Source organism: Anabaena sp. UHCC 0204, from assembly GCF_009711975.1.
In the GTDB taxonomy this organism is placed as follows: Bacteria; Cyanobacteriota; Cyanobacteriia; order Cyanobacteriales; family Nostocaceae; genus Dolichospermum.
This window is the reverse complement of sequence record NZ_VIKW01000004.1, coordinates 57,672-115,342: the sequence shown is the minus strand read 5'-3', so window position 1 is coordinate 115,342 and position 57,671 is coordinate 57,672. Positions and strand designations below refer to the sequence as shown.

The 57,671-nt window shown below is 39.1% G+C and carries 47 protein-coding genes (2 of these 47 cut by a window edge); 34 read left to right on the top strand and 13 right to left on the bottom strand.

Features of this window, described 5'->3' with window-relative positions; genetic code table 11:
* The 7 genes from fabD to FJR04_RS04825 form a co-directional block, all read left to right on the top strand.
* A protein-coding gene (gene fabD, locus FJR04_RS04855) for an ACP S-malonyltransferase (RefSeq protein ID WP_168492312.1) crosses the window boundary here: on the top strand, window positions 1-193 show its 3' portion. Its footprint begins 689 nt before the window's first position; 193 of the gene's 882 nt are visible here — the last part of the coding sequence; its start codon lies beyond the left edge, outside the window; it ends in the stop codon at window positions 191-193.
* Window positions 194-444: 251 nt separating this feature from the next.
* A complete protein-coding gene (locus tag FJR04_RS04850; RefSeq protein WP_168492311.1) occupies window positions 445-1,323 on the top strand; it encodes an acyl-CoA desaturase in 879 nt (292 codons plus the stop codon).
* Between the two features lie 101 nt (window positions 1,324-1,424).
* Window positions 1,425-2,138, top strand: a complete 714-nt coding sequence (locus tag FJR04_RS04845; RefSeq protein WP_168492309.1) for a PspA/IM30 family protein — start codon at window positions 1,425-1,427, stop codon at window positions 2,136-2,138.
* A 10-nt stretch (window positions 2,139-2,148) separates the two neighbouring features.
* Window positions 2,149-3,033 carry a phosphate ABC transporter substrate-binding protein gene (locus tag FJR04_RS04840; protein ID WP_168492308.1) on the top strand — a complete coding sequence of 295 codons (885 nt, stop codon included), beginning with the start codon at window positions 2,149-2,151 and terminating at the stop codon, window positions 3,031-3,033.
* Window positions 3,034-3,134: 101 nt separating this feature from the next.
* A complete protein-coding gene (locus tag FJR04_RS04835) occupies window positions 3,135-3,773 on the top strand; it encodes a lysophospholipid acyltransferase family protein (protein ID WP_168492471.1) in 639 nt (212 codons plus the stop codon).
* 361 nt (window positions 3,774-4,134) lie between these two features.
* Window positions 4,135-5,199 carry an AI-2E family transporter gene (locus FJR04_RS04830; protein WP_168492306.1) on the top strand — a complete coding sequence of 355 codons (1,065 nt, stop codon included), beginning with the start codon at window positions 4,135-4,137 and terminating at the stop codon, window positions 5,197-5,199.
* A 21-nt stretch (window positions 5,200-5,220) separates the two neighbouring features.
* Window positions 5,221-5,517 (top strand): DUF2288 domain-containing protein, encoded by a 297-nt coding sequence (locus FJR04_RS04825; protein ID WP_168492305.1) that lies wholly within the window; start codon window positions 5,221-5,223, stop codon window positions 5,515-5,517.
* Window positions 5,518-5,563: 46 nt separating this feature from the next.
* Here the strand turns inward: FJR04_RS04825 and FJR04_RS04820 are convergent, their stop codons facing one another.
* The gene (locus FJR04_RS04820; RefSeq protein WP_168492303.1) at window positions 5,564-7,474 is read right to left on the bottom strand and encodes a flotillin family protein; all 1,911 of its coding nucleotides are present in this window, start codon (window positions 7,472-7,474) and stop codon (window positions 5,564-5,566) included.
* A gap of 24 nt (window positions 7,475-7,498) precedes the next feature.
* Window positions 7,499-8,164 (bottom strand): OB-fold-containig protein, encoded by a 666-nt coding sequence (locus tag FJR04_RS04815; RefSeq protein WP_168492302.1) that lies wholly within the window; start codon window positions 8,162-8,164, stop codon window positions 7,499-7,501.
* 361 nt (window positions 8,165-8,525) lie between these two features.
* On the opposite strand from FJR04_RS04815, the gene FJR04_RS04810 reads away from it, so the two are divergent.
* From FJR04_RS04810 to FJR04_RS04785, 6 genes are all read left to right on the top strand, one after another.
* Entirely contained in the window at window positions 8,526-9,566 is a 1,041-nt protein-coding gene (locus tag FJR04_RS04810; protein WP_168492301.1) for a hypothetical protein, read from the top strand.
* A gap of 318 nt (window positions 9,567-9,884) precedes the next feature.
* Entirely contained in the window at window positions 9,885-12,356 is a 2,472-nt protein-coding gene (locus tag FJR04_RS04805) for an endonuclease MutS2 (RefSeq protein ID WP_168492300.1), read from the top strand.
* Window positions 12,357-12,510: 154 nt separating this feature from the next.
* Window positions 12,511-13,107 carry a DUF3038 domain-containing protein gene (locus FJR04_RS04800; RefSeq protein ID WP_168492298.1) on the top strand — a complete coding sequence of 199 codons (597 nt, stop codon included), beginning with the start codon at window positions 12,511-12,513 and terminating at the stop codon, window positions 13,105-13,107.
* A 62-nt stretch (window positions 13,108-13,169) separates the two neighbouring features.
* The gene (locus FJR04_RS04795; RefSeq protein WP_168492297.1) at window positions 13,170-14,720 is read left to right on the top strand and encodes a DUF4335 domain-containing protein; all 1,551 of its coding nucleotides are present in this window, start codon (window positions 13,170-13,172) and stop codon (window positions 14,718-14,720) included.
* Window positions 14,721-15,203: 483 nt separating this feature from the next.
* The gene (locus FJR04_RS04790) at window positions 15,204-16,601 is read left to right on the top strand and encodes a DUF2079 domain-containing protein (RefSeq protein WP_168492296.1); all 1,398 of its coding nucleotides are present in this window, start codon (window positions 15,204-15,206) and stop codon (window positions 16,599-16,601) included.
* Between the two features lie 20 nt (window positions 16,602-16,621).
* A complete protein-coding gene (locus FJR04_RS04785) occupies window positions 16,622-17,992 on the top strand; it encodes a mannosyltransferase (RefSeq protein ID WP_168492294.1) in 1,371 nt (456 codons plus the stop codon).
* Window positions 17,993-18,004: 12 nt separating this feature from the next.
* Here the strand turns inward: FJR04_RS04785 and FJR04_RS04780 are convergent, their stop codons facing one another.
* On the bottom strand, window positions 18,005-18,973 hold the full coding sequence (locus tag FJR04_RS04780; protein WP_168492293.1) for a glycosyltransferase family 2 protein: 969 nt from the start codon (window positions 18,971-18,973) through the stop codon (window positions 18,005-18,007).
* 225 nt (window positions 18,974-19,198) lie between these two features.
* Between FJR04_RS04780 and FJR04_RS04775 the strand changes: the two genes are divergently transcribed.
* Complete coding sequence (locus tag FJR04_RS04775) at window positions 19,199-19,567, top strand: EamA family transporter (protein WP_168492291.1); 369 nt, start codon at window positions 19,199-19,201, stop codon at window positions 19,565-19,567.
* Window positions 19,568-19,990: 423 nt separating this feature from the next.
* Window positions 19,991-20,905 carry a polysaccharide deacetylase family protein gene (locus FJR04_RS04770; protein WP_168492290.1) on the top strand — a complete coding sequence of 305 codons (915 nt, stop codon included), beginning with the start codon at window positions 19,991-19,993 and terminating at the stop codon, window positions 20,903-20,905.
* Window positions 20,906-21,117: 212 nt separating this feature from the next.
* On the opposite strand, the gene FJR04_RS04765 is transcribed toward FJR04_RS04770, so the two are convergent.
* Entirely contained in the window at window positions 21,118-25,824 is a 4,707-nt protein-coding gene (locus FJR04_RS04765; protein ID WP_168492289.1) for a glutamate synthase-related protein, read from the bottom strand.
* A gap of 874 nt (window positions 25,825-26,698) precedes the next feature.
* Between FJR04_RS04765 and FJR04_RS04760 the strand changes: the two genes are divergently transcribed.
* The 9 genes from FJR04_RS04760 (at window position 26,699) to FJR04_RS04720 (ending at window position 35,840) form a co-directional block, all read left to right on the top strand.
* Complete coding sequence (locus tag FJR04_RS04760; protein WP_168492288.1) at window positions 26,699-28,564, top strand: phosphodiester glycosidase family protein; 1,866 nt, start codon at window positions 26,699-26,701, stop codon at window positions 28,562-28,564.
* Between the two features lie 206 nt (window positions 28,565-28,770).
* Window positions 28,771-29,190, top strand: a complete 420-nt coding sequence (locus tag FJR04_RS04755) for a cupin domain-containing protein (RefSeq protein ID WP_168492286.1) — start codon at window positions 28,771-28,773, stop codon at window positions 29,188-29,190.
* Between the two features lie 179 nt (window positions 29,191-29,369).
* The gene (locus tag FJR04_RS04750; protein ID WP_168492285.1) at window positions 29,370-29,720 is read left to right on the top strand and encodes an iron-sulfur cluster assembly accessory protein; all 351 of its coding nucleotides are present in this window, start codon (window positions 29,370-29,372) and stop codon (window positions 29,718-29,720) included.
* Between the two features lie 183 nt (window positions 29,721-29,903).
* A complete protein-coding gene (rpsL, locus tag FJR04_RS04745; RefSeq protein ID WP_168492283.1) occupies window positions 29,904-30,287 on the top strand; it encodes a 30S ribosomal protein S12 in 384 nt (127 codons plus the stop codon).
* Window positions 30,288-30,539: 252 nt separating this feature from the next.
* Entirely contained in the window at window positions 30,540-31,010 is a 471-nt protein-coding gene (gene rpsG, locus FJR04_RS04740) for a 30S ribosomal protein S7 (protein WP_168492282.1), read from the top strand.
* 177 nt (window positions 31,011-31,187) lie between these two features.
* On the top strand, window positions 31,188-33,266 hold the full coding sequence (gene fusA, locus FJR04_RS04735; RefSeq protein ID WP_168492280.1) for an elongation factor G: 2,079 nt from the start codon (window positions 31,188-31,190) through the stop codon (window positions 33,264-33,266).
* Window positions 33,267-33,288: 22 nt separating this feature from the next.
* A complete protein-coding gene (gene tuf, locus FJR04_RS04730) occupies window positions 33,289-34,518 on the top strand; it encodes an elongation factor Tu (protein ID WP_168492278.1) in 1,230 nt (409 codons plus the stop codon).
* A gap of 165 nt (window positions 34,519-34,683) precedes the next feature.
* Window positions 34,684-35,001, top strand: coding sequence for a 30S ribosomal protein S10 (gene rpsJ, locus FJR04_RS04725; protein ID WP_015113498.1), 318 nt, complete (start codon window positions 34,684-34,686; stop codon window positions 34,999-35,001).
* A gap of 188 nt (window positions 35,002-35,189) precedes the next feature.
* Window positions 35,190-35,840: an LON peptidase substrate-binding domain-containing protein gene (locus FJR04_RS04720; protein WP_168492276.1), complete on the top strand. Its 651-nt coding sequence runs from the start codon at window positions 35,190-35,192 to the stop codon at window positions 35,838-35,840.
* Window positions 35,841-35,910: 70 nt separating this feature from the next.
* Here the strand turns inward: FJR04_RS04720 and pheA are convergent, their stop codons facing one another.
* The gene (gene pheA / locus FJR04_RS04715; protein ID WP_168492274.1) at window positions 35,911-36,762 is read right to left on the bottom strand and encodes a prephenate dehydratase; all 852 of its coding nucleotides are present in this window, start codon (window positions 36,760-36,762) and stop codon (window positions 35,911-35,913) included.
* Window positions 36,763-36,876: 114 nt separating this feature from the next.
* Between pheA and FJR04_RS04710 the strand changes: the two genes are divergently transcribed.
* Window positions 36,877-37,464 (top strand): DUF1997 domain-containing protein, encoded by a 588-nt coding sequence (locus tag FJR04_RS04710; RefSeq protein WP_168492272.1) that lies wholly within the window; start codon window positions 36,877-36,879, stop codon window positions 37,462-37,464.
* Window positions 37,465-37,472: 8 nt separating this feature from the next.
* On the opposite strand, the gene FJR04_RS04705 is transcribed toward FJR04_RS04710, so the two are convergent.
* The 3 genes from FJR04_RS04705 to FJR04_RS04695 all read right to left on the bottom strand — a co-directional run bounded on the left by FJR04_RS04705 (window position 37,473) and on the right by FJR04_RS04695 (window position 44,267).
* Complete coding sequence (locus FJR04_RS04705) at window positions 37,473-38,147, bottom strand: ribonuclease HII (protein ID WP_168492270.1); 675 nt, start codon at window positions 38,145-38,147, stop codon at window positions 37,473-37,475.
* Between the two features lie 194 nt (window positions 38,148-38,341).
* Window positions 38,342-40,441 (bottom strand): Rne/Rng family ribonuclease, encoded by a 2,100-nt coding sequence (locus FJR04_RS04700; protein WP_168492269.1) that lies wholly within the window; start codon window positions 40,439-40,441, stop codon window positions 38,342-38,344.
* A 1,222-nt stretch (window positions 40,442-41,663) separates the two neighbouring features.
* Window positions 41,664-44,267 (bottom strand): TIGR03960 family B12-binding radical SAM protein, encoded by a 2,604-nt coding sequence (locus tag FJR04_RS04695; RefSeq protein WP_168492268.1) that lies wholly within the window; start codon window positions 44,265-44,267, stop codon window positions 41,664-41,666.
* A gap of 711 nt (window positions 44,268-44,978) precedes the next feature.
* Here FJR04_RS04695 and FJR04_RS04690 point away from each other — a divergent pair.
* Entirely contained in the window at window positions 44,979-45,176 is a 198-nt protein-coding gene (locus FJR04_RS04690) for a hypothetical protein (protein WP_168492266.1), read from the top strand.
* Between the two features lie 333 nt (window positions 45,177-45,509).
* Here the strand turns inward: FJR04_RS04690 and FJR04_RS04685 are convergent, their stop codons facing one another.
* A complete protein-coding gene (locus tag FJR04_RS04685; RefSeq protein ID WP_174763499.1) occupies window positions 45,510-45,884 on the bottom strand; it encodes a hypothetical protein in 375 nt (124 codons plus the stop codon).
* 254 nt (window positions 45,885-46,138) lie between these two features.
* Between FJR04_RS04685 and clpS the strand changes: the two genes are divergently transcribed.
* Both clpS and FJR04_RS04675 read left to right on the top strand, forming a co-directional pair.
* On the top strand, window positions 46,139-46,420 hold the full coding sequence (gene clpS / locus FJR04_RS04680) for an ATP-dependent Clp protease adapter ClpS (RefSeq protein ID WP_168492264.1): 282 nt from the start codon (window positions 46,139-46,141) through the stop codon (window positions 46,418-46,420).
* Window positions 46,421-46,474: 54 nt separating this feature from the next.
* The gene (locus FJR04_RS04675; RefSeq protein WP_168492262.1) at window positions 46,475-47,326 is read left to right on the top strand and encodes a CPBP family intramembrane glutamic endopeptidase; all 852 of its coding nucleotides are present in this window, start codon (window positions 46,475-46,477) and stop codon (window positions 47,324-47,326) included.
* Between the two features lie 46 nt (window positions 47,327-47,372).
* Here FJR04_RS04675 and FJR04_RS04670 read toward each other — a convergent pair whose 3' ends face one another.
* From FJR04_RS04670 to FJR04_RS04660, 3 genes are all read right to left on the bottom strand, one after another.
* Window positions 47,373-47,855 carry a DUF4079 domain-containing protein gene (locus tag FJR04_RS04670; RefSeq protein WP_168492261.1) on the bottom strand — a complete coding sequence of 161 codons (483 nt, stop codon included), beginning with the start codon at window positions 47,853-47,855 and terminating at the stop codon, window positions 47,373-47,375.
* 115 nt (window positions 47,856-47,970) lie between these two features.
* The gene (locus tag FJR04_RS04665; protein WP_168492259.1) at window positions 47,971-48,855 is read right to left on the bottom strand and encodes an alpha/beta fold hydrolase; all 885 of its coding nucleotides are present in this window, start codon (window positions 48,853-48,855) and stop codon (window positions 47,971-47,973) included.
* A gap of 124 nt (window positions 48,856-48,979) precedes the next feature.
* On the bottom strand, window positions 48,980-49,375 hold the full coding sequence (locus FJR04_RS04660; RefSeq protein WP_168492257.1) for a DUF1830 domain-containing protein: 396 nt from the start codon (window positions 49,373-49,375) through the stop codon (window positions 48,980-48,982).
* A gap of 705 nt (window positions 49,376-50,080) precedes the next feature.
* Between FJR04_RS04660 and FJR04_RS04655 the strand changes: the two genes are divergently transcribed.
* From FJR04_RS04655 to FJR04_RS04630, 6 genes are all read left to right on the top strand, one after another.
* Complete coding sequence (locus tag FJR04_RS04655) at window positions 50,081-51,658, top strand: photosystem II high light acclimation radical SAM protein (protein ID WP_168492256.1); 1,578 nt, start codon at window positions 50,081-50,083, stop codon at window positions 51,656-51,658.
* A 138-nt stretch (window positions 51,659-51,796) separates the two neighbouring features.
* Window positions 51,797-53,197 (top strand): DICT sensory domain-containing protein, encoded by a 1,401-nt coding sequence (locus tag FJR04_RS04650; RefSeq protein ID WP_168492254.1) that lies wholly within the window; start codon window positions 51,797-51,799, stop codon window positions 53,195-53,197.
* On the top strand, window positions 53,194-53,838 hold the full coding sequence (locus FJR04_RS04645) for a pentapeptide repeat-containing protein (protein ID WP_168492253.1): 645 nt from the start codon (window positions 53,194-53,196) through the stop codon (window positions 53,836-53,838). Before FJR04_RS04650 ends, FJR04_RS04645 begins: the two co-directional genes overlap by 4 nt.
* Window positions 53,839-53,950: 112 nt before the next feature.
* Window positions 53,951-54,865, top strand: coding sequence for a homoserine kinase (gene thrB / locus FJR04_RS04640; RefSeq protein ID WP_168492251.1), 915 nt, complete (start codon window positions 53,951-53,953; stop codon window positions 54,863-54,865).
* A gap of 46 nt (window positions 54,866-54,911) precedes the next feature.
* Entirely contained in the window at window positions 54,912-55,463 is a 552-nt protein-coding gene (locus tag FJR04_RS04635) for a prephenate dehydratase domain-containing protein (RefSeq protein WP_371717195.1), read from the top strand.
* 258 nt (window positions 55,464-55,721) lie between these two features.
* Window positions 55,722-57,326, top strand: a complete 1,605-nt coding sequence (locus tag FJR04_RS04630) for an NAD(P)H-quinone oxidoreductase subunit 4 (protein ID WP_168492248.1) — start codon at window positions 55,722-55,724, stop codon at window positions 57,324-57,326.
* Between the two features lie 77 nt (window positions 57,327-57,403).
* Here FJR04_RS04630 and FJR04_RS04625 read toward each other — a convergent pair whose 3' ends face one another.
* Window positions 57,404-57,671, bottom strand: partial view of a 2TM domain-containing protein gene (locus FJR04_RS04625; protein WP_168492247.1) — the 3' portion only. It continues 101 nt past the right edge of the window; 268 of the gene's 369 nt are visible here — the last part of the coding sequence; the start codon falls outside the window, past its right edge; the stop codon is at window positions 57,404-57,406.

Below are 57,671 nucleotides of genomic sequence, written 5' to 3'. Positions count from 1 at the left end.
TTTAAAACAGCGTCTTTCTCAACAAATGACAGGTTCTGTGCGGTGGCGAGAAATTTCTTTGCAATTACCAGAAAATGGTATTGAAAAAGTTGTGGAAATTGGACCTGGTAACGTTTTAACAGGTTTGATTAAACGGACTGCTCCTGGCTTAATGTTAGAAAACATTCGTAATGCTGCTGAGTTACCTGCATAGATAATTTCGCAAATTAATTTAAACTTAAATAAGTCTTTTTGTAGATGACATTGGCAACATAAACTTTCTATGTTGCCTATTTTTTGTCTAAAGATTTATTTAATAAACTCCAGTAATTTGTGAAGGGTTTAAGTGAGATAATGACAAAAAATCCACCTTACATTTCCTGAAAAATGCTCAAAAATTGACGTAATAAACCTACAAAAAAAACTAAAAATATTCATGAATACAGTTCACAAAAACACCGATATATGAAAAAGTATCCCAGGATTTTAGTCCTTAGTTACTGTTTGGGACCACTTCTGATCATAGTAACACACTTAGGAGCTTTCGTTCCCTTGATCACAGGATTATCATGGAAAAGTATTCTTTGGGGAGTTGCTCTTTATGTAATCAGAATGATGAGTATTACAGCCATATACCATCGGCTCATTATTCATAAATCCTATCAAGCTCCGGCGATCATCAAATGGGTTGGCAGCATTATTGCCTGTTCTTCAGGACAAATGGGCCCTAACTGGTGGAAAGGTCATCATATTCAAGGACACCACAATAACTCCGATAAACCAGACGATAGCCACTCTCCTCATACACCGTTTCAAGGTTTTAAAGGCTTTCTTTGGTCGCAATGTGGATGGCTTTTATCTCGAAACTTTTTTCCCCCCTGCCTTCCTGCTGATGTGGAAGCAGACTGGGTTCTTAAAACCATAGACCGGTTACACTTTATTCCTATGATCCTATTAGGGGTAATTTCTTTCTGGATAGGTGGGTTGGAGTTTCTCGGTGCTTTCTTCTTAAGTACGATGATACTCTTCCATTGTGTCGCCTTTGTCAACTCTCTTTCTCATATATTTGGAGACAAGCCCTTCGTCAGCAATGATTATAGCTGCAATAACTGGTTTGTAGCACTACTTACATTTGGTGAAGGGTGGCACAATATGCACCACGCATTTCAGTGGTCAGCCCGTCATGGCTTCTCCGTTAAAGAAGGCAAAGTTGTCTACTTAATAGATCCTACCTACGGATTTATCCGACTACTAGAAAGACTACACTTAAGTTCTAATCTGAAACTACCCTCTGAAGCAGAACTTTTGCAAGCAGCAAACAGAGTCAGTACAGTAAAAAAATGACGGTTAATGAAATGTGAAAAAGTTGACATAGAAGTGGTGTGTGTGTCAATTTTAAGGTACAAATATTACCATAACCATCCTCACTAAAATAACTTTGGGTTATGAAAAAAGCTGTCTACTGGATAATGGGTGAACGGGCAGGGAGAACCATCGTTGGGACTTGGAACTGGTTATGGGGAATGCCTGTAGAGTCGGGTGGTAAGGTAGCTGTCGCAGTTGCTGAAGAATCTCTACAGTCAATGCAAGTAGCAGTACAAAAACTGGCTCAAGCCGTTGCCGCGCAAGAAGGGGCTTATAAAACTGCCAAGGCTAAATATGAGACAAAAATTAGAGAATTCAAAACCTTAGAGCAGCAAGCCATGATTGCTCAACGTAGTGGCAATGAAGAAGCAGCGCGAATGGCCATGAGTAAGGCTATTCAAACGGAGCAAATCTTGCCAAAACTTGAGGAAATGGTTAAACAAGCAGAAATGGCTGTTAAGGCTTCTAAAGATAAACTCAACCGTGAGCGCATGAAGCTAGAAACTTACAAAGCCGATATGCAGAATATGAAAGATATGTCAGAGGTAAATGAAGCCCTGGCTATGATTGCTAAAGTCAATAATGAATTTGATATTGGTTCAGCTAAAAGTGACTTTGAAAAAGCTAAAGGTGCAGTTGAACGTCGCAATCTCAAAACAGAAGCTTTAGCAGAATTGTCGGAAAATCCAACAGAAAAACTACAAGCCGAAATTGAAAATATGACATTAGATGACGAAGTTGCTCGTCGTTTGCAAAGGTTACAAGATTCTCAACCTAAACAACTACCGGAATAAATAGGAATTTATGAGTCAGAAAAGCGGACCGCCGCCTATTGTTTTTATCCTGCTGTTTTTGGGGCTTTTGGGTGGTGGTTACTGGTGGTTTTTCATGCGGAATCCTGCGTCAAACCCCATTTCTTCCGGTGGTGATACAACCACTACTGAGGCTTTCTCCGTCCCGACAACAGTAGCCAGCGGTACTACCGTCAAAATAGATGGTTCTACCAGTATGGTGACAATTAACCAAAGTCTCAAAAATGGTTTTGAGAAACAGTTTCCGGGGACAAAGGTAGAAGCGATTGGGAATGGGACAGATAGGGGAATTCAGGATTTGTTAGCGGGGAAAATTGATATTTCCGCAGCTTCTAGACCATTGACAGCACAGGAGCAAAGTCAGGGATTAAAGGCTGTTACTGTAACACAAGATGCGATCGCTGTCATTGTCAGTAAAGCCAATCCTTTCAACCGAGGATTAACCAGCAGCCAAATTGCAGATATATTTGAAGGGAAAATTAATAATTGGTCAGCAGTGGGTGGTTCGTCTGCAACTATCCGCGTCATTAATCGCCCCGCAATTAGTGGCACACATCAAACTTTTAAAGAATTAGTCCTCAAAGGATCTAATTTTGGGACTACACCCAACATTACGACATTACCGCAAGATGCTACAACTCCCTTAATTCAAGCTTTAAAAAAAGATGGTATTGGCTATGCAACCTTTGATCAAGTTGCTAACCAGCAAACCGTGCGCGTCGTTGCTATTGAGGGCTTGACACCAGAAGCAGCTAGTTATCCTTACAAGCGATCGCTATATTACGTCTATAAAGATCCTGCTAATGTGGGAGTTCAAGCATTTCTAGGTTATGCAACTTCGCCCCAAGGACAGCAAGCTTTAACATCAGGAAACTAATGTAGAAGAAATAGGAAGTTAAGATATGGAAGTTAGAGGTTAAAATGAGTTCTGACTTCTTTTTTCATATCCTGATTCCTGTATTATTTATCTTATTTTCCGTGACTAGAACTCGTGAACCCTTAATTAGTTTGGCACTGTATCACGCCTTTAAGTGGTCTGTGGTTAGCCCCATGCTACACGCATACTTTCGGGGCAAAATTTATGGTGTGGAAAATGTCCCCCAAAGTGGTGCTGTTATCGTAGTTAGTAATCATGCTAGTTATTTTGACCCACCGATAGTTTCTAGTTGTGTCCGCCGTCCAGTTGCATACATGGCCAAGGAAGAATTATTTAAAGTTCCTGTTTTATCGCAAGCAATTAAATTATACGGTGCTTACCCTGTGAGTCGCGGTAGTGCTGATCGCAATGCTATCCGTTCTGCTCTAGAATTTTTAGACAATGGTTGGGCTGTGGGTGTATTTCTAGAAGGTACAAGGACACCAGATGGTCGTATTGCTGACCCCAAAAGAGGTGCAGCACTTCTTGCAGCAAAAGCTAAAGCCCCTTTCTTACCGGTGAGTTTATGGGGAAGTGAGCAGATTTTACAACCAGGTTCTTCTTTACCCCGTTCAGTACCTTTAACTATTAGAATTGGTCAATTAATTGATGCTCCTAATTCTACGAATAAAGAAGAGTTGGAAAAAGTTACCCAAAGGTGTGCTGCGGTGATTAATGAAATGCACGATTTAGGACGATAAGAGTAATTTTAGATAGCGTGGGGACGATTCCATGAATTGTTCCTGTAAAATTTTTCGGGCAATATATAATTATTTTCCACTAGTACCGCAGGGCGGAATTAAAAATTAATAATTAAAAATTAAAAAAGCAGATGACACAAGCTTCTTGAGAGTTCTTAATGGTTGCTTGATTTACACCGCAGTGTACTAGATATAAGGAATATGCTTAAGATATGGAAAAATTCTGTACTTGCATATATTTTAACTTTAGCACTATAGTTATAATAATTGGGAAAATAATAGACACAGATAAGGCTCTTAAAAGCTGATTTTGTTAGTTTTTAATAATCTCAAATTAAAAATTTAAAAATCTTAAATTTATATGAGTGGTTCTGGAGCTAAAAACGTCTGGCATAAACTAAATAATTTAGTTTTAGTTCGCTTTTTACTTTTAGTTGCTTCTGGCTGGGCAATTGTTCAGCTTTTAGATTATTTTCAAGCGGTGATTGTGATTTTCTCATTCGCTGCAATTTTGGCTTTTTTACTTAACTATCCTGTAGATTTTCTCCGGCGGTTTTTACCTCATCCTCTAGCAGTTATCGTGGTTTTTTTACTCAGCATTATGATAATTGGAGTGCTGATTATTACTATAGGTTTAACAGTTTCATCACAAGGACAACAATTAATTGATAGTACATCAAATTTTTTAAATTCTTTAATTCCTTTAATCAAACAAGTAGAAGCATTTCTACAAACACGGAATCTCCGCATAGATTTAAGTGTAGTTGAAAATCAACTGCGGAATCAAGCTGTATCAACATTGGTGACAAGTTTGGCAATTTTGCAAAGCATACTCACTAATTTTATGACGTTTGTATTTATTGCTGTTGTCGCTTTTTTTATGTTGCTAGATGGAGAAAAATTATGGAATTTCATTATTAAAATAGTTCCGCCAAATCGCCGACAAAAATTTACCAATATCATCAGACGCAGTTTTTTAAGTTTTTTTCGTGGTCAGTTAATATTAACTTTATTTTTGACAACTTCAACTTTTATAGTTTTCTTGTTATTTCAAGTACCATTTGCTTTATTATTATCTTTGGTAGTAGGAATTCTAGACATGATACCGGGCATAGGTGCAACATTAGGAGTTAGTATAATTACTTTAATTATTTTAGCTCAAAATGCTTGGTTAGCATTAAAAGTATTGATAGCTTGTGTAATTCTCCAGCAAATTCAAGATAACTTAATTGCTCCACGAGTTATGCAAGGAACAATGAATTTAAACCCAGTAGCAATATTTTTTTCCTTGTTAGTTGGTGCTAGAGTGGCAGGTTTATTAGGTGTTTTTATCTCTATTCCTATTGCTGCAATAATTGTAGCTTTATTAGAAATTGAAGACATAAAATCAGAAACTTCGGGAATAAATCATGTAAAATCAAACTGAGTAAGTAAAAGACTGGGAATTATGGCTGATTTAAGAGCAGAATTACAACAAAATCTCGATGAAGCAGAATGGGAATGGCTAATTCCCCATGTCCAAAAAGATGCAGTTATTCTGGTAGCAGAGAATTTAGATTTACTAGATGTGGGGGAAGCGATCGCTAGTGATAACATCCCCTCTGTGCAACGTTGGATTGATGAACAATTACTAGCCAAACCCACAATAGATCAAGTGGGAGAATGGAATCTCAACCGCAACAAGCGATTTAATGCCCTGATCGTTGAACCTTACGTTTTAGTACAAGAAATCGCTGTTGTTTAAAAAGTTGATCATTCATAATTCCTATTCAATGATGAATTAGGAATTATCAGTTATTTTCTTGATCTGGTTGGTTCAAAATAGGTGTAACAACGTGGTTATTACTCCGGACTAATTGACTAACTTGCCCAATTAGTTCTCCTAATTTACCTTCATCTAACAAGGTGTTAATTAAGGATAATCCACTGGTAGATAGTAGTAATTTGTTAATATCTTGACTGCCACTACTGCCATTTGCACCAGGGAAAGAATAGATGCGAGTATCTCCTAAAACCCCTGGTTGTGGTGCTAAAGAAGAGAGAATTTCTGGTAATTTATCCGCTAATTCTGGCCAGATAGTCGTAATAATTTTGGCAGTCAGATTAGCATTACTAATGGTGTTTTCAGCCGCAATTCTAGCTTGAATACCTTCAGCATCTGCTAAGGCTTTATCACGGTTAGCATCTGCGAGAACACGAATTGCTTCAGCTTCTAATTCTGCGGCTTCTTGAGAGATTTCGGCTTGACGACGACGACGGAAAGCGTCAATTTCCACAACGTTGCGATCGCTAATACTCCGTTCTTGAGCTTCTCGTTCTGCTGCAATTAAAGACAAGCGTTTGGTTCGTTCAGCTTTTTCAACTTCACTGGCTGTTTTCACAGATTCTTCGGCTTTAGCTTGTTCAGCTTGAGCAACTAAACTTTCACGTTTCTTATTAGCAATTGCGATCGCTACATCTTCTTGTGCTAGTCTGGCTATGCGTTCTGATTCAGCTATTTGTACTTGTGCTTTGAGTTTACCAGATTCTACACTTTGTTGACGCAAAATTTCGGCAATTTCTGCTTCTTGCTGTTGCAATGATTTTGCTACTTTTAGCTGTTTATTCCGTTCTTCTAATGCAATATCAGCTTGAATTTGACTTTCTTGTAAAGACAATTTTCTGCGAATTTCTTCCTCTTCAACTGACTTTTCCTGCAAAATTTTCGTCCGTCTGACTGTTGCAGCTTCTGTGTCTTTAGATTCTTGAATTTCTCTTTCTCTTTGGGCTTTCAGAGCCTCCACTTGCAGTCTTTGAGATAATTTAGCACTTTCTTGTTCTTGGGCAATTTGCAGCGATCGCTTTTGAGCATCTAATTCTTTTTGCTCAATTGTTACCTGTGCCGCTAATTCAACTTCTCGTTTTTGTTGTACTGAACGTTGAATTATCTCTGTTCGCAACCGCACACCCTGAGCATCAAAGAAGTTATCAGGATCGTAAGTAACACTTTCTAATATTTCGGAAATTGCAATATTATTTAGTGTTAATCCCACTTTCTTTAAATCTGTCCCTACCAAGTTCAATACTTCTTGAGCAAAACCCAATTTATCAGAATCAATTTCTGCTAAATCCTTAGTTTTAGCTGCTGCTCTAATTGCATCATCTGCCCTTTTTTCTAAAGCATTTTTGATATCTTCAGGAGTAATTCTTGTTCCATTTTGAGACAGTCTAGCAGCAGATGTCAAAACATCATCTTCGGAAGCATTAATACATACATAGAAAGTGACTCTGATATCTGCTCTGAGGTAATCTTTAGTTCTGACAGCTAATTTTCCAGTCCGTTCGACATCAATAGAAATTTCTCTTAAAGGTACTCTTGTTAATTGATGAAATCCCGGAAGCACTATGCAACCACCATAGAGAATCACTGATTTCTTCTTAGTAAATAATCCCCCAGTTCTGACAAAAGCTTCGTTGTTGGGTGTGACAACATAAACTCTTGTATAAGCAAATAAACTTAATATCAAGAGGATGACAAACATCACAATGATTCCCGGAAATACTAAACCACCGTTAACTTGAGCTAAAGTCGGTTGATTTATAATTGGAAATGTGGGATTAATTGCAGTTGTTTGTTGTTGTTTTGGTTGTAATTGAACTGATGGTATTTCAGTTAAATGTACACTTGGTAAAGCCTGGATAAAATTCAACCAAAAAAGCATATTTTTCTTCTCCTGATATCCAAATTAATTTCTGGAATTTGAGTTATTTAACCAATTTTGTTCATCGGGACTATCTTTAGCAAGCACTAAATAAATACCCTGTTTAATTTCCACAATGATCACTTTTTCTCCCCGTTGTGGTGCAATAGTAGCCCAATCAGGAATTACCGCAGTCACTGTCAAAAGATTGTGCTTGGCATCAAGAACATCTATCTGACCAATTTTTCCTAAATTCTCTGTGGGAATATAAACAGAGGTAACAGTACCAATGCAACCAATTAAGCGATCGCTACTTACATCTTCCCCAAATTCAGAGAAAATTTGACTAATTGATTGTGCTATCCATCTGCCGATACATAAGCTGATTATCAGAGAAATAAATAGAACAAAACCACTTAATAAAGGATAGTTTTTGATAGCAAAAATGCTATTTAACGCAACATTTATTATCCAACCAATAATCCCCCACAGACTTAAATCTGTTGCCAATAATAACAACAATGGAGCTTTGCCAATACCTGCCCATCCCAAAAAGTCTTCAAAGGCAAAATCACCGTCTGTTTCTATATCTAAATCTGCTTCAATATCTACATCTTGTCCACCTCCACCCATAAAAATCATCAACAAAAAAAGTAACCCTCCTATCCCCAGGAAAATCCAATAGGGCAAGTTAGCTGGACTAAACAGCATATTTTTATTTACAGATATGTGGCAGGTATTTTTATATTGTTATTTGCATATATCTTATTCTCTCTTTTGGGGCAATGTCAAGATCAAATCTCTTTTATTTGGATAAATTTAGATTAAAAATAAGTATATTTAGGTCTTGTTAAGAATAGTAACAAATTAGATAATTTAAATTTAATAACCAGGTGAATATAAATAACTTAAATTATGGAAAATTGTCTATTTACAAATATTTAGCTATCTATGAAACTAAGCTAGATTCTTAAATTCTGATCTGCACCAGATTAAGGTAAACTGAAAAAAAGATCCCAACTTCTTACTAAAGAGGGGATCTGAGTTTAGCGACAGTAAATTTATTAATTTTATGACTCGACAACCCCATGACCAATTTGCTAAAGAATATTTAGAAGAATTGTTAACCTCTTTAGGTAATGTCAAAACCAGCAAAGATGTAAAAAGCGAAGTTCAAGAAATTGATGTTTGGTTTGTTCCTACAACATCATCTCCAAGAGCTACTTCAGAATTAGGATTATTAGCAAGAATGGCAGTTACAAGCTGTCTATTTGAGCCTTATCGTAATGCTCCCAGTGAAGTAGAAATTAGAAGTTGTTTGTTAAAATTGTATAGTGTGCATGGAGATTTATTACGACAAGCCAAAAGAGAAAAAAGTTCTATCTCTGAAGACGAATTACCCTGTTTATGGATTTTAACACCAACTTGTTCTGAAAAAATCCTCAACGGATTTGGAGCAAAACCCAAAGAGGACTGGGAAAAAGGAGTTTATTTTCTGTCAGGATTATTGAAAGCGGCCATTGTTGCTATCAATCAGTTACCGATGACAGAGGATACACTATGGTTAAGGGTACTGGGAAAAGGCAAAACCCAAACCCAAGCAATAAACGAAGTAGTTCAACTTTCAGAAGAGAATGACAAATGGAAGCAATTACTAGAAATGTTTGCGTCTTGGCGTAAAAATTTAGAATTGAATAGTAATGTTAATGATGAAGAAAAGGAGTTAATCATGAGTTTATCACCAGCGTATCTCAAGCAACGAGAAGAATGGAAACAAGAGGGACTGGAAGCAGGACGACAAGAGGGACTGGAAGCAGGACGACAAGCAGGACTGGAAGCAGGACGACAAGAAGGACGACAAGAAGGACGACAAGAAGGACGACAAGAAGGACGACAAGAAGGACGACAAGAAGGACGACAAGAAGGTAATTTAGACGGACAGCGTTTGATAATAGTGAGTTTGTTAACAGGACGTTTTGGCAATTTAGATGAGGAATTATCTGCTATTGTGACTCCGATTATGGAACTTACTTTAACAGAAAGAACTCAGTTATTACTCAATTTATCTAATCTTTCCCGTGAGGAATTATTAGCTAGATTTAAAGTTGATTAAATATACAGCAGTTTCCAATTATACAACGTACACCATAGCCCCTTCATCTCTTGCGATGAAGGGGGTGGTATTCTTGTATCTCATGAAATAGGGAAGTGCTATATCAGAAAAAAAAGCGATCGCCCTTTTTCCCGTGTTGGCGTAAATAATAGTTAATTAGTGCAAAGTAGCGGCTGCTCCTTGGACATATATAATACAATAGAAAGTGTAGATATTGCGCTTCTACAGAAACTAACACCAGAAAATTTTTTATCTTGGAAAATTTAGTTTTCTAGCGGCTAAAATTGCTACGATAATTTCAGATTAGTTGTTGAAACCTTGATTCAATCTGAAACCTTAGAATTACTAGAGTGGCCCCGTCTGTGCCAGCACCTTTCCACCTTTGCGGCAACTAAGTTAGGGGCAATAGTTGCGCGTAACCTGCCAATTCCTGAGAATCAGGCAGAAAGTGAACAATTATTAGCGCAAACCAAAGAAGTTTACGAACTGGAAAGTCGTTTACATCCAGGATTATCCTTTGAGGGAATTCAAGATATCGGTGATTCCCTAGAACGAGCAGCACTCCAAGGTACTTTGTCTGGGGAAGAATTGTTAGCGATCGCTACCACCCTAGCAGGGACAAGAAATTTACGCCGTGTTATTAATAATCAAGAAAATGTCCCCGTTTTGTCCGATTTAGTTTCTCAATTGCGGACTTACCCAGAATTAGAGCAAGAAATTCACCGTTGTATTGATGAACGCGGGCAAGTAACTGATCGCGCTAGTCAGAAAATGGGAGAAATTCGGGTAGAATTGCGGCGGATTCGTAGCCAAATTACTCAAAAACTGCAAAATATTATTCAAGTTAAATCAGGAGCAATTCAAGAACAATTAATTACTCAAAGAGGCGATCGCTATGTCATCCCTGTAAAAGCCCCCCAAAAGGACGCGATCCCCGGTATTGTACACGACACCTCAACCAGTGGCGCAACCCTTTATATAGAGCCTAACAGCATCGTGCCAATGGGTAATCAACTGCGTCAAGTTGTCAGAAAAGAGCAAACGGAAGCAGAAGCCATTCGTCGTCAATTAACTGAACAAGTTACCGCAGTTACACCGGATTTAGAAAGGTTATTAGCCATTGTCACTACCTTAGATTTGGCAGTGGCAAAATCTCGTTATAGTTTGTGGATAGGTGCTAATCCTCCCCGCTTTGTCAATCGAGCAGAAAACGAAATTATCACCTTGCGAAATCTGCGTCATCCGTTGTTAGTATGGCAACAGCAGCACGAACAAGGAAATCCCGTCGTACCCGTGGATTTGTTTATCAATCCCCAAATTCGCGTAGTTACAATTACTGGACCAAATACAGGCGGAAAAACTGTAACTTTAAAAACCTTGGGATTAGCAGCCGTCATGGCCAAAGTGGGTTTATTTATTCCCGCCCGTATACCCGTAGAAATGCCTTGGTTTTCCCAAGTTTTAGCTGATATTGGTGATGAACAATCTTTACAACAAAGTTTATCTACTTTCTCAGGACATATCCGCCGCATTAGTCGAATTTTAGAAGCATTGGAGAATGAGGAGTCAGGAGGTAGGGGCGCAGGGCCTGCGCCCAACAATCAGGAGGAACAAGAAGAAGAAATAAAACTACCAATCCCCAGTCCCCAATCCCCAGTCCCCAGTCCCCAATCCCTAGTTTTACTAGATGAAGTTGGTGCAGGTACAGATCCGGCAGAGGGTAGTGCATTAGCGATCGCTTTACTCAAATATCTCGCCAATCATGCCCAGCTAACGATGGCTAGTACCCACTTTGGCGAACTCAAAGCTTTAAAATATGAAGATAGCCGATTTGAAAATGCTTCGGTAGAATTTGACGAAACTACTCTTTCACCTACTTATCGTCTGCTGTGGGGAATTCCTGGACGTTCTAACGCCTTGAGTATTGCTTTGCGTTTAGGCTTAAAACCAGAAGTAGTAGCAGAGGCAAAAACTCAAGTTGGAGAAGCCACAGACGAGGTAAACCAAGTTATTGCCGGTTTAGAAGCTCAACGCCGCAATCAGGAAACCAAAGCCGCAGAAGCTCAAAATTTATTACATCAAGCGGAACGATTATATAAAGAAGTTTCTGACAAAGCTGCCGCTTTAGAAGCCAGAGAAAAACATTTACGGGTTTCCCAAGAAATTGCCGTCCAACAAGCAATTACCCAAGCCAAAGGAGAAATTGCCCAAGTTATCCGTCGTTTGCAAAAAGGTACACCTAACGCCCAAGATGCCCAACAAGCTACTACAAACCTGAATAAAATTGCCCAAAAATATGAACCTGCACCCCCACCTAAACCTAAACCTGGGTTTATGCCCAAAGTAGGCGATCGCGTGCGGATTCCCAAATTAGGACAAACAGCCGAAGTTTTAACAATTCCCGATACTGACGGCGATTTTACCGTGCGCTTTGGCATCATGAAAATGACGTTACAACTCCAGGATATAGAATCACTAGATGGACAAAAGCCAGAAACCATAGTTAAACCCAAACCAGCCCCAGCCGTAGTCACACTACCACCAGCCCCAGCCATTCGTACTTCCAAAAATACTGTAGATTTGCGCGGAAAACGGGTAGCTGATGCCGAATATATCTTAGACAAAGCTATTTCTGAAGCCGCAGGTCCCCTATGGATTATTCATGGACACGGTACAGGTAAACTCAAGCAAGGCGTTCATGCCTTCTTACATCAACATCCCAGAGTTACCCACTACGAACCAGCAGAACAAGCCGATGGTGGTAGTGGTGTCACAATTGCTCATATATAAAGGGAACTGGCAAGAGGCAAGAGGTAAGAGGCAAAAATTTTTACCAATTATCAACCCTTCGGCTACGCTCAGGGCAAGTCACCCATTACCAATCTCGTTTCAAAATAGGTAACAGCAACAGATTCTTTCAGCCTGATTACATAAACTAAAAGTTATGCACTTAACCGCTAATTCCTCTATACCAAAATCACCTTGGGAGGATTTAAGCCAACTCCCAGCTCCAAATACAATTCAATGGGAAAATATCAAAACTCAGTTAGACTTAGTATTACTGGCACTGGAAACATTAACAGGCATTGGTTCAGAAGCCATGCTTTCAGCGGCAGTTAATTTGAATTTAGAATCAAAAGTACCAGACAGGGTAGCCTTATGGCGATTGCGTCAATCTAATCCCCTCCGCAAAGGCCAAGGAGGACGGAAAAAGTTAGATGTAGAAGAAGCGCGATCGCTAGTTCTAATTATCTGCTATCTCGCCAAACAACACCAAGAATTAATTCGCCGGGCTGTAGGTTTATTAGAACAAATAACCGCAAATAACCAAAAACCTCATCACACTGCTTTATTGGGGGAATATATAGATGCTTTTTGCAATACTTATCAAGAACGGATGGAAGAGGAAGAAATAACCTCAACAGATGTGCTTACCCACCTAGCCCTAAAACTGCTAATCAATTTACTTTTTTATAGCGCCCCTGGTGGACATCGCCGTTTGTGGTTAGCACTAATAGATATTTCCACAAAACAATTTTAGATTTTAGATTTCTATTCCCAATCCAAAATCCAAAATTCCCCATCTTTTTTGCAATTTTTGCTATGTCTCCATCAAATTCTGTCATTCGTCGCTACACCCCCCCCACTTGTACATTAGAAATCTGGGCGCAAAATTCCCCTCTATCCTACTGGATGGATAAAACCATTGCCAGGGATCTTAATTTTCGCCTGCAATTTGATGATCCACGACTACCAGAAGAACGTAAAATTTTGATTCGGGGTAATCAAGAAGAATTAGAGGTTTTATGTAATATCGTTACCAGTTACGTTCAACAACTTCTCCAACAATCAGCCGAAGATTTTAGTATTAATTTATCAGATTCAGATTCTGCAAACCTAGCATCAGAATCAGAATTAAAAGACGATCCCCCATCTATTCCATCTATCTTTCCTACCCAACCCATATCATCTTTTAATACTCAATCTTCCCCAGCCAAAATTTATTTAGAACCCAGCAATAATTTAACTCATAAACTCTTTCTCGGTTCTCTTGCTAACCAAACATCTGGACCCGTAATTGAATTGAGTTTACTGCAACTATTTGATTTAGCTACAGCTTTAGATGAATACTCATCTGATATGATTGCTCTACCAACTTTCAGCCCTCAAACTTCCCAGAGCAGTTTGCCTCGATGGGCCCCAATAGCCGCAGTTTTAGCCATAGCCGCAGGTTTAACTCCATTTACCTGGCAATATGCCAACAATATTCAGCAAAGTCAAAAAGAAGTAGCTAAAAAGAATTCTGCTGAAGAAACGCAAGTTGCTATCGAACCTTCTTTTCCAGACGCTACACAAATACCTACACTAAATTTAACTCCACCTCCCACCCAACTCACACCACCACTTCCTAATTTTAATACACCTCCAGCCCCCCTAGCCTTTCCTAATGCAACTATTCCGGCATCACCTCAACCTGCATTAACTATCCCCTCAGATACCTCTTCCTTTCCTATTAATTCACAAATCCCCTTACCTGCTATAGTCCCCAATCCTGCACCTAATCCTCCAAGCATTGTCGCTAGAAGCAGGATAAATACTGCGAAACCCAAGAATGTGCCTCGTACAAATAGTAACATCTCACCCAATTTTTCCACACTGCCCCAATCTATTGCCACTATTCCTAATAACAATCTGAGTAATACTCCTAATAATCTTCCTTCTTCTGCTGTTGAATTACAACCAGGAACTCTAGGAATTTCTAACCCAGATCAGGCACTGTTAAAAAACAATCAAGAGAGTTTAATTAGGAGATTAAAAACCGCAACTAATACCTCTTCAGTTACACAAGTTGCTAGGGATCAGACTTTATTTGATACTCCCCAAGTAGCAGAAGCTAGAGAATATCTTAACAAGCGTTGGCAACCACCAACCGGACTTTCTCAAGCTCTGGAATATAGTTTAGTATTGGGTGTTGATGGCACAATCGAAAGAATTTTACCTTTAAATCAAGTTGCTAGAGAATATATTGATAATAGCGGCCTTCCTGAAATTGGTAAACCTTTTGTTTCTACTAATAAATCTGGACAAAGCCTAAGAATACGAGTTGTACTTGGTCATGATCGCAAGGTGCAAACATTCCCAGAAACACCTTAAATTTCCAAATAGACATTTATAACTATTTGTGAGATGGGTTTAGCTTTTGCTTTACCCATCAAATTTTTATAAATATGGAAGTTTTGAGATTTTAGAAAAGATTAGAGCTAAACCTGAAATATATCTTAATTATCATTCAATAAAAAATTAAAATTACCAAAACCTTCATCTATCAGTAATAATTATTGCTTAACCATGTGAAATATTAATTTTCTAATATTTCAGTAAATTTGCGTGATTAATTACATCAAATCATGGTAAGTTCTAATACTTGAGCAATAAATAAAACCTTTGCTTAATTCATCTGGTAAGTAACCTGCTGTCATCACTTGTATTTCTATAGGATTACTATTTAATTTTTGAATATATACGTAGGATGGACATTGCCCACCAAAATTTATATTTTTCAGCAATCATGTAGGCTTCCTATATATATCTAATTGTTAGAGATAAGTATTTAAAGTTTAATTGGAGGGAGGTGAGATGGAAAAAGAATTTATGAAACCTAATCCGTTAGTTCGGATAATTGGTATTAGTGCTTTTATTTTATTTGTTTGTAGTAGTATACGACATTTATTATTTCAATCAACTGCTTGGGATTTAGGAATTTTTGATCAAGCAATTTATTTAATTAGTCAGGGGCAAGTACCGATTTCTTCTTTCCTTAATTTTCATATTCTTGGTGATCATGCTTCTGGGATTTTGTATCCTTTAGCTTTATTATACAAAATTTATCCTAGTGTTTATTGGCTATTTGCAATCCAGTCTGTTGCTTTATCTTTGGGTGCTTTACCGACATATTTTATAGCACTGCAAGCAGGGTTAAAAGAAAGTCAAGCAGTAGCAATGACAGCAGTGTACTTACTATATCCAGTAGTGTACAATTCTAACTTGTTTGATTTTCACCCAGATGCGATCGCTATCCCCGCACTTTTGACAATGATTTTTGCAGCTAGAGAAAAAAAAATTTGGCAGTTTTGTTTTAGTATTCTTATTGTACTGGCTTGCAAAGAAGTATTCTCTCTAACAATTTTAGCTATGGGGATATGGTTAATGTTATGCGAAAATCGCCGTTTTTATGGTGCGATCGCTATTATTTCTGGTATTACTTGGTTTGTAATTACTACTAAAGGAATTATCCCCTATTTTGGTACAGAAGTAGCTTCTGTAGAACGCCATCTTGGGCGCTATAATTATTTAGGAAGTTCTTTTACTGAAGTAGTTGAAAATTTATTTTCAAACCCATTTATTTTATTAGATCATATCTTTTCTTTTGATAATTTATTCTATTTGGCTTTACTTTTATTACCGATAATTTGGGGATTATCACATCAAACTATAACTTGTTTAGTAGGAGCAATTCCTTGTTTAGCTATGAATATACTTGCTAATGATCAATCACAAAAAGACTTAATACACCAATACTCCTTACCGATTTTACCATTCTTGATATTAGGTGTTATTGCTAGTCTATCTCTTGGTAAAGGATTTTTACAAAACAAACGAGAAATCATTATTTGGTCATTACTAACATTTTTGTGCTTGGCAAAATTTACTCATTTTACCGGTAAATATTTAGAGTATATAGATAATTTACCAGCTACAAGAGAAGCTATTGCTTTAGTAAAAAGTCAAGGAGGGGTTTATACTACTTCAGTTATTGCACCACATTTAAGTCATCGTAAATTAATTAAATTAACAGATCAAGATTCTCAAAATAAAGACCTAGATATTTTTGATTATGTCTTATTAAATGTTCGTCATCCTGCTGGAGGAGGCAATCAAGAATTTTCTAAACATCTGGTTCAAAAATTAGAAAGAAATCCAAAATACCAGAAGCAATATCAACAAGATGATGTTTTCTTATTTGTGAAAAATTAGTCAAATAATTACAGATAAAAATGTTTCAAAAACAAAAAAATATTAACTGGATACTACCCTTAATTATCTGTAGTGTATTTATTCTTTGTGTTGCTATAGGAATGCTGATCTATCCTGATGCTTTTCATAAATTCTTTTCTCCATCAAAATTATTTCGTGCCATTCCTCCAGTCAGACTTCATAAAAATTACTATTGGGACGTAGAACATTATGCAAAAATGGCAGTTAATCCCAGTTGTAAGGCATTTTATCCCCTGTGGCCTTTTATTATTCGTAACCTCTTTCATCCCCAAACTATAGAACAAGCAGCACATTATTTTTTATTGCTGTCTACAGTTATATTTTTTATCACTAATTTTGTACTATATTGGGTTTTTAAAATAGCTTTGCAGCGTACATATTTAGCTTTTTGGATGATGTTAGCTTATACTGTTAACCCAATGGCAATTTTTAGAGTTATTGGTTACACAGAAAGCTTATTTTCTCTGTTTAGTACATTATTTATTTGGGTTTGTTTACCTAATAACAAAATTAATCAAAATCTTAAACTTGGTTTTTTATTCATTATTACATTTTTAATGAGTTTAACTAGACCTATATTAATTCAAATATTTTTTGCAACTATCTTAACTTTAATAACTATTATTGGTTTAGAAATGTTGAAAATAAATAAATATTCTTGGCAGAATTTGTTAATAAATCTGCAAAAATATCAGTATGAAATTAAAACAACTGTAACTATATGGGTTGCTTCATTACTAGGTTATTGTGTTTATGGGAGCTTTTGTTTCAAGACTAGAGGTAATTTTTTTGCACCTTTTGATGATCAAAGTCTGTGGGGTAGAAAATTAGGTATTCATTTAGAGTTACTATTATTTCCCAAATCACCTTTAATTGATATTATCGGGTTTTATTTACCTTTGATAATTTTGTGTTTGTCTTTGATTTTTACATATTACAAGTTTACTCAACAACAAAACATTATATCTGTTCCCAAATATCGAATTTGGTGGAGTATCTTTTATTTATATCCACCTTTATTAATATTGGTATATGTTTACCACTTGATTAAATCAATAAAATATAAAATCAATGTAACTAAAATAAAACTTCCTGATTATACTAACAATTTAGCTGTTAACTATATTTTCTGGTTTTGTGTTTACTTTGCTACTGCTCATTCATTGATTAATTTCTTCACATGGGATCGTTTAATGAGTTTAGGTAGACATACATTTGCTATACCCTACTTTTTCTTGGCTTTAGGATATTTATATCGCTGTATTCCCGGTAAAATTAAATATCAAACTTTGTTATTTATGAGTTTGATTTCTGCCTTTATGTTAGTAGAACAATGGATTAAATATGGTCAAGATAAATGGTTAGGTTAATAAATAGTATAATCAGGAAACTTGATCTGATTTGATATTATCATTATCTCCACTATTATCAAATCCATAAGCATCTCTAACTAAATATAGAGGTCTTCCTTTCACTTCTTCATAAATACGTCCAATATATTCACCAATAATTCCTAAATTGATGAGTTGAATACCCCCAACAAATAATATTGTCACCATTAAAGAAGCATATCCAGGAACATCTATGCCCAAAATTAAGGTACGAATCATTAAATAAGTAGCATATAAAAACGCAACTAAGGATATGAAACAGCCGATGTAAGTCCACATTCTCAAAGGTAATGAACTAAAGGAAGTAATACCATCAATAGCAAAATTCCAAAGACTCCAATAATTCCATTTTGTTAGTCCTCTGTAGCGTGGAGAACGATCATAAATTATAGCAGTTTGTCTATAACCTACCCAAGAAAACAAACCTTTCATAAACCGTGTTCTTTCTGGTAATTTCTTGATAGCTTCCACGACTCGACGATCCATTAACCGGAAATCTCCAGTATTACGGGGTATGGGAATATTGCTGAAACTCTCCATGACTCCATAGAAATTATTAGCAGTAAAGCGTTTTAACCAACTTTCCCCCCAACGATAACCACGAGTTGCATAAACTACGTCATAACCTTCTTGCCATTTGGCAATTAGTTGTTCAATTAATTCCGGTGGATCTTGAAGATCCGCATCAATAGGGATAACTGCATCCCCTGTAGTATAATCAAGACCAGCAGTTAAAGCTATTTCTTTGCCAAAATTACGGGACAAGCTAACGACTTTAATAACTGGATTACGAGTATGATGTTGTATTAAATATTCAAGGGTGTTATCTTTGCTGCCATCATTTACACATATAATCTCATATTCTATATCAAGGGAGTTGATAATTGTTTCCAGTCTTTTAAATAGTTGATCAATGTTAGCTTCTTCATTGTAAAAAGGAATGACTACTGAAATTTTCATATTTGCTGCTTAAATTTCTCCAATAAACTTCAACAATGGACAATGGAAAATTTAAATTTACCTCGCACTTTAAATATGAAAATGGAGAAATAGGAATTTTTTGCTTTTTTCTCCTTTAAAGGAGAGGTTTAAAACCTGGAATGAAACAATTGTCAATTATCAATTGTCAATTGTCAATTATTAATTGACAATTTGTGTAAAATTTAGTATCTAAGGGTAATATCTGTGTCACCACAAGAATTTAGTTTACTGATGATGTCAGTTCTCATTAGTGTAGCTGGACAGTTTTTTTTGAAAATGGGAGCGATTAAATTAGGAAAAGTTGATACTGGTAATGCTGTTAATCATATTCTCAGTATTGTCACCACACCAGAACTTTTATTAGGACTAAGTTGTTATGGGATTGGTGCAGTAGCCTATATTCTACTGTTAACGAGAGTAAATCTTAGTGTTGCTGCTCCTGCTGTTTCCGTTGGTTATATATTTTCCGTATTATTGGGGTATTTTATTTTAAAAGAACCTATTTCTCTAACCCGTGTTTTTGGATTAGGTTTGATTGTTACAGGAGTTATATTAGTAGTTTGGAAAAAGTAAAATTAGCTAATCAAAAGTCATCAATTGGTGATGAAAATTTATGGCATTAAGTTTAGAATAGTAGCTAAGGTAACTACTAACCATTATTCACAAGTGAGAAACTATAGTTCGTTAATTATCGTCTAAATATTTTTTGGTATTGAGGAAAAATCACCTTTGTTGTCAGATCAACCTATGAATAAAAGCAGTTAAAGATAGATTAATCTCCATACAGATGATAATTCATAGTAATGATTATGGGATATGTACTTGGTTTATGAGTAGATATATATTGAATTGAGGAATATATGTAAATATGTATTGCAATTTGCATAATTTATCATCAATAACTGAGAATCTCAATATATAGAAAAATGTGTTATAACCTACCGTCAGAGCGATCGCTGCTATCACTGATTGCTCACCCCCTTAAGGAGTTATGTTGTGGAAAATAATAAGTCGTTTTTTGGCACACAGGGAATATTAATTGCATTGCTGGGACTAACTGGCACTTTTAGTATTGCATTAATGATCCTCTTCAAAACTAACACCTCCGATGCTCAAAGCCAAAGCAACAGTGTTAAAGATATTACTGCTAATGTAGTAACTCAGCAGCGGTTAGAGAAGTTTAAAACAGAAATGCTCACCAGTTGGCAACAAGAAGCACAAGCGAAGGGATTTGCGACTGATGTTCCATCTAATTTTCAAGGTGCTGTGATCAAAGAGGCCAAACTTCCCGCAGGTAAGAAAGTAATTGCCTTAACTTTTGATGATGGTCCTTGGCCTAATAGTACGGCACAGGTATTAGATATTCTCAAGAAAAATAATATCAAAGGTACATTTTTCGTTGTTGGGCAGAATGTCAAAAATTATCCTGATTTAACAAAGCGAGTAGTTACAGATGGTCATACTATTGCTAACCATACTTGGCATCACTGGTATCACCACATGAATGCACAAGCAGCAGCTTATGAAGTTGCCAACACTACAGATATAATTTATAAAACTACAGGGGTGAAAACTAGTTTGTTCCGTCCACCTGGAGGGATTATGAGTAATGGGGTGGCGGCTTACGCTAAGAGTAATAAATATGCTGTTATTATGTGGTCGGCTGATTCTATAGACTACTCTCGTCCAGGTGTACCAAAACTGATTAATAACATTTTTAGAGGAGCAAGACCCGGAGGAATTGTGTTAATGCACGATGGAGGAGGCGATCGCGCTCACACCGTCAAAGCATTACCAGAAATCATTAGTAGATTTCGCAATCAAGGTTATGAATTTGTCACTGTTCCCGAACTTTTAGAAATGCAAAATCAATATTCACAAGTAGTTGCTCAAAAATCCAAGAAACCTTAAATGTCTGAATCAGGATAACCAGGATTAAATGTCTGAATCAGGATAACCAGGATTAAAGGATGAACAGGATGAATACAGACAAAGTAATTAATCCAATCCTGTAAATCCTTAAATCCTCTAAATCCTGATTCAGACAAAAAAGATTAAAGGATGAACAGGATGAATACAAACAAAGTATTTAATCCAATCCTGTAAATCCTGATTCAGACAAATTAAACAGAACTTAATTGTTTTGCCTCTGTTTTTGCTTCGGGACTATCAGCTTCAGAGGGTGGGACTAACTGCCAGAATTTGGGTAAATACTCTGCCCAATTGGCAATAATTTCCTGGGCTTTGGGTGAACCAGTTCTATGTGCATGAGTTTTAATTAACTCATACAATTGCTGTACACCAGCATCACTCACAACTCGTTGCACATTGACAATGGCGTGATTAACTAAATCAGGGAAATTACCTGCTTCATCTAAGAAGTAAGCTAATCCACCAGTCATTCCTGCACCAACGTTGCGGCCGACCTTACCCAGAACAACAATCACACCACCAGTCATATATTCACAGCAGTGATCACCAGCCCCTTCAATTACCGCTGTACCCTTGGAGTTCCGCACCGCAAACCGTTCTCCAGCTAAACCATTAGCAAATAAAACCCCACCAGTAGCACCGTAAAGGCAAGTATTCCCCACAATCACATTTTCCGCTGGGTTATAAGTAGCATTTGCGGGGGGCTTAATAATAATTTCCCCACCATTCATGCCCTTACCTACATAGTCGTTAGCTTCTCCTGCTAGGGTGAGGATGACACCATCGAGGTTAAATGCGCCGAAACTCTGCCCCACACTCCCTTGGAAGTTGAGGTTAATTTGCCCTGTAAAGCCGTTGTCCCCGTATTTATGAGCGATCGCCCCAGTTAACCTAGCACCGACTGTTCTATCGGTATTGACGACGGTGAAGGTTTTGCTAACTGTACCTTGATGCCCAATTGCAGCTTGAATATCTGCATCAGCTAGTAATTGGTCATCTAAAACTGGTCCGTTGCTGTGAACTTCTTCATGTAACAACCAACTACGATTAGATTTTGTATCTGGTAGTTTCGTTAAACAATCCAAATTCAAAGCTTGGGTTTTATTGAGTTTGGTATCAGCACGAACAGTTAATAAATCAGCCCGGCCTGTTACTTCTGATAAAGAACGATATCCCAATTTAGCCAATAGACTCCGCACCTCTTCCGCGATGAAGTAGAAGAAGTTAACAACGTTTTCGGGAATTCCTGTAAACCGTTTCCGCAGTTCTTCCTTCTGAGAAGCTACACCCACAGGACAGTTATTAGTGTGGCAAATCCGCGCCATAATGCAGCCTTCGGCAATCATAGCTATTGAACCGAATCCGAACTCCTCAGCCCCCATTAACGCCCCAATTAGGACATCCCAGCCGCTTTTCAGACCACCATCTACACGCAAGATGACGCGATCGCGCAAGCTGTTTTCCATCAATACTCGATGCACTTCTGTTAAACCCAATTCCCAAGGACTACCTGCGTGTTTAATGGAAGAAAGGGGTGATGCACCAGTACCGCCATCATGTCCAGAAATTTGGATAATATCCGCATTTGCTTTAGCCACACCTGCTGCAATTGTGCCAATACCAATTTCTGCGACTAATTTCACCGAAACTTGGGCTTTGGGGTTAATTTGGTGCAAGTCAAAAATTAACTGGGCTAAGTCTTCAATTGAATAAATGTCATGGTGGGGTGGTGGTGAAATCAAAGTCACACCAGGCTTAGAACGCCGCAACATGGCAATGTATGGGCTTACCTTGGGTCCAGGTAGCTGTCCACCTTCTCCTGGTTTTGCACCTTGGGCAATTTTGATTTCAATTTGTTTAGCTGTGGCTAAGTATTGGGGAGTTACACCAAAGCGTCCTGATGCAACTTGTCTAATGGCACTGGCAGCAGTGTCACCATTTCTTAACCCGTTGAGATGGGGAAGAGTAGGAGATTTCCCAGCAGTATCAACATCATTTAAGGCGTTGTAACGGACTGGATCTTCGCCACCTTCACCAGAATTAGATTTACCACCAATGCGATTCATGGCGATCGCTAAAGTTTCATGTGCTTCTCGTGACAATGCCCCTAAAGACATCCCTCCAGTACAGAAACGCTTCACGATATCATTGATTGATTCTACCTGTTCTAAAGGAATGGGTGAGCGATCACTTTGGAAATCTAATAAATCTCGCAACGCCGTCACTGGTCTATCTTGGAGATGCTGTTTATAAACTTCATAATGGTCATATTGCTTGCCATTTACAGCTTTATGCAGCGCCTTCGCTAATTCTGGGCTGTTCATGTGGTATTCACCACCGGGACGATATTGGACAAAACCTAAGTTTTCCAACTTTTTCGCCGTCAATTCGGGGAAAGCCTTGCTGTGGAACGATAGTACCTCTTGGGCTAATTCACTGACACTTAACCCCCCAATTCGGGAAGTTGTCCCCCTAAAACCCAAAGCTAATAAATCACCACCAATCCCAATCGCTTCAAATATTTGCGCCGCTTGATAACTGGAAAGTAGCGAAATTCCCATTTTTGAGAGGATTTTCAGCAAACCCGATTCTACAGCTTTACGATAATTGGCGATCGCTTGGTTTAAAGTCAAGGTAGCAATTTTGCCCCTAGTCATAAACTGCTGGGTTTTGGGTTCAGCCCACCAAGCACTGACAGTATCTAAAGCCATATAAGGACAAATCGCACCAGCACCATAACCCAACAAACAAGCAAAATGATGGGTACTCCAACATTGGGCGGTATCCACAATTAAGGATGTTTTCATCCGCAACCCTTCACGGATTAAGTGATGATGAACCGCACCGATGGCTAATAAAGGCGGAATATAAGTATATTCCGCAGCAATGCCTGTACCTGTGCGATCGCTTAAGATTAAAATCTTTGCACCAGCCCGCACCGATTCAGCAGCTTGTTGTTGCAAAGATTCCACAGCCGTTTTTAAACCATTCGGTCCTGTGGCTATGGGGAATAAAGTTGATAATTCAGCCGTCCCAAATCCTGACAACTTAATGGCTTCTAACTCTGTCTGGGTAAGTACAGGTGACTCTAATTTAAGTCTGCGGGCGTATTCTGCTTTGGGTTCTAATAAATTTCCCCTTTCCCCCAATTCCACCGTCAAGGACATTACCAACTTTTCCCGTAAAGGATCAATTGCTGGATTAGTAACTTGAGCAAACCGCTGTTTAAAATAGTCGTACAGCAAATGGGGTTTTTCTGACAACACAGCCAAAGGAATATCATCCCCCATACAGAAAGTTGCTTCTGCACCTGTACTAGCCATGGGGTGAATCACCATTTCTACATCTTCTATGGTGTAGCCAAAGGCAATTTGCTGTTGTAATAAGACTTGTGGATCAATTTTATTGGTAGTCAGTTGTCCGTTGCCATTAGTTGGGCTTTGGTGTCCATTCCCATTCCCGTTACCATTAACTACAGACTGTCCCTCAACTAATTGACTCAATTCTAGGCGATGCTGTTTCAACCATTCTCCATAAGGATGTTGTTTAGCAATCCGTTGTTTAATTTCCCAGTTCTTGAGGATTTCTTGGGTGTTTAAATCCACCGCAATCATTTGTCCCGGTCCAAGTCTGCCTTTTTCGAGGATGTTTTCTTCTGGGAAATCTACAACTCCTGCTTCGGAAGCAACAACGATATAATCATCTTTGGTGATCACATAACGCGCTGGTCTTAAGCCATTGCGGTCTAATGTCGCCCCAACTTTTTTACCATCGCTAAATACTAACAGCGCGGGTCCATCCCATGATTCTTGCAAACCGCTGTAATATTCATAGAAATCCACAATTTCTGGATATTCAGCTAAGGAAGGTTGATTTTTGTAGGCTTCGGGAACCATCATCATTAACCCTTCTAAAGGGCTGCGTCCCGATCGCACCAACAACTCTAGTACATTGTCTAAAGTAGCGGAATCGCTATTATCAATGTTTACCAGTGGCTTGAGTTCATCAAACCGATCATGCCAAATTGGATGACTGAGGGTAGCTTCCCTGGCCATCATCCAATTAATATTTCCCAATAGGGTGTTAATTTCGCCGTTATGACCTAATAACCGCATTGGTTGGGCTAATGGCCATTTGGGCATGGTGTTGGTACTAAAGCGGCGATGATATACCGCAAATGGCACTACAAAGGCAGGGTTTTTTAGGTCTTGGTAAAAATCTCCTAAGACGGCGGAACGCACCATGCCTTTATACACGATTGTGCGGCTAGACAATGAACATACATAGAAGTCTTCGGAAATTTTTCTTCCCGCTTGCATAATGCGGCGACTGGCAATATACAATTCTCTTTCTAGTTCATCACCGCTTTTATCAGCACAAGAAATTAAAACTTGTTCTATCTGTGGTTGATTTTCTTTGGCTTGTACACCTAATACTTCTGGATTTACTGGAACTACTCGCCAGCCCAATACAGTTAGTTTTTCTTCCGCTGCTATTTGCTCAAATGCGGTTTTTGTTGCTTGGGCAGCTATGGGATCTTGGGGAAAAAATATCATCCCCACTGCCATGTTACTCAAGTTAGAAAAATTAATCAGATTAGATGAAAATATCTGCTGTTCTTTGTTTTCTTGGCTGAATAATTTCCAAGGAATTGCTGTTAATATTCCTGCACCATCACCAGAATCTTGGTCAGCACTACAACCACCTCTATGTTCTAAGCAAGTTAAAGCAGTTAAGGCTTTATCTAAAATTTCATGACTGGCAATATTTTGACGATGGGTAATAAACCCGACTCCACAAGCATCTCTTTCTTCCACTAACCACTTTTGCCCTGGGTATGTGTCTTGAGAATTAATATCCGAAATTTGCTGACCCTGATTCAATGATTGATGACTCATACTCTATTCCTGAAATGTTGAGGTACAGATGTTGTTATTACTGCTAGAGGAAAATTTCTCAATTTGGCACTGGATAAAAATACATAATTACCAAAATTTAGGGATAACAATTTTAGCTTTGGCTTGACATTTAGCCAAAAGTGTGTAACCAATGCCTATCTTTGTTTATTTGTTTATGCACTGTAAAAAAACTACTTAATCCAGAAGGACTTATAAATTGAAAGGTTTCTGAAGTTTGAAGTTTTTTAGCTTATGACTATAACGTAGTGTTAAGCTGTGATGCCATGCTGCGATATCAGAATTCTACTGTATAATGTGAAGCCAATTTTCCTACTGTTTGCTGTTTATAGATCAAGGATTTGAGGTATTACCTATTTTGGGTTTACCTGCAATAGGATCTCGACTATGGCTGAACGCCACGCTGCGATATCACACTTCACTATCTAAAAGCCGCATTTTTTCCTAATGCAGCCACAAAATCAGCGTATTTACACTATATGCCCATTTGACAATTCCTAAAATATATGTTGCTTGCATTTTGGCGGCTTGTTCATTAGCCACCAAATGAATTTTAAATTTTAGATTGAAACTCCTAATCCAAAATCCAAAATTTTATAGAGTGTGCGAATTTTAGCTTTAATCCCTAAGACTACCATCATAGTCTATGAGCAGTTTGTATTATTTAAAACAATTACTACCAGTATCTTCAGCCTAATAATTGTTTGTAACTCTTGATAAAAGACAAAAACCCAATATATATATTATCACGGTTATTTCCCAAAAAGATAATTATTTTTGGAAAATTTTCCGATAAATTTTCGTTAGTCTAAGTTTTGCACGATCATTTTCCCAAAAATTTAGTCAATGATCCTTTATGTCCGATCAAAAAAAGCTCCATCCTATGAAACTCGTGTATTTTGTGTTACCACTATTGTCAACAGCACTGTCTTTAACCGTTACATATAGAGCGATCGCTCAAACAATTCCTAGTTTACCAACTTCCGCCTCAGTCTCAGCTAATGCTGGTAATCAAATTACTCTCAATGGCAGGACTTTATCAGGGGTATGGTTACAGCAAACCAAGACTCCAACAGGAGTGCAAACTTATCTTAGTGATAGCGCAGTTAAGCAATTAATGGGGATAGATTTACTGAATAGTAACAATCCTGCTCAACAACCAATACAATGGTTTTCTGGTGCAACAAATCCCGTTATTCTCAATACCAATTTACAAAGAGGATATCGCTATTTAGATATTACTCAATTAGCTCAAACAGCTAAATGGCAAATACAAGCCAATGGTAACAAGTTAGTAATTTCTACTCCCCCATCCCAAGTTAAAAATATTCGTCAGGGTAAACAACCAACAGGCGATCGGATTGTTCTAGATTTAGATATGCCGACTCCTTGGCAAGTTAGACAAGAGTTACCAGTCAAAAAAGTTGTAGATCCTGATGAAATTGCCCCCAAATCTACCACACCACCGAACCGAGATTGGACTGTTACCTTAGATGGTATTGCTGATCCGGCTTTACTCCAACGCTATAACTCTCAACCACCAACACCCGAAGCACTAGTGCAAAAAGTGGAAGTGGTGAATAATCAAACTATTGTCCGTCTGAGTGTTCCCTTTGGTCAGTCTGTACAAGTTAGCACTATTCCCCAACCAAATCGGATAGTTATTGATATTCGTCGTGATGCTTTACGAGAAAGAAGTATTACCTGGGCGCAAGGGTTACAATGGCGACAGCAGTTTGTAAATTTAGGAACAGACCGTTTTCCCGTGGTTTGGTTAGATATTAATCCCAGGACGGTGGGATTGACAATTAAACCAATATGGAGCAATAGTCAAACCCTAACAGGTACTGCTCCTTTGATGCAAACTGCTCAAAATTACTTAGCCGTAGCAGCGATTAATGGTGGTTATTTTAACCGCAATAATAGATTACCTTTAGGGGCAATTCGCCAGGATAATCAATGGATATCAGGACCAATTCTCAACCGGGGAGCGATCGCCTGGAATAATAATGGAGAATTCTATTTTGGTCGTCTGACACTCACAGAAACCTTAATTAGTAATAATCAACGTTTACCCATTCTCTTCCTCAATAGTGGCTATGTACAACGTGGTATTGCTCGTTATACCTCTAGATGGGGAGCGACTTATACACCCCTAACAGATAATGAAAATATCGTAGTTGTTCAAAATAATCAAGTCACTAATCAATTAGCAGGAGGTAAAACTGGGACTACACCTATTCCCATTCCTGAAAATGGCTATCTGCTTACCTTCCGCAGTGAAACCCCACAAATGCCTATGGGGACAAAAGTTAACATTACCAGCACCACTACCACACCTGAATTTAGCCGTTATCCCCACATTATGGCCGCAGGTCCCCTATTAATCCAAAATCGGCAAATAATTCTTGATGGTGAAGCGGAAAAATTCAGCCCAGCTTTTATGAGAGGTCAAGCAGTTCGTAGTAGTATTTGTACCACTAGCACAGGTAATTTAAGGATTGCTGCTGTACATAATCGTGCTGGGGGTGGTGGACCAACTTTGGCTGAACAAGCAACATTAATGCAGACAATGGGTTGTATTAATGCCTTAAATTTAGACGGTGGTAGTTCTACCAGTCTTTATTTAGGCGGTCAATTACTTGATCGTTCCCCCAATACTGCGGCTCGTGTTCACAACGCTATTGGCATTTTCATATCACCAAAAGCTGCTAAAAAATAACCCTTTTTGATTTGTCAATTTTGAAGTTGAGAACAAGTCAGGTTTTTCTTTGATGAAGACTTTGATAAACACATTCATTTGAGCAGGAAATTTTACCAGTTGCGGCTGGGTTTTGCTATGTTTGTCAGGGTAGCTAAATCCTGCCATTTGTTCTATTAACTATCAAAACTAAAAACGAGTTTGTTATGTCTCCATCTGAGGTAACTATGGCTAAAGTATCAGAAACCGTGCCAACGAATACTCTCACTCTGCAACCAACAATTAATTCTAGAAGTATTGCCGCTAGTGAATTACGTCCTTGGGGTTCTTTTACAGTCTTGGAAGAAGGACGCGGATATAAAATTAAGCGAATTGAAGTCAAACCTGGACATCGCCTCAGTTTACAAATGCACCACCACCGGAGTGAACATTGGATTGTTGTTTCCGGAACAGCTAAAGTAGTTTGTGGCGATCGCGAAATTTTATTAAGCAATAATCAGTCAACCTATGTACCTCAATGCACTACTCATCGGTTAGAAAATCCGGGAGTGATTCCTTTGATCTTGATTGAAGTCCAAAATGGCGAATATCTGGGAGAAGATGATATTATTCGCTATCAAGATGACTACGCTCGTTCTGAAAAATAGAAATGATGGGGAACTTAGTAACCAAAATTTAAATTTCCAATTTGGGATTTGAGATGGAATCCTTGAAAATCCCAAATCTCTTTCCTTTGCCCCATGGTAAAATTTCTTAATCCTCCCTGTTTTTCAATTCTAAATTCCTGTAATATTAATTATGGGATTCTCGTTACCTCAAAAATTCCATGATTCATTTGAGTCCAGCCGCTGTTAATGAGATCAGGCGCTTAAAATCTAAGCAACCATCGAATATCTTATTTCGCTTACGGGTGAAATCTGGAGGCTGTGCTGATTGGTTTTATGATCTGGCTTTTGATACAACAGTAAACTCTGAAGGCGATCGCACGACGCAAGCCATAGATACAGTTTTAGAGTTACAAGGTATTCCTGTAGTCATAGACTCCGAAAGCCTAGATTACATTAATGGATTGTCAATAGATTATTCAGAAGACTTGATGGGTGGAGGTTTTCGCTTTCAGAACCCCCAGGCAATATCTACTTGTAGCTGCGGCAATTCTTTCTCGATTAGTCAGTAGTCAATGGTTAGGAATTTTCTCTTACCTGTTCCTCCGCAGTCGCTCCACTTGGGGAGACCCCAAGACCGCGCTGCTCTCTCTTCCCTGTTCCCTTCCAAAATGATTGACATAAAATCAGAAAAAAAGATATAATCAGGATTTGTTAAAACTTAGATCATAAAGCAGCTTCACGCGCTGTAACTCATGCCAACAATACAGCAGCTAATCCGTACTGAGCGCGAACTAGCGCGGCAGAAAACCAAGTCCCCTGCTCTGAAACAATGTCCCCAACGCCGGGGCGTTTGTACCAGAGTATACACAACAACACCTAAAAAACCCAACTCAGCACTCCGCAAGGTTGCCAGAGTAAGACTTACCTCTGGATTTGAAGTGACAGCTTACATCCCAGGTATCGGTCATAACTTACAAGAACACTCTGTAGTTATGATTCGTGGTGGTCGGGTCAAAGACTTGCCCGGTGTTAGATATCATATAATCCGTGGCACATTAGATACAGCCGGAGTTAAAGACCGGAAACAAGGCCGTTCCAAATATGGAACAAAGCGCCAGAAAGCAGGTAAAAAATAGGTAAGAGACGGTTTATCGCCTTAACTACGATTAACCGTCCTACCTAAAACTGCATAAAACAGAAAATCTAGCAGTCACGAATTTAAAAAAAATCAAACTGCACCTGGCATTAAAGCAAACAAATAGCCATAGCGTGGCGCAAGCCATAGACAAAAACGCAGGAAAATTAAGCGGCTAATTCAACCGCTTTTAGTCTCCTGCGTTCTGATAACATATAATTTCGTTGCCAAATTCCGCATTTAAGGATGAAGTATGTCTCGTCGTGGTGTTAGTCAAAGGCGCTCAGTTCCGCCTGACTCAGTATATAATAGTCGCCTTATCAGCATGATGATGCGACGGATAATGCGTCATGGCAAGAAATCACTTGCCGCAAGAATAGTTTATGACGCTTTGAAAACTATTGAGGAACGGACTGGTAGTAGTCCTTTAGAAACCTTTGAAAGAGCAGTGCGTAACGCAACACCATTAGTAGAAGTGAAAGCTCGCCGGGTTGGTGGAGCAACTTATCAAGTACCAATGGAAGTACGCTCAGACCGTGGTACAACTCTAGCATTGCGCTGGTTAGTACAGTATTCGCGTCAACGTCCAGGTAGAACCATGGCTGGTAGACTAGCTAATGAGTTAATGGATGCTGCAAATGAGAGCGGTAGTGCTATTCGTAAGCGGGAAGAAACGCATCGGATGGCGGAAGCAAATAAAGCATTTGCACACTATCGTTACTAAATAGAAAAAGATATATCGCTTGATGCTATGCGGTATATCAAAGGATTTATAGCTGATGCCCAAGAAAGGTAACAGCTTTGCTACGCTAACGGAAAAGACGGTTTTCCGTAAAAGTATAGAATCTTAACAAAGAGTAATATACAAGATATCATGAGGCCAAAACGATAGGAGGTAACTGTGGCACGCACGAACCCGCTAGAGAAAGTACGCAATATCGGCATTGCGGCGCATATAGATGCGGGAAAAACAACGACAACAGAGAGAATACTATTTTACTCTGGGATAATTCATAAAATTGGTGAAGTTCACGAAGGAACTGCTGTCACCGACTGGATGGAACAGGAGCGGGAGCGGGGAATTACCATCACTGCTGCGGCGATTAGTACATCTTGGAAAGAACATCAAATTAACATTATTGATACTCCTGGTCACGTAGACTTCACAATTGAAGTTGAACGTTCCATGCGAGTATTAGATGGTGTAATAGCTGTATTTTGTTCCGTAGGTGGTGTACAACCACAATCAGAAACAGTATGGCGACAAGCAGACCGTTATAAAGTACCTCGCATCGCCTTTATTAACAAGATGGATCGCACTGGTGCGAACTTCTATAAAGTGCATGACCAGATGGTTGATCGCTTGCGGGCTAATGCTATTGCTATTCAACTGCCTATCGGTAGTGAAACTGAATTTAAGGGGATTGTAGACTTGGTACGGATGTGTGCGTATATGTACGCAAACGACCAAGGAACTGATATCCAAGAAACAGAAATTCCCCCAGAACTAGCAGAAAAAGCAGCCCAATACCGCACCAAGTTGGTAGAAGCAGTCTCAGAAACTGATGACGCGCTGATGAATAAGTACTTCGAGGGTGAAGAACTTACAGAAGCAGAAATCTGTACTGCGCTGCGGAAAGGGACAATTGCCGGTACGATTGTACCAGTTCTTTGCGGTTCAGCCTTTAAGAATAAAGGTGTGCAATTGATGTTGGATGCAGTGATAGATTACCTACCAGCACCAACTGAAGTACCCCCTATTCAAGGCACACTCCTGAATGGTGATACCGTAGAACGTCATGCTGATGATAACGAACCATTATCAGCTTTGGCATTTAAGATTATGGCTGATCCTTATGGTCGCCTCACCTTCGTGCGCGTTTATTCTGGCGTGCTGAAAAAAGGTAGTTACGTTCTTAACGTCAGCAAGAATAAGAAAGAACGGATTTCTCGGTTAGTGCTGATGAAAGCAGACGACCGACAAGACGTAGACGAATTACGGGCAGGTGACTTAGGTGCTGCTTTGGGATTGAAAGACACCTTAACAGGTGATACCCTTTGTGATGAAGGCTCACCAGTAATTCTGGAATCCCTATTTATTCCTGAGCCAGTCATCTCGGTAGCGGTTGAACCCAAAACCAAGAATGACATGGACAAGCTTTCCAAAGCTTTGCAATCTTTGAGTGAAGAAGACCCCACATTCCGTGTGCGTGTTGATCCGGAAACCAACCAAACCGTAATTGCGGGAATGGGAGAATTGCACCTAGAAATTCTCGTAGATCGGATGTTACGGGAATTTAAGGTAGAGGCAAACGTTGGTGCGCCCCAAGTGGCTTACCGCGAAACCATCCGCAAAGCCGTCGAAAAAATTGATGGTAAATTTATCCGCCAAAGTGGTGGTAAGGGTCAGTACGGTCACGTAGTGATCAATTTAGAACCAGGCGAACCAGGTACAGGTTTCGTATTTGTCTCTAAAATTGTTGGTGGTATTGTTCCCAAAGAGTACGTCGGACCAGCGGAACAGGGAATGAAAGAATGTTGTGAGTCCGGCATTTTAGCTGGATATCCACTCATTGATGTCAAAGCTACCTTGGTACATGGTTCTTACCACGACGTAGACTCTTCAGAAATGGCTTTCAAGATTGCCGGTTCTATGGCAATGAAAGAAGCGGCATCAAAAGCCTCTCCAGTCATCTTAGAGCCAATGATGAAAGTTGAAGTTGAAGTACCTGAAGACTATATCGGGAACGTGATTGGTGACTTAATCGCCCGCAGAGGACAGATTGAAAGCCAAAGCACTGAACAGGGACTTGCGAAAGTGGTATCGAAAGTTCCACTGGCAACCATGTTTGGTTATGCTACTGATATCCGGTCGAAAACCCAAGGTCGAGGTATCTTTACAATGGAATTTAGTACCTACGAAGAGGTGCCTCGCAGCGTGGCTGAGGGAATCATCTCAAAAAGTAAAGGGAACGCTTAATTAAAAAAGGAAACGAGTATTCATGGCACGCGCAAAGTTTGAAAGAACTAAACCTCACGTTAATATCGGTACTGTTGGCCACGTTGACCACGGCAAAACTACTTTAACAGCAGCCATTACCATGACCTTGGCTGCTAATGGCCAAACTGTAGGTAAGGGTTTTGACCAAATTGATAATGCACCTGAAGAAAAGGCCCGGGGTATTACTATCAACACATCCCACGTTGAGTATGAAACCGAAAATCGGCACTATGCTCACGTAGATTGTCCAGGACACGCTGACTATGTGAAGAATATGATCACTGGTGCAGCACAAATGGATGGAGGCATTCTTGTAGTTGCAGCTACTGATGGTCCGATGCCCCAAACCCGCGAACATATTTTGTTGGCAAAACAAGTAGGCGTTCCTAGTTTGGTTGTCTTCTTGAACAAGGAAGACATGATGGACGACGAAGAATTGTTGGAATTAGTAGAACTAGAACTGCGAGAATTGCTGACTAGCTATGATTTCGATGGTGACAATATTCCCATTATCAAAGGATCAGGTCTGAAAGCTCTCGAAGCTATGACTGCTAATCCCAAAACCCAACGGGGTGAAAATGAGTGGGTAGACAAAATCTATGCGTTGATGGATGCTGTAGATGCCTCTATTCCTACACCTGAGCGGGATATAGATAAACCATTCTTGATGGCTGTAGAAGATGTGTTCACCATCACAGGTCGTGGTACTGTGGCAACTGGACGGATCGAACGCGGGAAAGTTAAAGTTGGCGATACCGTCGAGCTAATTGGGATCAGAGATACTCGTAGTACCGCTGTTACCGGGATCGAAATGTTCAAGAAGAGCCTCGATGAAGGTATGGCTGGGGATAATGCAGGTGTGCTACTGCGCGGTATGAAAAAAGAAGACATTGAGCGCGGTATGGTAATCGCTAAACCTGGTTCGATTACTCCTCACACTCAGTTTGAAGGTGAAGTATACGTACTCAAAGACTCAGAAGGTGGTCGTAAAACTCCATTCTTTGCTGGTTATCGTCCTCAGTTCTATGTGCGGACAACCGATGTAACTGGTACAATCACAGCCTTCACATCTGATGATGGTAGCGCGGCAGAAATGGTGATGCCCGGAGACCGCATCAAAATGACAGTAGAATTGATCAACGCGATCGCCATTGAACAAGGTATGCGCTTTGCTATTCGTGAAGGTGGACGGACTATTGGTGCTGGCGTTGTCTCCAAAATCTTGAAATAACACTCACCTTTTTGCTCTCATCACAAAGGAGCAGAGATGAATCATCATATCTCTGCTCTTTTCTATTCTCATAAACAAGTTTAAATTTTAGATTGGGGATGATATCTAAAAAATCTAAAATTTAAAATATCAAGTCGAAAATTTACCGAACCTGGAAAACTTAAGATGGCAACTCTACAGCAGCAGAAGATTAGAATTCGTTTAAAGGCATTTGACCGCCGTTTATTAGATACATCTTGCGAGAAGATTGTAGACACCGCTAACCGTACCAACGCTACAGCTATCGGACCAATTCCTTTACCCACAAAACGCAAAATATATTGCGTACTGCGATCGCCTCACGTAGATAAAGATTCCCGCGAACATTTTGAAACTCGCACCCACCGGCGGATTATTGATATTTACCAACCTTCTTCTAAAACCATTGATGCGCTGATGAAGTTGGATTTGCCATCTGGTGTAGATATCGAAGTCAAACTATAAATTTGTCAGTGGTCAGTGGTCAAAACAAAGAACAACTGACAACTGACATTTATTTAAGCTCTGAGAAAATTTATCTCAGGGTTTTTTATTAGCCATAAAACACATGATAAAATATGAACAAAGTATGGGGAGCATGGGAAAAGTAGGGAACAATATATTTTAAGAATAAAATTTATACTCAAGTAACAATGACATCTTCCTCTAAAATTGCAGTTCGGGAACTACCTCTATTTCCATTACCCGAAGTGGTTCTGTTTCCTACTAGACCATTACCTCTTCATATTTTTGAATTTCGCTACAGAATCATGATGAACACGATTCTCGACAGCGATCGCCGATTTGGGGTATTGATGATCGATCCCGCTAAAGGCACAATTGCTAACGTTGGTTGCTGTGCCGAAGTTATTCATTATCAACGGCTACCTGATGACAGAATGAAACTTTTAGCTCTAGGACAGCAAAGGTTTCGCGTTTTAGAATATATCCGTGAAAAGCCTTATCGCGTCGGTTTGGTAGAATGGATTGAAGACCAACCACCATCTCAAGATTTGCGCCCTTTAGCTTCTGAGGTAGAACAACTATTGCGGGATGTTGTCCGTCTCTCTGCCAAGTTAACAGAACAAGATATTGAACTACCACAAGATTTACCAGATTTACCAACAGAACTATCTTATTGGGTAGCCAGTAATCTTTATGGTGTAGCACCAGAACAGCAAGCATTACTAGAAATTCAGGATACCGTTGCTCGTTTAGAACGAGAAGCAGAAATTCTTACTTCTACTCGTAATCATTTAGCAGCACGTTCTGTTCTTAAAGACACATTTAACGATATAGAATAATTAAACTACTCCCACCTACCTAACGGCTGAGGTGGGAGCTTTCAGATTTGTCTATAGATGCTGCGAAGTTTCACAACACACTATAGCTACCAAAGATTTTCAGGACTTCTGTATAATTTTGTAACTCTCCTAAAGCAGATTTCATGATTTGTGAATTAACATCTGCTTCTATATCCAAATAAAATAAATATTCTCCCAAAGAACGTTTTGTGGGACGGGATTCAATGCGACTCAGATTAATACCTGAATGAGCAAATACTTGCAATACTTTTACTAATGCACCTGGTATATTCGCTGCTACGCTAAACGCTAGGGATGTATGACTACAATCAACCATCTGATTTTCTTCTGTGCTAACTACCCAAAATCGAGTACAGTTTTCTGGATAATCATTAATTCCACTAGCAAGGATAGGTAAATTATATAATTCCGCGGCTCTACTAGAAGCGATCGCTGCTATTGTTACGTCCTGTTCTAATTCCTGTAGTGCTTCAGTTGTCGAGTTACTAGCAATCAAATTAACATTTGGTAATAACTGTGATAGCCATCCTTGACATTGACTTAACGCTTGAGGATGGGAATATACACTTTTAATCATATCTAAACTAGTTGCATAAGAAATCAATGTATGTTGTATAGGTATAACTAAAGCTAGTTGAATTTTTAACCTCTCTAATTTCCATAAACTATCCAGTGTCATATTAACACTACCTTCAATAGAGTTTTCCACAGGAACAACCGCTAATTGACTTTGGTTTTCAGCTACAGCTTGTAGTGATTGGGCAATTGTAGGATAGGGACATAATTCAAAGCTTCTTTTGTCGCTCATACCTTGGTGATGATTCAACCAGTTGAGATAGAAAAAAGCTGCTTGTTCGGCATAAGTTCCTGGTGGACCTAAATGTGCAATTTTAAGATTCATACGTTTAAATCTGACGAATTTGATTGATAATGAATTAAGAGTTTGATTTTTTTACAATTTAATGCAAATTGTTAAAAGATATTACAATTAAAAAACAAATGGTTTAATTTGCTCATGGCTACCAAGTTTACTGCCTCTCAATCGGTTGAAATTTCCGTTCCTAAGCAACCTATTCCTATTCAGCACTATTTACGTCAGCCTCAACGTTTGGTGAATGCCTTAGCTGATAATACTAGAATTCAACAGCTTTCTGAAGAAGTGTTTCGCTTAAAAATGCGTCCTCTGTCTTTTATGTCACTGAGTATTCAGCCTACTGTAGATATGAGAGTCTGGGCGGATGCAAGCGGAACGATTTATTTGCGATCGCTCGGTTGTGAAATCCTTGGTTTTGAGTATATTAACCAACGTTTTTCCTTGAATTTAAAAGGCTATTTGTCACCAGTTCAACTCAGTAGTGGAACTCATCTGCAAGGGAAAGCTGATTTAGAAGTGTTAGTAGAGATCCCGCAACCATTTTCCTTTACTCCCAAGTCAATTTTAGAAACTACCGGGAATGGATTACTCAAAAGTGTGTTGTTAACAATTAAGCAAAGATTACTACACCACCTTTTAGCAGATTATCGGCATTGGGTAATATCACAAACTCAGAACACGGAAATTGATAATAACATTCCGGAATTACCAATTTTAAATTTTGAATAGTTTGAGAATTATTCAAAAAGATAATTGTCATTCTGAGTGCAGGATTGAATTTGACAAGGACGAAAAGAGCGACGATGTAGAGGTAAAGTCCCATATTTTTGGAGAGCCAGTAAATGTCGCTGGCTTCCATAACCTTTATTTCGTTCGAGATCATATTGAGGATATTTTAATGCTAAACGCTGCACTAAATCATCACGCCAAACCTTAGCCATGATACTAGCTGCGGCGATATTTAGCGATCGCTCATCACCCTTAACAATCGTTTGCTGTGGTATTGGCAAATCCTTGACTAACTGATTACCATCAATTAAACAAAGTTCAGGCTTTACCTTTAACTTGAGAACAGCACGCTTCATTGCTAATAAAGTTGCCTGTAAAATATTCAACTCATCTATTTCCGCAGTTGAAGCATAACCAATTCTCCAATCTAAAGCCAGAGTAGTAATTTTTTTAGCCAGCTTAATTCTTCGAGAACTAGACAACTTTTTGCTGTCCTTAATCTCATCAGCCATCAATATTGATAAAGCCTCTACTGGTAATAAAACCACCGCTGCTACCACAGGACCGAATAAAGCCCCTCTTCCTACTTCATCAACACCCGCAACCACACCCTGCATATCTGAGTAGGTAGAAAACTCTAACCAACTCAAGTTATCCCAGGGTGTGGGCTTGATTTCTCCCATAAATATCAGAACTATGATTTGTGTACTTGATTTAGATGATTAATTAATCAGAAGTCTAAACTATGATTTATGTGATTAATTTGATTTAGATGATTAATTAATCAAAGTAATCATAAAAATCCTCAAAATCACAGTCCCATTTCCCCAACCGATTTAAAAGGGAACACAAACCAAAATCTCAAATCCTCTTAAATTCAATCTTGGCTAAAACCATCACTATCTAGGGCTGATGAACGACGACGACGACGACGATTAGGCACAGAGGTACTATTAGTTTCTGTTTCTGTTTCAGCTTCATTTTCCTCTGTTGCAACTGTTAATTCGGGGACAATTGTTAATGGTGGAAAAGAAGATTCTTCTTCTATCTCAAATTTTGGTGTCGGTACTTCAATGGGGACAACATCAGGAGTTGTTTTTTCAGTAATAATTGGTTCGGGGATAGATTCAGTTGGTTCAGTTGATAATTGTCCTGGTTGAACAACATTAATAATCACCGATCTAGAATTTTTGCCCTCCCGATCTAATTTGAGTAGAGGAGAAATTCCCATTTCAGCAAATGTATCTTGTTCTTTTGCTGACATTTCGACAGTAATAATCTCCGGAGGTTCGACCTTAATTGGTTCTAGTTTAATTTTTGCCCGTTCTGGCCTTTCCGTCCAACCCGATTTATTAATGGTAGGTGGGGAGATTTCTGAAGAAGGTAGTTCAGCTTCTTCTAAGTCTAAATCCGCATCATTAACAAAAGCTAGGGGATTGGTAGTTAAGCGGGGTTCATCTTTACCATTAACTCCATTTACCCCAATCCGGCTGCGACGGGTACGAGTACGGCGCTTGCTATCATTTAATTCTTGGTAACTAGGATGATTAGTTAGATGTAGGGAACTAAATTCCGATTCTCCTTCAAATCCATCCCCAAAGCCATCGTAGGGATCTCGTGGTATGGCTGGCGATATGCTACCGCTATCAATTATCCGAGTCACAGGCCGGGATTCTTTTTGTGGCATCGGTACAAACCGCTCTGGTACATCTGTAGCCGGGATAGGTAATCGGTTTTCTGTTTCTCCCGGTAATCTCACGGTATGTCCTAAACCGCCACAGGTAGGACAAGTCTCGCCAAATAATTCATATATGTTTTGTCCTTGACGCTTGCGGGTAAGTTCTACTAAACCTAGCTCAGTCAATTGGGCAATTTGCGGACGGGCTTTATCAGCTTTGAGAGATTTGTTAAAGTGTTCTAAAACTTGCATTTGATCGCGTCGGGATTCCATATCAATGAAATCAACGACAATCACACCGGCAATGTTTCGTAAACGTAACTGACGAGCAATTTCTGTAGCTGCTTCGCAGTTTGTCCACAGCACTGTTTCTCTAGCAGTAGCGGAGCGGGTGAAAGAACCGGAGTTTACATCTATGACGGTTAATGCTTCCGTTGGTTGGATGATGATATAACCGCCTGAAGGTAAATCTACTCTTGGTCTGAGAGCTTCGCGGACAGCAGCATTAATGCGGAAGTATTCTAAAATGGGCGAGCGATCGCGGTGATGATCAATCAGTAATCCCTGGGGTGTTTGTCCACCACTCCAGTTTTGTAAATACTGTTTCACCCGTTTTAAGCCAGTGCTGGAATCTACAACAATGCGATTCACATCACTACCATACATATCTCTAAGTACGCGTTGAATAAAGTCATCATCACGATTAAGTAAGGCTGGCGCACGGGTAGATACTGCTTCTTGTTGAACAATTTCCCACTGCTTTTGCAGCACTTCTAAATCTTCAATGATTGCTTCTTCTGGTTTTCCTTCTGCTTCTGTGCGTACCAGCAAACCCATACCTGCTGGTTTAATCAAAATTGCTAAAGCTCTGAGACGGTTACGCTCACTTTCGCTCTTAATCCGTCTAGATAAGTTTACACCCCGTCCATAAGGCATTAATACTACATAGCGTCCAGGTAAGGTAATATTACCTGTCAGCCTGGGACCTTTTGTCCCAGTAGGCTCTTTCATCACCTGTACTAATGTTTTTTGCTGTGGTGTTAGCAGTTCTGTAATAGCTGCTGCACTACGCTTCAGCCTCAACGGACCCAAGTCAGTAACATGAATAAAACCGTTGCGTTCGGGATCACCGATATTCACAAAAGCCGCATCTATCCCAGGTAATACGTTTTCTACTACACCTAAATAGATATCACCTATTTGGTGATGACCGGTAGCTACAACGAGTTCTTGTATTTGATCTTCCGAAAATACAGCAGCAATTTGATGCTGTTCCGCGATGATAATTTGTTTTGGCATTCAATTTCCTCAAAAACTGGCAGCACTGAGGGGAATTACAAGAAGAGCTTCTCCGTGATCTCTTTTGTCCCTACAGTCGCTGCTACAAGGCGCTACTAGTAATAAAAATTTCAAATTTGAGCGGCTCTGCAAAGTTATGGAGAGCTAATGATACTGTAATCTCGTTTACACGCCTGATTATTCCTGAATAGCTGTATATAGTTTAAGAACTTAAATCAACCGCCCTTGGTTGATTTCCCATACTATACGCTGCTATCTAAACTTTGGATATCCGTAGACATCTGCTCCAAAGTTAATGTTTCATCAGGTAAAGTTAGCCATGCTTAAATGCACGCACTTATCAAAAAGTTAGAGTTTAAACAGGCTGCAACTTTTTGGTTTTACCATTTATTGACGGAGAAAAACCTGCTTTTCGCACTAGATTCACTATCCGTATTTTCACTAGAAAATTTAGCTAGTGCAGATAACCCACCGGATTATCTTGACAAGAATTTTGGCGGCGTTTTCATCTCTGTCAATACTTACGTGGTATTTTTTACAGTTAAACACCCTTACTTTTGTAGCAATTGCATAAGCCCGCAATAAAAGCAAGTATTATTTAAGGGATAGAATCTATCAGCTAATAGAGAAGCTGACGAAAGCTATTGTTAGTGATTGATTCACAGGGTAGCTATAGGGAGAGTGGTTTGTAATCATCAACAGAGTTTGTCTGGAATACAATCTTAGAAGTTGCACTCTTATCTCTTTGGCTTTGCTCCCTGATGATCAGGGTAGTGAATCAAGCCATGCAATGCAGCGCCAGAAAATTTCTCTTGATTCTAATTCTAACGCAACTTTGGTGACATACTCCACACGCTTCCTTACAGGTGAGTGTGGATTTCTCAGGGACTCCTAATCTGGACATTAACTGAGCTTTAAAGCCCTATGTCTTAGGGTCTTTTAGAGATAATTGCTAACTTTTTCAATAGGCTGCTTTTCAGCATTTAATTGAGTTACACCTATTGGTCAAAATTATATCAAATATTTTGAGAAAAACCAAGAAAGTGTTTATTCCTTATTTACTCACATTGCTGATTTGCCATTGCTAAATTGCGATCGCTCGTCAATTCGTCACTCACTCCCATTCATCTCATCACCTCCCTTGCTGGTAGGTGAGAAGCTTCTGCTTGTTAGCTAAAAATAAATTCCCACAATTTGTTAATTTCGGGTAATTACTGGCAATTTATCCAATAACTAGGCGATTGCGGTGAATATGCAAGAGGTGAAATTCTGCATTAGTGATTATTTCTAGCATAGACAAGACTTGCTCAGGACGTAAGATCACACCGTCAGGACGACAGCTACCCAAGTAACGGAGGACTGCGGTTGAGTCTGATTCTCGATTATAGGCTGTGATTAATTCTATTTCCCATAAGCGATCGCGCAGATTTATTAATTGCTGCTTACCTGATTTGGTTGTATGTGCCGAAAGAATCTCCTCTTGATTTTGAATAGTCTCAATCCAATCTTGCCATTGTGTCGGTTGTACCTCGCTTTGAGATGTAGACACTGTTAGTAAATACTCGGCTGCTTCCAGAGACTGGTTAGCAGAGGGAGATTTGATATCTATTTCTACCACATTATATACAGGTATGTCAGTAGGTAGTTGATTCACTAATTGGGCATGAAAAGTTTCGATATCAATTGCTTGAGTGAATTCAAAATCAACAATTTCTCCATTACTGGTAGCGCCTAATGCTAAAGCACTAGCTAGACAAATTCGCGGACCAGGATGAAAGCCACCTGTGAATGTAATTGGTAAACTTGCACGCCGCATAGCTCGATCAAAGAGGCGCATTAAATCCAAGTGACTCACCAAAGCCATATCCCCTTTTTTGCCAAAGCATACGCGCAGCCGTTGGGCTTTAGTGGTGTTGGGGACAAAATCACCAGCAAAGCTGGGAATGGGTGGTGGAGAAATCACGATGTTGTGACCAAAATCAGTGCCACAAACTCCGCAATGGGAACAACCTTCAAAAGAGCAGTCAGGGACAGTTGCGGCTGCTAGAGCGCGTTGGAGGTCTTCTTGCAACCACTTTTTATCAATGCCAGTATCAATATGATCCCAAGGTAAGGGAATATCTAGAGGTGATGAGGTTTCTTGTTCCTTGTTGCTGACAGCAAACAGATTCCACTCGCCATTTTCAACTTGACGGTATTTCCAGTCTAGACCGGCTTGAGCGATCGCTTCGCCCCAAGCTGTAAATGCTTTATCTACATTGTCATACCAAGAATCCATCCCTGCACCCAGTTCCCAAGCCCGCTGTAACACTTTCCCCAAAGTGCGATCGCCTCTACCAATAAAGTCTTCCATGGCGGAGATGCGAAAATCCGTGAAATTTACTTTCACATTTCGCATTCCGCGAAACTCTTGTCGCAATAGGTTCTGCTTTCTGGCAAACTCTGTTGTTGAGACTGAATGCCATTGAAAAGGAGTATGGGGTTTGGGAGTAAAGTTAGAAATAGTCAAATTAAAATTCAGGGCTTTTCTGCCTTTTTCCCAACATTCTTGTTGTAACCACCTCACAGTTTCCACAATCCCGATCACATCGGTATCTGTTTCACCGGGTAAACCAATCATAAAATACAGCTTGATTTTATGCCAACCTTGTGACCAAGCGGTTTTTATCCCCCGCAACAATTCTTCATTAGTCAAGCCCTTATTGACAATATCCCGCATTCTTTGAGTACCTGCTTCTGGGGCAAAGGTTAATCCCCCTTGGCGTGTTCCTCCCAGGATATTAGCAATATTTTCATCAAATCTATCTACTCTTTGACTTGGTAAAGTGAGGGAAATATTGTCATTTTTTAAGCGATTTTTAATTTCCATCCCCACCGCTGGTAGGGCTAAATAATCTGAACAACTCAAAGACAATAGGGAAAACTCATTGTAACCAGTTTCCCGCATTCCTTTTTCTATGGCTGTTACCACTTTTTCCGGTTCTACATCCTGTGCCGGTCTAGTCAGCATTCCTGGTTGACAGAACCGACAACCACGGGTGCAACCCCGACGAATTTCAATGGTTAAGCGATCGTGGACTGTTTCTACATAAGGGACTAAGCCAATGGAATAGGCAGGAATTGGTGTGGCTACCCGTCTGAGAACTCTTTTGGGTACATCTGGACGCAGGGGATAAACAGCTCCACTTGCACCCATTTCATAAAACTGCGGCACATATACACCGGGAACTTGTGCCAAGTCTAATAACAGTTCTTGACGATTTAAGCCGGATTTTTTCCCTTCTTCTAAAACCAAGCCAATTTCGGGAAGTAGTTCTTCACCATCTCCCAAAACTATGAAGTCGAAGAAATCTGTATAGGGTTCGGGGTTAGATGTTGCTGTTTGTCCACCAGCAAAAATTAGCGGGTAATTTCCCTGTAAACGTTCTTCTCTAGTGACGGGGATTCCTGCTAAATCCAACATTTCTAAAATGTTGGTTGCGCCTAATTCGTAACTGAGACTAAAGCCTAAAATATCAAAGTCCGTCAACCACCGTTTAGATTCCACCGCAAACAGAGGTGTCTGCGTAGTCCGAAGTTTAGCTGCTAAATCTGCTCCTGGTAAGTACGCGCGATCGCATAACTGGCGAGGCTGGGCATTCAAAACGTTGTATAATATGATATGCCCTAAATTTGATGCCCCAACTTCATATACTTCTGGATATGTCAAAACCCAACGGATTGTTGCCGTATCCCAAGGCTTATGGACTGCTAAACGCTCATTACCCAAGTAACGGGCAGGTTTTAAAATATCCGATGTTATTAATTGTTCAACTAAAACAGCCACTTTGCTATCTTCTAGCTACCCTAAATTACAGCCAATTACCCCAAGACTAGCATTAATTATAGATTTTGATCACAGTAATCGTGACAACTTAGAACTTTGTGACATAAATTAACCGTTATTTCTGTATAAATTCAAATCAGGTTCACATATATTCAAATTCAGAGGCTTTTACAGCCTTTAAGTATCTTTGAGGACGAATTACAATAATTTCAGAAGCAGTCAGAGTTGTTACCATATTTACATCCTGATGAAAATTATTGACCGTGTAAATTTGTGCTTTTATTGAACATAAACCCTTTTTTCGCAATTGGCTACAAGTTTTAGCTTTCTTTGCTGAATCTTTATAGCTTTACTACCTTTGTTTAAAGATTATCATAAGTCAATGGTAAACTGTATTTATATATACATTTTTTTTCTGGAAGTTAAAAAACAATCTACATATACATCCTCAATGCAGATTAATCATCTATAGCTGTAGCAGCTACCCTTGCTAAAGCTATAAACAAAGGTGGTTTAAGCAAAATTTCTCTGTCAATGTCAGCTTGGTTTTTTTACCCATACCGTTGACAAAAAACAGCGTTATTGAATGACTAATCCTGTTTAGTCAATAGTGATCTAAATCACTAAATTTGAGAGGTATAGATCACATTTTATACCAAGCATTATCTTAGATAATGAAGTGAATAGTAACTACAAATTGGTTTATTTCTTATGAGAACTCCATACGTTATTCGTCAGTTGGTTGAAAAAGCCCTGCATATCAAGAAATTAACCCCAGAAATAGAAAATGAAATTAACTCAGAACTCACAAAACTGGGACATATCTCTGACGTTGACTATGAAGCCTTAGAATTATTAATGGCAGAGATGGATGCTGGTAGGGTGCAGTTAGTTCCTACTTGGGGGTAATTCCAGTACATGAGGGTAGAATTAAAATGAATGCAGCGTCAGCTTTTGGGAAAATTTACCATAAGTGTTTATTTCTGCAAGTCTCTATTACCAATCATATTTAGTAAATTTGAGCAAGACTCAAACAATTGATTTTTTCAATCAACAGTATCACTTTTCATCAATCAATCCCACTGACTAACACTATATTGTTACTGCTATTACCTATGCAGTTAAATCTATTTACAGCAGATTACAGATCAATAAAGCTTCGTCGTGAGCGTCAGTTGATAGCTTGCGTGGCGTAGCCATATGGTACAGAATCTTAATTGAAACCTATACACAAAGCCAGTTTTACTCCTGACTCCTGCTGTATATTGTTTGTTCTTGTTGGTATGCTTGCCAAAGTTGATGAATAAATAAATTAAATTGTTGTTTAGCAACTAAATCAGATTCAAATTGCTGTTCTTTAGGAAAAATTTGCCCTAAAAAAGCAATCACTTCTGTATCTAAAGCAGGTCTAAACAAGTCCAACGGCCATAATAAATCAGATACATTTCGTAAATCAATCACAAGTGGTAATTCCTGGGTAGAGTCTACAAGCAGCAAAGGACGCACCCAGCACAATTGACGGGAAACCACTATTTCAATAACTTCTGCATAAAGATTTTGATCCTGATAATCCAACGACACAATTTGTCTTGGTTGAAATTTTGGAGTAATATCCATAACCCTGTAAAGCAATTGTTGTGTTGTAACGCCTTAATTTTACTAACTTTAGAGAGATATCAGCAACGGCTGGTTTGTGTTATGATGTTTTAGTGAAAAATCTGTAAGCAATGCCAAAAGTATTTTCAGGTGAAAATACAGCGGACATCAATCTCAAGATTGAGTCAGCTATGCAGAACTAAATAACTGTTTGGCGATCGCTTGCTAAACAGAAACTGTATTGTAGTAAATCAACGGTAAAAGAGCTAAGAATCGTGTCAGTCGAAACCATTGAGAAGCGTTCTACATCCCGCAAGCTTGCACCTCGATATCGCGTCTTGCTCCATAATGATGATCATAATCCGATGGAGTACGTAGTACAAGTGTTAATGACTACTGTCAATAGCATCACTCAACCTCAAGCTGTTAGTATCATGATGGAAGCTCACCATAATGGATTAGCTTTAGTAATTACCTGCGCTCAAGAACACGCCGAATTTTATTGTGAAACACTCAAAAATCACGGTTTAAGTAGCACCATTGAACCCGATGAATAGTCCTGAGTCATTAGTCAATAGAGTATAGTTTTGACTAATGACAACTGACTAACTATGAAAATTAATCTCACTCAACTTACTCAATATCCTGTCCCTGTGAGGCTGGGTTGTTTCATTTTAGCTTTAACATTGTTATGGCTACCACTAGCAGCACCAATTTATTGGCTAGTTCAAGATACTAATTTAGAAAGTATCTTGACAATGGTCATATTATATGTAGAGTTTATTTTTCTTCTGAATATCTGGGGGAAAAAAGTCTATCAGCAACCAGGAATATTTAACTATTATGGCTTGGAATTCACACGCCTTAACGGTGTGGATATGTTGAAAGGGCTGGCTATTGGACTAATTAGTGTTTTAGTTTTATTTAGTTTAGAAGGGTTGTTTGGTTGGTTAGTATGGCAACAACCTCAAGTATTGTTAGTGAAAATAGTTTTAGAAGGTTTATTAGTTAGTTTGGGTGTGGGGTTTGCAGAAGAATTATTATTTCGAGGTTGGTTATTAGATGAGTTACAGCGAGATTATAAATTAAATATCGCTCTCTGGATCAATGCAATTTTATTTGCTTTAGCCCATTTTATTAAACCTTTAGAAGCCCTTATTCATACCTTACCCCAGTTTCCGGCTTTAGTGTTGTTAGGGTTAACGCAGGTATGGGGAAAACGCTGGAGACGGGGACGTTTGGGCTTACCTATTGGTTTACATAGTGGGTTAGTTTGGGGTTATTATATTATTAATGTTGGAGAGCTAACGAAATATTCAGGACAAGTTCCTGATTGGGTGACTGGTGTTAATAATAATCCTTTGCAGGGAGTCATGGGTGTATTTTTTATGGGTATTTTGGCTTGGTGGATAGGTAATAAGCAATTAAACATTAAAAAATATGAAAGTGAAGCAATGCAATAAAGGAGTTAAAAACTAAAACTCGTTTCTGAACATGACAAAGAATAGTTTAAGGTAAATACTTTTGGACTACAGCCCAACCGCTGAGAGATACCCAACTAAAGCCTAATAATAAGAGAATATTACAACCAAGATGTAAAGGTCTAGCCCAAGGCTTTCTATTACTAATTTGGGTGGCGCTAAAGGCGGATACTAAGACTAATATTACTACTATTAACCCAGCCCCTAGATGTGGCGAATGACCTAATGAACCAAAGTGTCCTAAAGTACCAACAATACCAACCGCTAGGAGTAGCAAGACTAGACTAACCATAGTGATACCGATTATATAATGGAGCGATAGCGCAGCGCTCCGTAGGAATCGCACTTCACCACGATTCCACGGCAATATCACCCCTAAAGGTGCTTCTGAGGTAGTTCTGACCCTTAACATCCAAATACCAGTTATTGCTAAAAACAAGTATGCTAGTAAAGATAAACCCATTGACCAGGCAGCTATTTTCCATAACCATAAAAAGGAAGGTAGGTGCATAAAAAATTTCAGTCCAGGAAAGTTACTTATTGAGCTTAACAGGATTTGGGAAAAAGCTCAAAATGCAACTTTGGATTGGTGCAAAAATTAGGGTTAATTCAGAATTTCAACAGAGTTAAACTTTTTGAATGCGGTTAAGTATAGCTGTAATTACGGTTTGAGGGTCTTCTCTTTGCATAAAATGGCCAACTTTTGGTATGACAAATCTCTGGTAATCTTTTGTAAAAAACTGTTCTTTATTAGCACTAGTTTCTGGCAAAGTTGCACCGTCACATTCTCCATGTAATACTGTAGTTGGTACATTAATTTTAGGTGCATTCATAAGTTGATTATGAATAGAATCATAGTCAGGATCATTAGCAGAGTTACCCCAACGATTGCGATATGAATCAATGGTAATATCTATCCAATCTTGGTTATCAAATGATTGGGCAGTAGTTTCAAATTCCGTTTCATGAAAATGCCATCCAGGACACCATAATTGCCATAATTGGCGAGTAAATCCCTTTCTATCGGCTGCTAGTGTTTCCCGTCCGCGTTCTGTGGCAAAAAACCACTGATACCAATATTGTTGCACCTGAGTAAAGGATAGTTTCTGGTTGGGGTTATTAGTTCCATAACCTACTGATAATGCAGTGAGACTATTGACTAAATCAGGACGTAAAGCCGATGTATTGTAGGCAATCCGCGCTCCCCAATCGTGACCTACTAAATGTACAGATCCAATATTTAAGGCTGTAATGAATTCAACTAGGTCTTGTCCTAAAGCCGCTAATTGTCCACTCCGCAGAGTCTGAGCATTGAGGAAATGTGTCAATCCACAACCTCTAAGAAATGGTGTGATACAGCGATAATTTTTATTTACTAATGGGGGAATAATTGTCTTCCAAGTAAGTGCATCATCAGGCCAGCCGTGAATAAGAATTATGGTTTCTGCATCATTTAAACCATAACTGTGATAGGCGATATTCAGACGGGAGGTTTTAATATATTGAATCATGATTTGAATTAATTACAACATAATTGAGTAGTTTATGATCTGAAAAAATTCTGTTTAATCCGTGTCCATTAATAAAAAAGGCTGCTGAATTCAGCAACCCTCATGTTAAGCAACATTTATTTTTTTAATCAATAGATGCCAATTCAACAGTTGGTAAAGGTTTTGTAGTATCTACAATTTTTGTATTAATTTCCGACTCCATCGGATGACTATTAGTAGGATTTATTCCTGCGGATGTATCGTCTTGTATTTCATCACTGCTAGGTTCATGGATGATGAGGCGATCGCATGGAATCGTATCTGAGATAATAGCACTTGCCATCATCCCGGTGTGAATTTCCATTTGCGCTTCTTTAGGAACTTCAAATACTAGCCTTTGTCCAGGAAAAACAACCCTTTCAAAGTACCAGTTGGGAATATTGGAGATGCGAGCCACCTGGATCTTACTCGTGGCATTGACGTAGCAGCAGAGAATCTTCCCCGAATGCTCCGGTGGTAGAGGATCTAATATCTGAGCCATAACTGCTGGTGAGCTATTTGCGCCACAATTTTACATTACATAAGTAAAGCTAACACCGGATGATCCCCATTTGCTGTAACCCCGACTACCAACTGCAATTTTCTGCATTATTTATATCTAAAGATATATCTAGTTTCTAAAAATTTTGTAAATAAATCTATATTTAGTTAAAAAACAAATTACAAATGAAATTCTGCCCTTTTGGTGCAGACAAAATTGCTGTAAGTTCTTTCTAGATAAGCATTTTTACTCATCTGTCTCATAATCTTGAAGATTTTGTCCTGTTTGCACACAGCTAACGCTTTATTGGCAAAAGTCTCGATATATCAGCTTTTTAGAGTTCTGTCCGTCGCTATTATTTGTAAAATTGACCTGATTTTTATTCTTTCTAGCAAATTAAGTTATCTGTTGTATCTATCTATAGAAATCACCAGAGAAAATCGTCGCTTAATTCATAAACTCGATGTTATGGTAAATGTATATGAAAATTTTGTTCATAAACCGTCATCTATATATAACCAAGCAAATTTTATGCACAGCAGTTTTTACTTGCACTACAGTTGCTAACAGCAAACTTTGCTTACCATAAAACAACTTAAATGTCAATAAAAATGCTGGTAAATTCAGAAACAACTTCACCGACTAGAAAACTAAATATGCTTCTAGTCTTTACCTAAACAACAGCAAGATACAGTTAAACCACCTATGAACAAAACTAAAATTCTCTATGTTCGCCTTCCCTGTAACCCTATCTTCCCCATTGGGGTTGTCTATCTTTCCGATCACATCCACAAACAATTTCCCAATGTAGAACAGCGGATTTTTGACTTAGGGACAGTCCCGCCTCTAGATTACGCTTCTGCCCTCGACAGATGTGTTGACGAGTTTCAACCAACGCTATTAGTCTTTTCTTGGCGAGATATTCAAATTTATGCCCCTGTAGGTGGACGGGGCGGCAACCCTCTCCAAAACGCTTTTGAATTTTACTATGCCAAAAATCCCCTGATTAAATTGCGTGGTGCTTTTGGCGGCTTACGAATTTTTATTGCTTATTATGTGGAGTTATGGCGGAATCTGGGATTAGTCAAACGGGGGTTAAAACGCGCCCAAAAATATCAATCTCAAGCCCGTGTTGTCTTAGGTGGTGGTGCAGTTAGCGTATTTTATGAACAGTTGGGTAAAAGCTTACCGCCAGGAACAATTATTTCCGTAGGTGAAGGCGAAACCTTACTCACAAAACTGCTCAATAGTGAAGATATTAGCAGTGAACGCTGCTATGTCGTAGGCGAAAATAAACCACGCCCACGCTTGATTCACGAACAACCTACACCCCTAGAAAAAACGGTGTGTAACTATGACTACATCGAAACAATTTGGCCGGAATTTAATTATTACCTCCAAGAGCAGGATTTTTACATTGGTGTGCAAACCAAACGCGGTTGTCCCCATAATTGCTGCTATTGTGTCTATACTGTAGTCGAAGGTAAACAAGTACGAATTAACCCTAGTGACGAAGTTGTTGCCGAAATCCGAGAATTATACAATCGGGGCATTCGTAACTTTTGGTTTACTGATGCTCAATTTATCCCTGCCCGCAAATTCATTGATGATGCTGTGGAACTTCTCCAGAAAATTGTTGATTCTGGGATGACAGATATCCATTGGGCAGCATATATTAGAGCCGACAACTTAACACCGCAATTGTGTGAGTTGATGGTAAAAACGGGGATGAATTATTTTGAAATTGGCATCACAAGCGGTTCTCAAGAACTTGTTCGCAAAATGCGAATGGGTTATAACTTGCGAACTGTTTTACAAAATTGTCGGGATTTAAAAGCAGCCGGTTTCAATGATGTAGTTTCTGTTAACTACTCCTTTAATGTGATTGATGAACGTTACGAAACTATTCGCCAAACTATCGCTTATCATCGGGAACTAGAACGGATTTTTGGGGCTGATAAAGTTGAACCTGCTATTTTCTTTATTGGACTACAACCCCATACTCACTTAGAAGAATACGCTTTTAAAGAGGGTATTCTGAAACCAGGATATGATCCTATGAGCTTAATGCCTTGGACTGCTAAAAAACTTTTATGGAATCCTGAACCTCTTGGTTCTTTCTTTGGTGAAGTTTGCTTGCAAGCATGGCGACAAAATCCCAATGACTTCGGACGGGAAGTGATGAATATCTTAGAAACCAAACTAGGTTGCGCTGATTTGGAAGATGCACTTTCTGCACCAATAGAAGATAAACCAGAGAAACAGTTGGCTGGCGTATCCTAGAAAACATAAGCTCAGGCGATTAGAAATCACGGCTACACAAACAAAGTCCACCTGCGTGGACTAATTAAAATTTAAGGGTTTTGCCTTTGTAGACGTGGTTTCCAACCGCCGTATATCTAAAAATCCCCAATTAATTCCATGTTACAAGGTTCAATTCTCCAACAGCTAGAAACTTCTCACCGCCATAGTTCTAGACCAATTCATTTTGGTGTGTACTATAAAAATACCTTAGTTGCTCTGTGTCATGCCTTAGAAGACCATATTTTAACTAAGGATAATGGTCCTTTGGTAATTACGGCTTTTCAACAGGGTAAATGGTATCTGCAAGAGGCATCTAGATATGCAGATATCGCTCAACACAGCCGAGAAATTGTGATTATGGCGGCTGCTGATGCTGGTTTTGCCGAGCATCCGACTAGCCAATTAGCTAATATTGATTTAGTCGGGTTGGCTACAGATGATCCTGTGGCGCAGGAGTGGCATTTGATTATTTTAGCTCCTGACTACACAGCAATGGTAATTTGTCAAGAGCTATCTGAGGCTGATTATGGGAGTGGTGGATTGCCAACTTCCGATTTAGAGCGTAAATTCTACGGTTTATGGACATTTGAACCAGAGTTAGTGCAAGAAACCGCAGAGTTAGCGATCGCTCATATCCAAGGCTATGATCCTGAACTAGCACTTCAACTTAGTCAACAAAAACAGGCAATTCAGCCAGCTATATCCTCACCAGAAGATGTGGCTACAGTCGTGGCTCGTGTTGTGGATTACCTCAAAACCGGACAAAATAACTTATCTATTCCCGCAGCCGCGCATCATAAATCCTTAGATCGTAACTTGGTATCTAATGAAATCCAAGCATTTTTGCGAATGGCGCAATTAATTGATCTAGCAGATATCAATAATCCTATGGCCGCTACAGAAGTAGCATCCATAGCGGAAACAATGGGGCAATTATTGGATTTACCCGCATGGCAAATTAAAAGATTACGTCTTGCGGCTCTGTTGCATCGCATAGATCCATTACAAAAAGCCGAAAGCCTGATTATTCCTACTAATTCTACAACTGGTTATCAAGAAGAGGCGCTCAGTTGTCCCCTGGCTTGTCCTCTAGTCCCTGGGGCGCAAGTATTACGAACAATGCCACGACTACGGGCAGTAGCTCAAATTATTACCCACCAAAGCGAATGGTGGAATGGCACAGGCCAACCAGCCGGTTTAGCTGGCGATGATATTCCCTTAGAATCACGAATTTTGTCATTAGTGGCAGAGTTTCAGCTACTTATCAATCAGCATAAATACTCAAGTAAGGGTGGCATAGAGATATTTTCTCAAGCTTTAGATCAATGCCGGAAACAACAATCTACCCGCTTTGATCCTAAACTTGTAGATACTTTAACTTTATTAGTCATGGGTTTACAACAGGGACTTGATTTACCCTTAATGACAACCAAAGTTAGCAGCGGCTTGTGGTTACTTGATTCTCGATGGGATAGCCACAGCAAAAGCAATGAAAAAATTGAGATTTACCCCACATGAATATAGAAGCCATTCGATTAGGAAAAAACAAACAACTTCCTGGCGCAAATTTAGAGGATGAAGATTTATCTTCCGTAGATTTAAGTAGGATCAATCTCGCAGGGGCGACTTTAGTGGGAACTAACTTCGCTGGTTCTAAACTAGAAGGTGGTCATTTTCAAGGTGCAAATTTAATGGGGGCGAACCTGCAACAAACTGATTTGCGGGCTAACCTTATGGGTGCAAACTTGATGCAAGCTGACTTGACAAGTGCGGACTTACGTGGTAGCAATTTGCGCGGTAGTAATTTGATGGGGGCAATTCTCAGTGATGCGTCTTTAGCCGGTGCTTTTTTAAGTGGTGCTAATTTGATGAATGTAAATTTGCAAGGTGTTGACTTACGAGGTGCAGATTTAAGAGGCGCTAATCTCACGGGAGCTAATCTTAAAGGTGCAGATTTAAGTAGTGCTGATTTAGAAGGGGCTTTGCTAAGTGAAGCGAATCTGGAAGAAGCTGATTTACGGGCGGCCAATTTAGCAGGGGCGAATTTAGCAGGAGCTAATTTGCTATGTGCTGAATTAGATGCAGCAAATTTAAGTGGTGCTAATTTAAATCAGGTATGTTTAGTGGGTACAGTTCTAGAGGGTAGTAACGCAGGGTAGAATTTAAAATTAACAATTAAAAATTTCTTCTGCCTTTTGCCTCTTCCGTTTTTCTTGTAAGCTGTCACTAATAAGCTGATAATTTTGAAATTGGAATTTTGAATTAACTTAAATGTCTGTAGTTTCTCACATTGCTGTTAAAGTTCCCGCCACGACTGCGAATTTGGGTCCTGGCTTTGATTGTATTGGTGTTGCTTTAAAACTGTATAACGAATTTAAGTTTACTACTCTTGATGACCAGGGGTTAATTATTCAAGTTTCTGGTACAGAAGCCGAAAAGGTGCAAACTGATGAGAGTAATCTTTTATATCAGGCGTTTGTTAAATTATACCAATATATAGAACAAACACCGCCATCGGTGAAAATAGAGATTAAGTTGGGTGTACCACTAGCTAGAGGTTTAGGTAGTTCGGCTACTGCGATTGTCGGGGGATTAGTTGCGGCTAATGAGTTAGCAGGTTCGCCTGTGTCTGAGTTGCAGATCATGGAATTGGCGATCGCTCTAGAAGGACATCCTGATAATGTAGTACCAGCTTTATTAGGTGGATGTCGTCTCGCGGCTACTAGTCGCACAGGTTGGGAAATTTGCGATATTCCTTGGCATCGGCATATAGTTCCAGTGTTGGCAATTCCCGATTTTGAATTATCAACCTCAGAAGCCAGACGGGTTTTACCGACAGAAGTAAGTCGTGCTGATGCAATTTTTAATACTGCTCATTTGGGTTTGTTACTGCGAGGTTTAGCAACTAATCGGGAAGAATGGTTAAAAGCAGCCTTACAAGATAAGTTACATCAACCCTATCGCCAAACTTTAATTCCCGGTTACGATGCTGTCAATGCCGCTGCTATGGCGGCTGGCGCTTATGGTATGGTAATTAGTGGCGCAGGTCCCACACTTTTAGCATTAGCTGAAGCAGATCAGGCTAAACTTATTGCCACAGAAATGGCCAACGCTTGGCAAAAACAAGGAATTACATCAATTGTGCGATCGCTCCCCCTCGATACCCAAGGGGCAAGCATATTGTAAATATTAGATTTTCTATGGGTAATTAGTAGTAAAAAACTAATTACCTATCACCAATTACCTATTCCCAATTACCCATTATATATATATGGAGAAAATTCAGTCAGAAATAGCAGAACTGAAATCTCAAATCCAAGCACTTCAACAAGAACGAGCTGCACTAACTAATAATCATGTCGAACCAGGTGAACATGATTCAGCCCTAGCAATAGTTGAAGCTTACCGTCGTCAAGCCAGAGAAAACGCTCAATTATCTGCTGAAATCAGAGGCATAGATGATGCGATATCTTTTCTGCAAAAAGAAATCCAACAAAGAAAAGGTCATCTCACTAGGTATCTACCTATGTCTATCCGCATCTCTCAACAAGAAGAACAGCTAGAAGAAGCCAAAAAAATTGCTCAAATTCATGCCGAACGAGTTAATGAACTAGCTGGAGAACTGGCCAAAGAACTCAAACTCCTAAAAACCTGTGCCGATGAACTTAGCCCCATGTATTGGCAAGTTTACTACAAACCTTTCATCACGGGCTTTAAGACCATTTCTGTTCCCTACGTCAGATCAGACTGTCAAGTGTGGACAATTGTCAACCGCATCGTTTAAGTATTTTAAATAACTTTCTAGAAAATTTAATTTATCCTTAGTCGGGTAATTATAACTAAAGACAGCGGTTTTAATCGCTGTTTTTTTGTTGACGTTGCAAAAATTTACATTTAGAATAGATTCGTTGCATAATTTAGTAAGTATTTATTACTAATAATGCCCCAAATCGAAAATCTCCATCAAAAATTGTTTACAAACGTAACGATTCCTTAATATAATGTAAACAAAAGTGAAACCAAAAAAATATTGTTAACAGTGATGAATGCGATAGAAATTCCTTGGTTGTCAGCCATAATTGCCCTGCCCTTAGTGGCCACCCTAGCAATTCCCCTCATTCCCGATAAAGAGGGTAAAACCATCCGTTGGTACGGTTTAGGGGTTGCATTATTAGACTTTGCATTAATGATTTTTGCCTTTTGGCAAAGTTACGACTTCCAAAGTTCAGCCCTGCAAATGACAGAAAGCTATGCTTGGATACCCCAAATTGGCTTTAACTGGTCTTTGGCAGTTGATGGTTTATCAATGCCCTTGGTAATATTAACAGGCTTAATTAACACACTCGCAGTATTCGCGGCTTGGAAAGTAACCAACAAGCCGCGTTTATTTTATGCCTTAATGTTGGTGATGTACAGCGCCCAATTAGGCGTATTCCTCGCCCAAGACTTATTAATGTTCTTCTTAATGTGGGAAATTGAGTTAGTACCCGTTTACTTACTAATTTCTATCTGGGGTGGTGCAAACCGCCGCTATGCAGCTACTAAATTTATTATCTATACCGCCGCAGCATCTATATTTATTCTGGTAGCTGGTTTTTCAATGGCCTTTTATGGTGATAACTTCACCTTCAATATGACCGAATTGGGAATGAAAGAATATCCCAAAGCCTTAGAACTAGCCTTATATGCAGGTTTCTTAATAGCTTACGGTGTAAAACTACCAATTTTCCCTTTCCATACATGGTTGCCTGATGCTCATGGTGAAGCATCTGCTCCCGGTTCGATGATTTTGGCAGGTGTATTGTTAAAAATGGGTGGTTATGCCCTAATTCGCTTTAACGTAGAAATGTTAAGCGATGCCCATGTTACCTTTGCCCCAGTCTTAGCCATTTTTGGTGTAGTTAATATCGTTTACGGTGCTTGTTGCGCCTTTGCTCAAACCAACCTCAAACGCCGCTTGGCTTACTCTTCAATTGCCCACATGGGATTTGTATTAATTGGCATTGCATCTTATACAGAAATCGGTATCAGCGGTGCTGTGTTACAGATGGTTTCTCACGGTTTAATTGCTGCTAGTTTATTCTTCCTCTCTGGTGTCACTTACGAACGTACCCACACCTTGATGATGGATAAAATGGGTGGTATGGCTCAGGTAATGCCCAGAACTTTTGCGCTCTTTACTATCGCTTCCATGGCTTCTCTGGCTTTACCCGGTATGAGTGGCTTCGCAGGTGAATTGATGATATTCTTGGGTCTTGCTACCAGCGATGTTTACAGTTCTAGCTTCAAAATTATCGTTATTTTCCTATCAGCAGTTGGCGTAATTTTGACCCCCATTTATTTACTTTCCATGTTGCGTCAAGTGTTCTACGGCAACAAAAACGAAGATTTACATTTAGATACTGTAGTCTTTGATATTAAGCCTCGTGAATTGTTTATCACAGCCTGCTTGTTAATTCCCATCATCGGTATTGGTTTCTATCCTAAGATGATCACACAAGCTTATGATGTAAAAACAGTAGACATTGCGGCTCATGCTCGTCAAGTTTTACCAGTTGTCGCTCGTCAACAACCTACAAATTTGTATTCACAAATTTTCACCACACCAACATTAGCTAGTTCCGAAATAGTTAATATAGTTGAGTAATTATCAAGCCCAAAAAGGCGCTTTGGGAAATTTTCACTCTAAGATCCCCGACTTGTTGAATAAGTCGGGGATCTTTTTTAGGAATTACTTAAATAAGTCTTGATTCCATGCAATAGTAAACCTAATCCCCATCCCAATAGAGGGAATATTGCCCAGAAATATGAAGGGCTTACTACTAGATTTAACAATACTAAAAAACTATTTACTGCAATAAAAACAAATAAATGTGATTTAAATTCCTTCCGTTTTTGATTATTTGACATTTGTCCTTGTTTAACTTCTACTACTCTTTTTAACCATGCGTGTTCCGCTGCTTGTAGCGATTCTGAAGAAACACCTAATTCT

What these genes read in the sequence shown, in the direction of transcription:
- rpsL (WP_168492283.1), top strand. Translation starts at nt 29,904, where the DNA reads ATGCCAACAATACAGCAGCTAATCCGTACTGAGCGCGAACTAGCGCGG.
- FJR04_RS04760 (WP_168492288.1), top strand. Translation starts at nt 26,699, where the DNA reads ATGTCCGATCAAAAAAAGCTCCATCCTATGAAACTCGTGTATTTTGTG.
- FJR04_RS04800 (WP_168492298.1), top strand. Translation starts at nt 12,511, where the DNA reads ATGCACTTAACCGCTAATTCCTCTATACCAAAATCACCTTGGGAGGAT.
- FJR04_RS04790 (WP_168492296.1), top strand. Translation starts at nt 15,204, where the DNA reads ATGGAAAAAGAATTTATGAAACCTAATCCGTTAGTTCGGATAATTGGT.
- FJR04_RS04795 (WP_168492297.1), top strand. Translation starts at nt 13,170, where the DNA reads ATGTCTCCATCAAATTCTGTCATTCGTCGCTACACCCCCCCCACTTGT.
- rpsG (WP_168492282.1), top strand. Translation starts at nt 30,540, where the DNA reads ATGTCTCGTCGTGGTGTTAGTCAAAGGCGCTCAGTTCCGCCTGACTCA.
- FJR04_RS04655 (WP_168492256.1), top strand. Translation starts at nt 50,081, where the DNA reads ATGAACAAAACTAAAATTCTCTATGTTCGCCTTCCCTGTAACCCTATC.
- FJR04_RS04645 (WP_168492253.1), top strand. Translation starts at nt 53,194, where the DNA reads ATGAATATAGAAGCCATTCGATTAGGAAAAAACAAACAACTTCCTGGC.
- FJR04_RS04840 (WP_168492308.1), top strand. Translation starts at nt 2,149, where the DNA reads ATGAGTCAGAAAAGCGGACCGCCGCCTATTGTTTTTATCCTGCTGTTT.
- FJR04_RS04765 (WP_168492289.1), bottom strand. Translation starts at nt 25,824, where the DNA reads ATGAGTCATCAATCATTGAATCAGGGTCAGCAAATTTCGGATATTAAT.
- FJR04_RS04825 (WP_168492305.1), top strand. Translation starts at nt 5,221, where the DNA reads ATGGCTGATTTAAGAGCAGAATTACAACAAAATCTCGATGAAGCAGAA.
- FJR04_RS04670 (WP_168492261.1), bottom strand. Translation starts at nt 47,855, where the DNA reads ATGCACCTACCTTCCTTTTTATGGTTATGGAAAATAGCTGCCTGGTCA.
- FJR04_RS04700 (WP_168492269.1), bottom strand. Translation starts at nt 40,441, where the DNA reads ATGCCAAAACAAATTATCATCGCGGAACAGCATCAAATTGCTGCTGTA.
- FJR04_RS04780 (WP_168492293.1), bottom strand. Translation starts at nt 18,973, where the DNA reads ATGAAAATTTCAGTAGTCATTCCTTTTTACAATGAAGAAGCTAACATT.
- FJR04_RS04690 (WP_168492266.1), top strand. Translation starts at nt 44,979, where the DNA reads ATGAGAACTCCATACGTTATTCGTCAGTTGGTTGAAAAAGCCCTGCAT.
- thrB (WP_168492251.1), top strand. Translation starts at nt 53,951, where the DNA reads ATGTCTGTAGTTTCTCACATTGCTGTTAAAGTTCCCGCCACGACTGCG.
- FJR04_RS04755 (WP_168492286.1), top strand. Translation starts at nt 28,771, where the DNA reads ATGGCTAAAGTATCAGAAACCGTGCCAACGAATACTCTCACTCTGCAA.
- tuf (WP_168492278.1), top strand. Translation starts at nt 33,289, where the DNA reads ATGGCACGCGCAAAGTTTGAAAGAACTAAACCTCACGTTAATATCGGT.
- FJR04_RS04675 (WP_168492262.1), top strand. Translation starts at nt 46,475, where the DNA reads ATGAAAATTAATCTCACTCAACTTACTCAATATCCTGTCCCTGTGAGG.
- FJR04_RS04830 (WP_168492306.1), top strand. Translation starts at nt 4,135, where the DNA reads ATGAGTGGTTCTGGAGCTAAAAACGTCTGGCATAAACTAAATAATTTA.
- FJR04_RS04850 (WP_168492311.1), top strand. Translation starts at nt 445, where the DNA reads ATGAAAAAGTATCCCAGGATTTTAGTCCTTAGTTACTGTTTGGGACCA.
- FJR04_RS04815 (WP_168492302.1), bottom strand. Translation starts at nt 8,164, where the DNA reads ATGCTGTTTAGTCCAGCTAACTTGCCCTATTGGATTTTCCTGGGGATA.
- pheA (WP_168492274.1), bottom strand. Translation starts at nt 36,762, where the DNA reads ATGAATCTTAAAATTGCACATTTAGGTCCACCAGGAACTTATGCCGAA.
- FJR04_RS04820 (WP_168492303.1), bottom strand. Translation starts at nt 7,474, where the DNA reads ATGCTTTTTTGGTTGAATTTTATCCAGGCTTTACCAAGTGTACATTTA.
- FJR04_RS04785 (WP_168492294.1), top strand. Translation starts at nt 16,622, where the DNA reads ATGTTTCAAAAACAAAAAAATATTAACTGGATACTACCCTTAATTATC.
- FJR04_RS04710 (WP_168492272.1), top strand. Translation starts at nt 36,877, where the DNA reads ATGGCTACCAAGTTTACTGCCTCTCAATCGGTTGAAATTTCCGTTCCT.
- FJR04_RS04705 (WP_168492270.1), bottom strand. Translation starts at nt 38,147, where the DNA reads ATGGGAGAAATCAAGCCCACACCCTGGGATAACTTGAGTTGGTTAGAG.
- FJR04_RS04750 (WP_168492285.1), top strand. Translation starts at nt 29,370, where the DNA reads ATGATTCATTTGAGTCCAGCCGCTGTTAATGAGATCAGGCGCTTAAAA.
- FJR04_RS04810 (WP_168492301.1), top strand. Translation starts at nt 8,526, where the DNA reads ATGACTCGACAACCCCATGACCAATTTGCTAAAGAATATTTAGAAGAA.
- FJR04_RS04630 (WP_168492248.1), top strand. Translation starts at nt 55,722, where the DNA reads ATGAATGCGATAGAAATTCCTTGGTTGTCAGCCATAATTGCCCTGCCC.
- FJR04_RS04665 (WP_168492259.1), bottom strand. Translation starts at nt 48,855, where the DNA reads ATGATTCAATATATTAAAACCTCCCGTCTGAATATCGCCTATCACAGT.
- FJR04_RS04660 (WP_168492257.1), bottom strand. Translation starts at nt 49,375, where the DNA reads ATGGCTCAGATATTAGATCCTCTACCACCGGAGCATTCGGGGAAGATT.
- FJR04_RS04685 (WP_174763499.1), bottom strand. Translation starts at nt 45,884, where the DNA reads ATGGATATTACTCCAAAATTTCAACCAAGACAAATTGTGTCGTTGGAT.
- rpsJ (WP_015113498.1), top strand. Translation starts at nt 34,684, where the DNA reads ATGGCAACTCTACAGCAGCAGAAGATTAGAATTCGTTTAAAGGCATTT.
- FJR04_RS04845 (WP_168492309.1), top strand. Translation starts at nt 1,425, where the DNA reads ATGAAAAAAGCTGTCTACTGGATAATGGGTGAACGGGCAGGGAGAACC.
- FJR04_RS04720 (WP_168492276.1), top strand. Translation starts at nt 35,190, where the DNA reads ATGACATCTTCCTCTAAAATTGCAGTTCGGGAACTACCTCTATTTCCA.
- FJR04_RS04650 (WP_168492254.1), top strand. Translation starts at nt 51,797, where the DNA reads ATGTTACAAGGTTCAATTCTCCAACAGCTAGAAACTTCTCACCGCCAT.